Raw genomic sequence first — 57,671 nt, 5'->3', positions numbered from 1 at the left:
AGAATTACAACTAAACAATATTATGATTCGTTAATGAAATTAAATTTCAATTTTGCTAATGTATTTAACTTAGGTTATAAATGTTATTAGGTATTTAAATCATAAAAAGGGTGAATTTGAATAAAAAAGAATTTTATTTGCGATAGATTGGAATAAAATATGTTTAAAAGTTTAAATTTTTCTAAAGTTTAGCTATTTCAAAAAAATAAAGACACTTTATATATAAATATTAGTTTGTTTTTTAGTGTAGATTTTTACTATTTGTTTGTAATGCAAATGATTGTTTTTATATTATAATTAGCTATTTTTTTAAAAATAGCATGCGAATTATAAAAAAATTTGATAAAAATACATAAAAAAAACAATATTTTTATATAAAAGCCAACTTGACACGTGGCCACTATTTCCAATATAATTTTAAGTGGTAAAAGAAAAGTAAGCGTTTTCAAACGCGTCGAGTAGGAGAATGTGGAATGTCAGATAAGAAAATTTCTGCTGGATTAGCAGCATTGAAGGTCATGGAAGGCTGGGGGGTACCTACAGTTTATGGTGTTCCTTCTGGAACGTTGAGTGGCTTTATGAATGCTATGGGTGATCCAGAGAATAACATTAAGTTTTTGCAAGTTAAGCACGAAGAAGTTGGTGCTATGGCTGCAGTTATGCAATGGAAGTTCGGTGGTAAGCTAGGTGTTGCTGTTGGTTCTGGTGGACCTGGTGCAACTCACTTAATTAACGGTTTGTACGATGCAGCAATGGATAACGTTCCTGTATTGGCTATCTTGGGATCAAAGCCTGTTCGTGAGTTGAACATGGATTCATTCCAAGAATTAAACCAAAACCCAATGTACGAGAGCATTGCTGTTTACAACCGTCGTGTTGCGACTGCAGAGCAATTGCCTCACTTGGTTGATGATGCGATCCGTACTGCTATTGCAAAGCGCGGAGTTGCCGTACTTGAGGTTCCTGCAGACTTTGGTTTTGCAGAACTTGATGAAGATTCAATTTACTCAACACCTTTGTACTCATCAGGTTTGAAGTTTAAAAACTACAAGTCAGCACCTGTTGAAGAAGAAGATATTGATGAAGCTGTTGAATTATTGAACGCTGCAAAGCGTCCAGTAATCTATGCTGGTGTTGGTACTATGGGTCACGGATCAGCTGTTCAAGATTTGGCTCGTAAGATCAAAGCACCTATTATCACAACTGGTAAGAACTTTGAAACTTTCGAATGGGACTTTGAAGCCTTCACTGGTTCAACTTTCCGTGTTGGTTGGAAGCCAGCTAACGAAGCTGTTCTTGAAGCAGATACGGTATTGTTTGTGGGAACTAACTTCCCATTCTCAGAGGTTGAGGGAACATTCCGTAACGTTGACAAGTTCATCCAAATTGATAACAACCCTGCAATGCTAGGTAAGCGTCACCAAACTGACGTTGCTATCTTGGGTGATGCTGGTGAAGCAATTGATGCTATCCTTGGTAAGGTTTCAGAAGTTAAGGAATCAACTTGGTGGAATGCTAACGTTAAGAACGTTCAAAACTGGCGTGACTACATGAACAAGTTGGAGCAAAAGACTGAGGGTGACCTACAAGCTTACCAAGTTTACAATGCTATTAACAAGTATGCTGCAGAAGATGCAATCTTCTCAACTGATGTTGGTAACGTAACACAAATGTCAATTCGTCACTTGCACATGACACCAAAGAACCTATGGCGTACTTCACCATTGTTTGCAACAATGGGAATTGGTTTGCCAGGTGGTATCGGTGCCAAGAACATCTTCCCAGAACGTCAAGTATGGAACTTGATGGGTGATGGTGCCTTCTCAATGACTTACCCAGACGTTGTGACAAACGTACGTTATGACATGCCTGTTATTAACGTTGTCTTCACAAACACTGAGTATGGTTTCATTAAGAACAAGTATGAAGATACTAATACTTATAACTTTGGTGTTGACTTTGGTGATGTTGACTACGCTAAGATCGGTGAAGCTCAAGGAGCTGTTGGTCTAACTGTTAGCCGTATCGAAGATATTGACAGTGTTATGAAGGAAGCTGTTGAATACTACAACCAAGGTCGTGTTGTGGTTATCGATGCTAAGATTACTAAGGATCGTCCAATTCCAGTTGAAACTTTGAAGCTTGACACTAACTTGTATAGCGAAGATGTTGTTAACGCATACAAGGAAAAGTATGAAGCACAAGAATTGGTACCATTCCGTGAGTTCCTTGAAGCTGAAGGCCTAACTTCAAAGTACATCAAAGAAGAAAACGGTAACAAGTTCAGCTTCTAATCTAAATTAAACAATTTATAATATCTATTAAATACGATAAGATTATGAATTGTGATAAAAAGCTACCAAATCTATCTGATTTGGTAGCTTTTTTGTTGGTTATTTTTAATAGCGAGTTTATTGTTCACGATTAATTTAAAACTTTGTTGTAAAAGTGCCGTTTCACTATATACTAATTATATAGAAGTGAGTATCTGTATGAATGTTGTTTTATTTAAAGAACTGGTAAATAGTTATTGAACGTCATAACATATAGCTGGTTTATGGTAGTAGTAATTTATTTTTGGGAGATCGTATGAATAATCATTATTTAAAACAAACAACGTTAATGATGATGTTGTTATTGGTTTATAATTATATTGCATCAGTCAGCATTGGGTATATTAATGACTATTTGCCACCAGCTTATCAGCTTGATACGTCAGGAGTATCAGCGTTGTTGAGTGACTTAAAAGCAAATGGTTTACAATATGGTATGTCGATGTTGGGCTATTCTTTAGTTTATTTAGTCTTTGTTATCTTGTTGATTGGGGTTATTTTATATCATTATCACAAATTAAGTATTAAAACGTTGTTGCATAATATGCATCGAATTAAAATATATGTTTTTACATTTATTTTATTATTAATTTTATTACCGCTGAATCAAGTCGGATTGAAAGTGCCCGTTATTAATTACATTCCAATTCCTGAAACTTTTATTGGTATGATTAGTGGATTTTGGTTAAAAGTAATTGCAGCATTTGTTTATATAGGTATAGTGCTAGTTTTACTTAGATTTAAGGATTCGATGTATTATCTAGTCGTTGCGGATGATAAGCTAAAAAACGCATTAACTAAAAGTTGGCATAGAAATAGTCATCAATTAAGCGCAAGTATTATGGCGGTATTACGATTAGTTGGACAATTATTAATATCAGTTGGCGTATTAATGGGATTACAGTATCTAGTTGATCAATTAGGCAATTCAGATTTTAGTACTTTGATGGTGAACGTATTAACGGCCTTTTTGATGGGCATGTTGTATTTTATAACTGCTGAAGTATTATTGTTGTTTACGACTAATTTAAATCCACGTATTGGTAGGGAGCCGGCTAAAATAACGTGGTTGCTAACGATTGCAACGATGGGCGCAACTGGCGGGTTATCGTTAAGCTTAGCAAATCGATTTATTCAACAACCTATGGATTCACAATTAGTGATGGCCCATATGGGTGTAACGTCTAAGAACGATGCGCAAAATGCCATTGAAAATTTGGAAAAAGTGAGCGCAACAAAACCAGACTATGTTGAAATTGATATTCAACATACAAAAGATGGGGTTTATGTACTAAGCCATGATGCTAAGATTACAGCGCTTAATGGGCAAAAATATAAAATTAGTGAGACGAATTGGTCGGAACTAAAAAATATCAGCTATGATTCAAATGGGCATAAAGTTAGCGTATCCAATTTTGGTGACTATCTTAATAAAGCCAATGAGTTAAATCAAAAATTGTTAATTGAGTTAAAAATTAATTCATCAATTAGCAATCAAGGGCTAAAAGATTTTAGTAGCAAATATGGACAAGCAATAAAACAAAATAAGGCACAGATTCAATCGTTAAATCAAAATGCATTGAAGCGTCTATCTGATTATATTAATGCCACGAGCGGGCTACTATCGCCACTCAATAATACGATTAATCGTGACAAGTCGCATCAATTTTATGCACTTGAATATTCAAGCGTTGTGCCAAAAACAAGCGATCAGGCACATCAAGTAGGTAAAAAATTATATGCATGGACAGTAGACGGCCATGTTAATATTATGACGATGTATGCATATGGCGTAGATGGCTTTATTACTGATGAGCCTAAAAAAACACGGGCATACTTAACCAAGATAAAGAAGCAGCCAAATTATGCATTGGTACTTTGGAAGAGCATGATGTTTACGAAAAATAATTTTTAAAGTGAATGGATGAAAAACAACCTAAGCTAGGTTGTTTTTTTGTATGCATGAATCATGACACGCCACAATAGAAAAAATCACTAAATTCGATAGAATTTAGTGATTGAATCAGGCATATTAAGCTTTATTAGCATTGCCAAAGACATCAATGCGTTCAGTGAGAGCAGATTCAATGCCTTTAACACCAGTTGCCAGCAACTTACGTGGATCATAATTTTTTCCTTCTAAATCATGATCAGCTAGAATAAATTCACGTAGCGCTTCATGGAAGGCGAGCTGTGCTTCTGAATTAACGTTAACTTTTGAAACGCCCATTGAAATAGCGGTCTTTATTTGATCGTCGGGGATGCCAGAACCGCCATGTAAGACGATAGGCATTTCGTGACCAATGGCCTCGTTAACCGCTAAGGTGATGTTTTTTAAGTGGTCTAGATGTAGCCCTTTCCAGTTATCAGGATAAGGACCATGAATGTTACCAATACCAGCAGCTAAAAAGTCGATGCCTGTATTAACCATTGCCACAGCATCCGGGATAGGTGCGATTTCGCCGCCACCGATGATGCCGTCTTCCTCACCGCCTATTGAACCGACCTCGGCTTCAACAGAGATGCCTTTAGCATGTGAGAGATTTACGATTTCTTGTGTTTTAGCAAGGTTTTCATCAATGGGTAAGCTTGAACCGTCAAACATAACCGACGTGAAACCAGCTGCTATAGCTGCTTTGGCGGCTTCAAAGTCACCATGGTCAAGATGGATAGCAATTGGTACGGTAATGTTTAAATCATCATGCAAATCATGGATTAAATCGACGACAGTTTTAAAACCACCCATGTATTTAACGGCACCCATTGAAGCGGCGATAATTGTTGGCGCCTGTTGTGCTTGTGCTACCCGTAAAATGGCTTCGGTCCATTCAAGATTATTAGTATTAAATGCGCCAATCGCATAACTGTTTTGACGAGCTTTGTTGATTATGTTTTTTCCTGAAACAATAGTCATTAATTATTCCCAGCTTTCTTTTTTAAATTCAGTTGTTGCATGACGCAACTGGTACTGCTTTTGCTCATTAGCCTGAACGATAGCTGTGCGTAAAGTTTGCTCATCATTTTGTGCAATGCTAATTAAAAAAGGCACGAGGTCGTCAGTCCAAACTAGGCGAGGATCGTATCCGTATTGTAACCAAAAGCTATCAAGCATTTCATCGTCCCAATCGCTTGCACCGTGATAAGGACGATCGTCAAGCAAGATACTATTGGGTAATTTTACAAGATTTTTTTTGTGAGTTAATACAACCTTTTTGTAAAAGGGACTGTTTTCATCATTGCCAAAGTATTCGGTAAGCCAATTAATTTTATCTTGCCAAGAACTTGGGTTTTCCCATGGAGCAGTTGATAAAATGTAAAGATCATAGTAATTTGCTAGTTCGAAGACGCCATCAATGGCACCAGGAATTGGCTGTAAATTACGAAAAATACCAGGAATTTGATCTGGTTTATTGACATGATATTTTTGGATATTTTTACTCTCTGCATTTAACACGGGTAATGTGTCAACCAGCGTATTATCCATATCGATAAATAATTTTTTGATAATGCCCCTCTTTTCTATACATTATGTCATAACATTATTTAGGAAGAGTATACCTCTAAAAAGGGAAGTTATCAAGGTGAAAACAAAAATGGTATAGTTATTAAAATTTATTATATTTATTTAAATAGTATGTAAAATGACTGTATTAGTTTAAAACAATGTGATTAATAGTTGATTTAAGGCTTTTGTGATAACGTTAACGATTGTGAAATGTATGGAGGGGTTTATATTATAGTGATGATGATACGTGATGTGATTTTAATATTGGTATAGGCTTTGTTTTGTAGCGGTAGTTTTTAGCGTATAATAGTAAACTAACATTGTAGGTAAAATTAACACGTAAGTGACTTTATATGTGATAATAGATATAGTAAAAATAGGTTATTAGAGGAGTGGACAATGACCGATGAAGAAAGATTGCGTCAGTATCAAGAATTATTGAATAGTGGCGTTATTACAAAAGATGAATATAATGATATGACAAAACATTTGCAAGCAAGAGTGCAACAACATGCAGAGTTTGATGCGCAAGTTGTACCCGAAGCAAAAGAGGAGGTAAAACAAGACACGTCTCAATCGGCGGTGGATGACGCGCAAATGTCATCAGAATCTAGTATCGATGAACAAGCTGAGGCACCAAAGGAAGTCGAAACGGTTATTGATGAGCGCAAAAAACCAATTATTTTGATGCCAAGTCAGACAACAAAAGAAGCTGTGACAACTACGCTTGATGAACAGCCGTCACGTGTGACGCGTATGGCCAATGAAGCTGACCAAGTTTCTCCAAAAGGACCTAAGAAGAATAGTGATTTGTTAATTGCTATCATCATAGTGTTAGTGGTTTTGATTGGTGGTGGCGTTGTTGTAACGCATCATAATCAAAAGAATGCCCAAATTGGAACTGAAAATGTTAAAAAAGAAACCAGCAAAAAGGCAGCTGCATCTTCTTCAGTAAAGAAAAATGCTAGTGAAAATGCAGAAAAGAAAAAAGCAAGTAGTGAAAAGAAAAAAGCTGAAGAAAAGGTGCCAGCCCAATGGTCTGATGCACAGAATAAAGAATTAGCAGATTACATGGGGATATGGCAAACCGCTGTTGGCCAAGACTTTGTTGGTACCTATAATGGTGGTACGCCAAAGCACTTAGCATATAAATTTCCAGATGCCCTTAAAGATGGTCAATTAAAGGATCATTTGAAACTCGATGATCATAAAGTGGCCTTTACTTGGTCACCAAAAGCTGATAAAAAAGCTGATTATCAAGTCGTTGCAGTTGCAACAGGATCGCGCCAAGGTGTTGATTCACCTACTTCTTATTTCTTTGTTATTCACGAAGGTCAAGGACAAGTGTATGCAACAGAAACGGCTAGTGGTAAAGATTTGACACTTACCGAAACGCAAAATGCGGACTTAAAGAATAATTTTGCTAGCATTGTTGCGGAAACACAAAATGCTGCAAGCGAGGCACAATCAGATGAAACGCCACAAGAAGATGTCACCATTAGTGATGATGCGACGGTTACAGAGTATTAAATAGTGCAATTAACCAGTATGACCTGCGCCAATGCGCTAGTCATACTGGTTTTTTTGTTATTTTGAGATGAGATAAATTCTTTACGAATATCTTTAAAAAGCATATACTTACTTTTAGTAAATTAAAAAATAAAAAAGAAAGTCAATTGGTGAAAATGAAAACAGCACGATATGATATTCAACATTTAACAATACGCGTAGTTGATGAAAAACGGACTCGGGTCTTTTATGAAAAAGTTTTGGGATTAGTGGATGTTGCATCAGACGAAACGCAAATTAATTATGCATTTCATGCAGGTGAAGCACCATTTTTAACGATGTTACTAGGTGGAAAACCACAAACGGTGGCACAAACTGGTTTATATCATATGGCATTGCTTTTTCCAAATGCTGCCGAGTTAGCATCCATTTTGCATCGTCTATTAACCTTACAGATTCCAGTGGGAGCTGGTGATCATGACGTCAGTGAAGCAATCTACATTAATGACTTTGAAGGGAATGGTATCGAATTATATCATGACCGGGATGCACAGAATTGGAAATGGCAAGATGGCTTTGTCACAATGGGCACAAATGAAGTTGATGGCGATAAGCTATTAGCACAAAAGCAACATGATTGGACAGGCTTTCCAACCGGTATAAAAATTGGACATTTGCATTTTATGGGGAGTCATTTAGTTGATGCTGACAAGTTTTTCTTAAAATTTTTACAAATGGACTTAGTGTCAAATGTTTCAACTTCAGCGCATTTTTATTCAAATAATCATTATCATCACCATCATGCGGTTAACTTATGGCAGAGTGAAAACAGTGATTTACGTCATTTGGATGAAGCAGGATTAATTGATTGGCGTGTGGTTGTTGACCAAGCGTATTTTGATTTATTGGCACAACGCGCACAATCAGAAGAGGTGACTGTTAGTGTGAATAATGATAAACAAATTAAGGTTATAGACCCTATGGGGACGACTTTATTGATTATGCATGACTAAGATAGCGTGCTTAGTTATTAACACTTATCACTAATACGATTTGTTAGACAGGTAGCTGATGACTATGTTACGCTTCCAATAAGATAATGATTGTTATAATTAATTTTAATGAACAACGTTCTTTTAGAAAGAAGGATACAAATAATGACAACAATTTATGATTTTACTGAAACAGAAATGAATGGAAAGCCAATTAATTTAAAAGATTATGAAGGCAAGGTCGTTATTATCGTCAATACTGCAAGTAAGTGTGGCCTAGCCCCTCAGCTTGAAGGATTAGAAGCTTTATACAAAGAACACAAAGATGAAGGGCTAGTTGTTTTGGGATTGCCATCTAATCAATTTAAGCAAGAACTTGATAGTGATGGAGAAACTAACGAATTTTGCCAAATGCACTATGGTGTCACTTTTCCAATGACAAAACGTGTTATGGTTAATGGTCAAGATGAAGATGAATTGTTTACATATTTAAAAGAACAATCTGGTAATGGTGCTATTAAGTGGAATTATACAAAGTTTTTGGTTGGGCGTGATGGTAAATTAATTCATCGTTACGCACCAATTACGACACCTGAAAAAATGACGGATGATGTGTTAGCAGCGTTGAAAGACTAAGCAAACATGTTGATTTGTGTAAAATAAAACAATCTACAACGGTGGTTATATAGGTTTTCAAGTCTATATAACCACTTTTTTGTTAAAAAAATCACAAAAATGATTGAATTAATAAAGATTCCCGTATTTGGGAATTTTGTTGTTTCGTATAGGAGTAATGCCTTAGTTGATTATGGATATTGAGAGCGATAAAATGTAATTGTTGATAGATAAGTTTATGAAATATAAATTGATTGTAATTATATATAATTTCTAGTTACTCGTATTATTTGGGGGTATTAACATGAAGGCAGCAGTTTGGCATGGTGTAAAAGATATTCGCGTAGAAGATGTAGATTTAAAGCCAGCGCAAGATAATGAAGTCGTTGTTCGCGTTGCCTATGCGGGAATTTGTGGTAGTGATTTGCATGAGTACTTAGAAGGACCTGTTTTTATTCCAGTTGATAAGGTGGATGAGTTAACGGGTGGACAAGCACCATTAACAATGGGTCACGAGTTCTCAGGAGTTATTGAATCTGTTGGTAAGGATGTTAAGAATTATAAAGTTGGTGATCATGTATCAGTAAATCCAACTGTTACACATGCACAATCACCTGATGATGTTGATGTGTATGATGGTTATAGTTTTATTGGACTAAGTTGTGATGGTGGTTTTGCAGCACATGTTAATGTACCAGAAACTAATTTGTATGCTTTGCCAGCTGATTTCTCATTGAAGTTAGCAGCAACGATTGAACCAACAGCTGTTGCAGTTCAAGCTGTTAAAGAAGGTGGCTTAAAGTTTGGTCAAAAGGTTGCTATTTTTGGTGCTGGTCCAATCGGTGTTTTGGTAGCAGCTGCAGCCAAAGCAGCTGGTGCAACTAAGATTGTTGCAGTTGATTTATCAGCTGTTCGTTTGGAAAAGGCACTCACAATGGGCGCAACTGATGTTGTGAATCCAGCTGATTTTGCGGACCCTGTAGCAAAAGTTCGTGAAATTTTAGGTGGTGGTGCAGATGTATCCTTTGAAGTTGCAGGAGTACAACCAACTTTTGAGCAAGCTATTTCAGTAACTAAGGCTCGCGGAACAGCTGTTATTGTTTCAATCTTTGCCCACCCAATTTCATTTGATCCAATGCAATTGATGAATGCTGGTGTTAAGTTAACATCAACGATTGCATATTCACGTGAAACATTCCAACAAACTGTTGATTTGGTAAGTTCAGGACAAATTAATGTTGAACCTGTTATTACGGATATGATTGACTTGGATGACGTGGTTGAAAAAGGATTTGATCGCCTATCAACTGATAAGTCACAAGCGAAGATTTTGATTGATTTAACTAAAGAAGATTAAACTAAATATAATATCTAAAACACATGTATTTCATATAATATGTGTGTTTTTATTTTGCTTATTTAAAATAAGTGTTTACAACTTTGTAAAAGTAAGTTAAGTTAGTATTAACGACGAAAACGTTGTACATAATGATTAATTTTAAGGAGAAATATCATGGCAAAATATGGTGTAATTGTTGGATCAACTCGTAAGAACTCATACTCATTGGGTGTAGCAGAAGCATTGGTTGCTGGTTTACCAGCAGATGCAGAAGTTACTTATTTGGATATTGCAAAGCTTCCTTTGTATAACCAAGATTATGATGAAGCTTCACCAGTAGAATATACTGAATTCCGTGATGCTGTTAAGGCACAAGATGCATTTATTATTGTAACGCCAGAGCACAATCGTAGTGTGCCAGCTGCTTTGAAGAATGCTTTGGATGTTGCTTCACGTCCTTGGGGACAAAGTGTTTGGGCAGGTAAGCCAGTATTGCCAGCTTCACAATCAATTTCTGGTATTGCTGGTGTTGCAGCACACCATGTTTTGCGTAACTCATTGGACTTCTTAGACATGAAGATTATGCACCAACCAGAATTGTTCATTGGTAACACTGCTGAACTAGCTGATGAAAATGGTAAGATCACTAACGAAGGCACAAAAGAATTTTTGGCTAACGTAGCTGGTCAATTTGCAGAATTTGCAAAGAACTAATAAATTAAATCAATAGTCATTGATTTAATTATCTAAATAGCAAACCACTAACACACTGGTGGTTTGCTATTTTTTGTTTATTAGTTAAGTAATTATTTTTTCATATAACAAATGCATTAAAAACTAATGTAAAATTTATTTTTGACAGCTATAAAATAAGACGGTATAGTTTTTAACGGACTTTTAAAATTTTATTTGATAGAAAACAGAGGTATTATATGAAGAAAAGATGGTTATTTATTTTAAGCATTGTTTTGCTTGGTGTGGTAATGCGGTCAACGTTTACAACAATTCCCGTAGTTATTGATAATGTGGCTAATACATTTGGCTTGCCAGTATCTCAACTAGGTATATTAACGACACTACCTTTGTTAACATTTGCAGTTGTTTCGCCAACAACAACATTTTTTACAAAACGTTTTGGGATTGAAAAAACATTATTAGCTGCTTTGTTGTTTGTCTTGGTTGGATCAATTGCCCGTATTGTGAGCGCACCAATGTTATTTATTGGCACAATTTTAGTTGGAATTGGTATCGCCTTTATTAACGTGTTATTACCAGCAACATTAGTGAAATTTACACCTAACAAAATAGGCGTTTATACATCACTGTACAGTACAACCATGACGTTAATGACAGCAGTATTTCAAATTATCGCAGTGCCAATTACCAAAACATTTAGTTGGCAAATGCTAGTTGTCTTTATCACAGTCATTGTTTTACTAGTAGTGGTGACTTGGATAGCGCATATGTTAGTTAATACTGACCCGGAGTTAGATAAGGCAGTAACACAAACAACACATACGACAACGAGAAAAATTAATCCTTGGCGTAATAAGTATGCCTGGTCATTACTAGTGATGGCAGGGATTCAATCGGCAGTTTTTTACACGTCGATTGCATGGGTACCGACGATTGCACAACGAACAGGTGTAACAGCCATACAATCAGGTTGGGTAATTGGTGTCCTATCATTAATTGGAATTCCAGTATCAATGTGGGTGCCTAGTTTTTTGGAACGCTCGTCATATAAAGGACGACGGACATTGATGACAGGTGCTACGGGTCTATGGTTACTTGCCATCCTAATGATGTTTAATCAACATGCTGGTCTTGTCTGGTGGTTAATTGTCACTGCCTTTATTGGTATTGGTGGAACTGCTGTGTTTGTCTATATGGTAACCTCTTATGCTATTCGGACACGTAACGCAAATGAGAGTTCAGCGTTATCAGGAATGGCACAAACGGGTGGCTATCTCATTGCAGCAGGTGCACCTTGGGCTTATGGTGTTTTATATGCGCAACTTAATAACTGGATTTTGCAAACAGCTGTGATGGCTATTGCAATTGTTGTATTTATTATTTTAATGTGGTTTTCTGAACGTGATAAAACGATTTTTGAATAGTCTAGTTTAGTTAGATTAGTTGATTTAATATACGTCTTGAGAGTAGCAAGCTACCAGGTTAATGGTTAGATTGTTACTCTTTTTTTAAGGGTACGTTTGTACTCAAAATGTGCCATAAAATAAGGGGTACGCTGGTTAAAACAATACTTGCAATAGATAAAATTAGCTATCGCCTTAGTAAAGGCGAAATCAAAATAATTGTAGCAATTCATGGCTGATTGGTATGGGTATCGACTTTGTCGAGCATGATTTGGCTAATATAACAATCGTGTGAGTTAAATAGAAGTCGATTAATTAAGGCATTAAGTAGAATGATTGCCTGATATTGATAAACTAGTATAATGAAAGACAGTAATGCTAAAGATAATGAGAGAGATAATATGAGTCATACAATCATGCCTGTACGATTAGGGCAAATACTAACAGGAAAAGTCGTCGAAGTGCTCTATAATGGATTCGGTGTTGTTATGTTGAATGATTATCCGATTCGCATGGCAAATGCATTTACAGACGAGACTGTTAAGTTTGAAATTACCCAGGTAAATCGTAAATTTGCGCGTGCTGAAGTTGTGGGTATTATTGACCCGTCACCAGATCGTGTTGAAATGGGCAAAGATTACTTGTTGGATGTAGGGATTGCACCCTATGTAAACTTACGTTATGAGGCCCAATTAAAGTTAAAGCAGGCGCAAGTTAAAAAAATTTACGAAACAGCAGGGATAGCAGCAACCATTGCACCAACTATTGGTATGGCACATCCTATTCAATATCGTAATAAAACAGTCGTACCGATTAAATATGATGGTGAAAAATTAGTAACGGGTTTCATTAAGCGACGGACACCTGGAGAAATTTTGCCGTTAACGGACTATTATGTCAACGATCCAGTTATTGATCAGACAATTGCCACAGTACGTAATATCTTAAATCAACACCAAGTAACGGTGTTTGATGATGATACCCAACAAGGGGCAATGCGCTATATTATGGTGCGTCGTGGTTATTATAGTCATGAATTAATGGTTGTTTTGGTTTCTCAAACTGCGACAATTAAGGATGAAGCAATAATCGCACAAGAAATTGTTGCCGTTGTTCCTGGTATTCATAGTGTTGTCTTAAATCATAACCCGCGTTCATTACATTTGTTGATGTCTGGTAATAACCGAACGCTATGGGGAGAAGATGTTATTCATGATACTTTGTTAGGAATTGAATTTGAAATTGGTCCTAATTCATTTTATCAAGTTAATCCACAAACAACAGAAGTGTTATATGCATTAGCTGCTAAAAAAGCTGAATTAAAGTTAACAGACACGGTCATTGATGCCTATTCTGGTATAGGTACAATTGGGTTAACAGTTGCTAATCAAGTTAAACAAGTGTTGGGTGTTGAGGTAATTGAGCGTGCTGTTATTGATGCACAAAAAAATGTTGCGAATAATCATGTAGAAAATGCCAGCTTTATTACAGCAGATGCGCCAGAACAAATGCGTAAATGGCAACAATCAGGAATTAAAGCGGATGTTATTTTCGTTGATCCACCGCGCCGTGGGTTAACAAATGAATTATTGGATGCAGTAACAGAAATTCGACCTAAGCGCTTTGTTTATGTGTCATGTAATCCAGAAACCATGGCGCGTGATGCCAAGTATTTGATTGAAAAGGGATTCCACATCAAAGGGGATGTGCAACCATTAGATCAATTCCCACAAACAGCCCATGTTGAAGTGGTAACGGTTTTTGAACCTAACAATTAAGCGGCGCAAGCCAAAGCACAATAAAAGTCGATTTTGAATATGTTTGAGTACCGTCAAGCGACAGCGCAATGTTGTTAGTCTGACGGTTTTTCTGTTATATAATTAATAAAAATTGTTAAGGCTTATTGATGAAAATGATTATTTGATTTCTAATAGAGCATGCATTTTTGGAGAATCTAGATGGTCAAAATCAAAGCGTATGACTGGTGAGCTTTGATATAATAAGCTTATACAAGATAATTTTTGAAAGGTAAGCACGGTTAGTATAATGAAACCTAAGTTAGAAGATGTCGCAAAATTAGCGGGTGTATCAAAAACAACAGCCTCTCGTGTGCTTAATAATCGTGGCTATTTAAGTGAGAAAACGCTTGAAAAAGTACATGATGCAATGGAAACATTAAATTATCAACCAAATGCAGCCGCACGGCAATTGTTTAAGCAAAAGACGGGATTGATTGGGCTTATTTTCCCAACTGTGTCAAATCCTTTTTTTGGTGAGTTAGTAAATTATTTAGAGTATGAATTATATCAACGAGATTTTAAAGTAATTATTGGTAATTCATTGCAGGATACACATAAAGAAACGGATTATTTAAATCAATTATTAGCAGGACAAGTAGACGGTTTAATTGTGGGAACACATAATCAGGGGATTGCTGAGTATAAATATAGTCATCTACCAGTTGTGGCAATTGATCGTGTTATGAATAGTGATATTCCAATTGTTGAATCTGATAATTATAAAGGTGGTATTTTAGCAACACAACGACTAATTAATGCTGGTGTTACACGTATTATTCATACAAATGGACCAAGTTCGTTAGAAACACCAGCACAGCGACGGCGTACTGCTTATGAAAAGGTCATGACCGATTATGGATTAGAGCCACATACTTTCACAATTGATTTTAGGTTATCGTTTGCTGAGAAAAAGCAACGTTATAATGAACTATTTGAGATATATCCAGATATGGAAGCGATATTTGTTTCAAATGATGTCGATGCAGGCATTGTGATGTCAATTGCAAAGGAACGTGGCCAAAATATTCCTGCTGATTTATTGGTTGTCGGATATGATGGTACTGAACTCATGAGAAATATGGTGCCTGAATTAACGACAATTGTTCAGCCAATTGAAGAAATGGCTAAAGTAGCCGTTGATGTTTTATTAAAACGGATTTCGGGAACGAAGACGGAATTGGAATATATACTACCTGTCGATTTGTGGGAAGGGGAAACAAGTAACAGATAGTTTTGAGAGACCAGGTAACTGGTTTTTTTTTTGTCGCTTTATATCAACCGGTTGACATACTCCAGAAACCCGGTTTATAATATCAATTGTGAAAGCGATTACATTTTTGTTTTAGTTACATGACACGATTTTTTGTTTATTCGAAGGGGGACTATCTTGTGTCAAAATATATGAAAGCTTTTAAAAATGAATCTTATCTTCAAAGTTCGGTAACAATGTTTTTGTACTTTGCATCCTGGGGGATTTGGTGGTCATTTTTTCAATTATGGTTAACATCTAAAAGTGGTTTGAATTTAAACGGTAGTGCTGTGGGGACAATTTATTCTGCTAATTCATTAGTGACATTAATTTTGATGTTCTTTTATGGGGCATTACAAGATAAATTGGGAATTAAAAGACATTTGCTAATATTTAGTGGTATCTGTGCAGCGCTAGTAGGGCCATTTTTTATTTACGCATATGAACCCATGTTGAATAGTAATTTTACAATTGGGTTGGTAGTGGGTTCAATTTTCTTGTCAGCAGGCTTTTTAGCAACTACGGGTATCTATGAAGCTTTAATAGAGCGATTTAGTCGGGTATTTAAGTTTGAATACGGTCAAGCACGTGCTTGGGGATCATTTGGTTACGCAGTGGTAGCACTATTGGCAGGACATTTATTTGTTATTAATCCTGATTTAAATTTTTGGATTGGTTCAATTTTTGGTGTGCTATTACTGTTAAATGTTTGTCTTTGGGTGCCTAAAGCAGAGCGAGAAGAAAAAAAGCGTAGCAACCAAGCAACACAAACGTCAGTACCTAGTGTTAAGGAAATGTTTTCCTTATTGAAGTTACGTGATCTTTGGATTGTTATTATTCTAATCTTTTTTACATGGACATTTTATACAGTGTTTGATCAACAAATGTTCCCAAGCTTTTATGCAGGTTTGTTTGGGTCAGTTGCTCAAGGACAACAAATGTATGGTAATTTAAATTCAATCCAAGTTTTTGTAGAAGCTATTATGATGGGAATTGTCCCCATTATTATGAATAAGATTGGCGTACGTAACACGCTATTACTAGGAATCACAATTATGGCAATTCGTATCGGCCTATGCGGATTTATTGATAATCCAGTTGCGATTTCATTTGTTAAAATGCTACATTCTTTTGAAACACCACTCTTTATTTTATCGATTTTTAGATATTTCACATTACATTTTGAAACCAAGTTATCAGCTACTTTATATATGATTGGTTTTCAGGTTGCGGCTCAATTAGGTCAAGTTGTTCTTTCAACACCATTAGGAATGTTACGAGATAACTCAGGCTACGCAACAACTTTCCATATCATTACGGTTATTGTGGCCATTGCCGGTGTTTATGCATTCTTTATGATTAAAAGAGATGATCAAGATGTAAATGGTGAGCCATTAGTTAAGCCAGCTGCTTAAGAAGAAAGGAATTTGACATAATGACTGAAAAATTAATACAAGTAACTAATCCACGTTATCGTCCTAATTTTCATGTGACAGCACCATCAGGTTGGATTAATGATCCAAACGGTTTTGTTTATTTTAAAGGGTATTATCATATTTTCTATCAATACCATCCGTACAGTGCAGAATGGGGACCAATGCATTGGGGGCATGCCCGTAGTTTAGATCTTGTTCATTGGGAATCATTGCCAATTGCATTATCACCGGAAAAACCAATTTCTAAGAACGGTATTTTTTCAGGAAGTGCGCTTGTTAAAGATGATAAATTGTATTTGATGTACACAGGACATCATTTTGGCGATAGTGGTGATGATGATGACTTCTATGAGGATCAAAATATTGCTGTTAGCGAAGATGGACTTAATTTTGAAAAATATGCAAATAATCCAGTTATTTCAACGCCACCCCGTGATAATACAGCTAATTTCCGTGATCCAAAACTTTGGCAAAGCGACGACACTTATTATGTAATTCTTGGTGGGCAAACGCTAGATTCAAAAGTAGGGCGCGTATTGCTTTATTCATCAAAAGATTTGTTGAGTTGGCATTATGAAGGTACAATCGCGCAATCGCAATCAGTCGCTACAGAAGGTTATATGTGGGAGTGTCCAGATATCTTTTCACTTGCTGACCAAGATGTTTTGTTGATGTCACCACAAGGTATGCAACCTGATCATGAAAAGTATTTAAATCTACATCAAACAGGATATATGATTGGTAAATTGGATGTGGCGACAGCAAACTTTGAAAGAAGTGGGTTTGTTGAAATTGATCATGGTCATGATTTTTATGCTAGCCAGACCATGTTAGCACCAGACGGTCGACGCATTATGTTTGGTTGGATGGCCATGTGGGAAAGTGAAATGCCTGAGAAAAAAGATGGCTGGGCAGGAGCATTAACTTTTCCCCGTGAATTAACGCTCAAGGACAATCATGTTTATATGCAACCGGTTGCCGAACTAGATCAGTTAAGGATTAAGCAGACTAAAAATAAAATATCATTTGTATCAGGTTCAACAACGCAATTATTGCTATCAGATGCTGATAGTCACGAAATTCAAATGCAATTAAAGGCAGATGAAGATTTTACGATAACGTTTATGGCGGCTGATGATGCGGCCTTAGCCTTACAATTTGCGCATCAAGAAAATAAGGTAACGATTTCAAGATCTGATCGCATAGACAAACGAATAGCTTACGTTAACGAATCAGCAATAATAAAGTTACAATTATTGATTGATCGTAGTTCAGCAGAAATTTTTATTAATGATGGTGAAACAGTATTTACAGAACGGTATTATAGTGAGATTCATCCAAATATCATCCTAGATAGAATAAACTTTGATGATGTGCAAGTGACCACGTATGAGTTAGAGAAAGATGCTGTTAAATATTAACATAACTAAAATAGGAGAAATAAAATGTCACTTTTAGGAGCAATTGAAGCAGGCGGAACAAAGTTTGTTGTTGCAGTAGCTGATGTAAGTGATCCAGATACAGTTATTGCACGTGAAAGTTTCCCGACGTTAGATGGATCGGCAACAATTAAGCAAGTTACGACATTCTTTGATCAATTCGATGATATTGCTGCGATTGGTGTTGCTGCGTTTGGTCCAATTGATATTAATCCACACAGTCGGACATATGGGTATGTCTTGGATACACCCAAAAGAGGTTGGTCGGGTTATGATTTTTTGGGAGCTATGAAAGCATGGCGTGACATACCTTACTATTGGACGACAGATGTGAATGGTGCCGGTTGGTCAGAGTATGTTTCCGGCGCCGCAAAAGATGTTGAAAATGTGGTTTATCTAACGGTCGGTACCGGTATTGGGGCAGGAATCATTCAACATGGTCAATTACTAAGTGGGCATTCACATCCTGAGGCTGGTCATATTATGATGCGCAAACATCCTAAAGACCAATATGTCGGTCATTGCCCCTTTCATGGCGATACATGTTTAGAAGGATTAGCTTCAGGACCAGCCATTGAAGAGCGCTGGCAAGAATCAGCTAAGTCTTTACCTGATGATCATGTAGCTTGGGAAATTGAAGCAGATTATTTAGCACAGGCTTTGGTAACTTATACGACTATTTTAAGACCAGATAGGATTGTATTTGGTGGTGGTGTACCACATCGTCGAATCTTGTTGCCAATGGTTCGTCAATCATTTGCACGACAATTAGCGGATTATTTGCCAGTTGATGATTTAGAACGTTATATTGTACCTGTTGAACATGGGGACAATGCGGGAATCTTAGGATGCTTTTACTTAGCTAAATCATTGTTAATCGAATAAATTGATAAAACAAAAAGTCATTGCTTACTAACGATGTTGACCACACTAGTTAGATAAGCAATGACTTTTTTAGTGCCGTTGAATGACGAGGGCACTTTCGGTAGTTAATAGGTCTTCATAGTAAGAGACGCTATAAGAATTGGCGGGTAGTTTTGCAAAGTAGGCTTTGCTGGTGTTTAGCAATTGCGCATCGTCACTTAGCAAACATAATAAACCATCTGTTTTTAAAAACATTAAAATGGCCTTAGCAGCATTTTGCACAGCAGCTAAATCCATTTTGGAATCTACTTGAAACATGGCAGCACCAATGGGCTGTGTTGGTTCTAGGTAGTTAATAATATTTGAAAAATCTTTATTAATTAAATCAACTCGGTCGTTCAGACCACTTAAGAATAGTGAGGCAGCAACATCATCGATTTCATCTTTTTTTTCTGAAAAAGCCAAAAGTTTGCCAGTATCACCAATACGACTAGCTAAAAAACGAGTGATGTCCCCATGATGAATAGTGGCATCAATCGCGAGGTCACCAGGGTTTAGGTATTCATTTAGTGATATTTGAACTAGATTTTGAATTTTGCGCATTTTCGAAAACCTCTCGTGTACGATATTTAAAAATAATTTCCTTAGACATGATTAATAGGAAGACGCCCAAGCCAAAACCGGCCAAAACATCTGACAAGTAGTGTACGCCCAAATAGACACGACTAACAGGAATGGCAATAATTAAAGCCGCAAACAAAGTCATAAAAGCATAGCGAATATTATCTTCAGATTTTAAATAATAATGAACTAAAACAATTAATGAACCATAGAGCAAAATGGCATTTAACGCATGCCCTGAAGGAAATGAATAACCTGATTGCTCAATAACATGATAAATGTCGGGGCGTGGCCGTTTGAAAATATGCTTAAACACACTCATAACGCCACCACCAAAGACACCAACGTTGACAACCATAAATACAGCAACATCCCATTTGCGAATCAATAATGCAATGATGGCGGTGATAGCCATGACGAGAGCAGTCCATTTTGTGTTACCAGCACGTGTAATGTTGCGGAAAAACCAGGATCTTTCAGGGGTTAATGGTTCACGAATATAACGGAAACCAAAGTGATCGATTATGCCAATGTAACCAAGATTGTAGACATAACCCAATGCCATGATAATAAAGATTGCTAAACCACCTAAAGCAACGGCTAATTGGAAATAATCAAATTTACGTAAGTGCACTTGTTGCGACCTCCTTCTTATTTATTTCTCATTTTATTAGTTTAGCACAAAATGTCTTAAAAATATTAATAAGAATTAATTTGACGAATCCTTTATGAATATTGAAAGCTCGGTCTTTTTTTGATAAAGTAAGACTATTAAAGTGAGGTTATCAATCATGGCATATCAACACAAATTAGTAGAGAAAAAATGGCAACATTTTTGGGATGAAAATCAGACATTTAAAACAACAAATGCAACTGATAAAGAAAAGTTTTTTGCAATGGACATGTTTCCATTTCCATCTGGTCAAGGCTTGCATGTTGGTCATCCAGAAGGTTATACGGCGACGGACATTGTATCACGTATGAAGCGGATGCAAGGCTATAATGTTTTACATCCAATGGGATTTGATGCTTTTGGGTTACCAACTGAAGAATACGCCATTAAAACTGGTGAAGATCCAAAAACGGTAACGGCTAAAAACGTTAAGACTTTCCGTCACCAAATGAAATCATTGGGGTTGTCTTATGATTGGTCACGCGAAGTTAACACAACGGATCCAAAGTATTATAAGTGGACACAATGGATTTTTGAACAATTATATAAAAAAGGGTTAGCTTACGAAGATGAAATCATGGTTAACTGGGCCCCTGATTATAACGGTGGAACAGTGGTTGCCAATGAGGAAATCATTGATGGTAAAACTGAACGTGGGGGTTATCCAGTTTATCGTGTGCCAATGCGCCAATGGGCTTTGAAAATCACGGCATATGCAGATCGTTTAATTGATGATTTGGAAGATTTAGATTGGCCAGAAGCCATTAAGGAACAACAACGTCACTGGATTGGTCGTTCAATTGGGGCATCAGTTAATTTTAAAGTACAAAATACTGATGATGAAATTGAAGTCTTTACGACACGTGCTGATACGTTGTTTGGTGCAACATATTTGGTCCTATCACCAGAACACCAACTTGTTGAAACGATTGTTAGTGATGCACAACGTGATGCTGTTGAAGCTTTGAAGGCTGAAATTGCTTCTAAGTCAGATTTAGAGCGTACGGACTTGAATAAAGATAAAACTGGTGTGTTCACAGGGGCTTATGCCATTAACCCAGTTAATGGTGAAGCATTACCAATCTGGATTGGTGATTATGTCTTAGCATCATACGGAACGGGTGCTATTATGGCAGTTTCTGCTCACGACAGTCGTGATTATGATTTTGCTAAGAAATACGACTTGCCAATTCGTCCTGTTATTGCTGGCGGTGATCTTGAAAAAGAGGCTTATACTGGCAATGGTGAACACATCAATTCTGGCTTCTTAAACGGTTTGGATAAAGAAGAAGCCATTACAAAGATGATTGATTGGCTAGAAGAAAATCATGCTGGCCATAAGAAGGTTAACTTCCGTTTGCGTGATTGGATTTTCTCACGTCAACGTTATTGGGGTGAGCCAATTCCTGTTATTCACTGGGAGGATGGCGAACAAACATTAGTACCTGAGTCAGAACTACCATTACGTTTGCCAGAGGTTGACAATATCATGCCTTCTGGTACTGGTGAGTCACCATTGGTTAATGTTGATGATTGGGTTAATGTTGTTGATGAAAATGGCCGTAAAGGTAAGCGTGAAACGAACACGATGCCACAGTGGGCTGGTTCATCATGGTACTACTTACGTTATATGGATCCACACAATGATCAAGAAATTGTGTCACCAGAAGCAGAAGCTTACTGGAAAAATGTTGATTTGTATATCGGTGGTGCTGAACATGCGGTATTGCATTTGCTATATGCACGTTTCTGGCACAAGGTATTGTACGACTTAGGCGTTGTGCATACGAAGGAACCATTCCAAAAGTTAGCTAATCAAGGAATGATTCTTGGTGAAAACCATGAAAAGATGTCAAAGTCAAAAGGAAACGTTGTTAATCCTGATGATGTTGTTGATGAATATGGTGCAGATACATTGCGCTTGTATGAAATGTTCATGGGACCCTTGGAACAATCGATTGCTTGGTCAGAAGAAGGATTGGCTGGTTCACGTCGTTGGCTAGATCGCGTTTGGCGTTTGTTTATTGATGATGAAGATAAGTTGCGCGATCACATTACAACAGTTAATGATCACAAGCTTGATAAAATCTACAATGAAACAGTCAAAAAAGTAACTGATGATTACGAGAACTTACGTTTTAATACGGCAGTTTCACAAATGATGATTTTCATCAATGAAGCTTATAAGCAAGAAAACTTGGCAGTTGAATATGTTGAAGGATTTATTAAAATGTTAAATCCAATTGCGCCACACATGACTGAAGAATTGTGGAGCTACTTACATGCTGACGAGTCAATTGCGTACGCTAAGTGGCCAACATATGATGAAGCTGCTTTGGTAGCTGATGAAATAGAAATAATTTTACAAGTTAATGGTAAGTTACGTGGTCGGGTTACTGTTCCTGCTGATGCTGATCGTGAAGCAATGATTACGATTGCTACTAACGAAGAAGCTATTCAAAAGCAACTTGATGGTGCTGAACCAAAGAAAGTTATTGCCGTACCTGGTAAGCTAGTTAACTTTGTTGTTTAGTTTGACAATTTATTTGTAATAGGTAAATGAAATCACTGTATTCGTCTGAACACAGTGATTTTTTTATGTGTTATTTATGGTCAAATACGTTATCATTATTGAATATGGTGAATTACATCTACAAACAATGAGATTTCTTGTGTATAATAATATATTGGGTTGATACTGGCGCTATAGTTCAACAGGATAGAACAAGGACCTCCTAAGTCTTAGATCACAGTTCGAGTCTGTGTAGCGTCATTAAATATTAGGAAGGGGACCACGCATGAAGGACGATAAAACACCCCAATCAAATTCACCATTTCGACGAGATATTACGTTTGAAGAATTAAATCAAATTATTAATGGTAAAAAAGTTGATGAAATTTTTGATGAGCGGCATGATGAGGCACTTTCTCCGGAAAATACAACGTCAGAGCGTACGAAACCACTGACAGTAAATAGTGCTAACGTTAAAATGCATAAAAATGGGGTTGCAACGTTTAAAGTACATGAAGTACCCGACACGGTCACTAGCAATTCAGCAACGCCCCTGACTAAACAACCAGTAACTGAGAAGGTGTTTAAAAACAGTGTTGCAGCGCCGCCTGTACAACCAGAAGTAACCAATCAAGAAACAATGACACCACCAGTAGAATCAGAGAAGGATGCAAAATCCCGAATGTTACGTGGATCAGCTTGGATGACAATTGGTAGCTTAGCATCACGTCTGTTAGGTGCATTATATGTGATTCCTTGGATTGCAATGATTGGTAATGTGTACTATAACTTAGCTAATTCACTATTTTCACAAGGTTATCAAATTTATAGTGTAGCTTTGCTGATTGCTACAGCTGGGTTGCCTAACGTTTTGGCACGATTAGTTGCTGAATATAGTGCTTCGCGTCAGTATGAAGCAATTCGGCATATTTTCCGGCAAGCTTTAAATTTAGGTGCTATTTTAGGCATTGTTTCTGGTGCAGCATTGTATTTGTTAGCAGGGTTATTATCACAAGGTGATCCTAACGTCGTTCGGGTTATCAGAGCTTTATCGGCTGCTGTTGTGATTATTCCGGTTCTATCAATGTTGCGAGGCTATGTGCAAGGGTTTGAATTCATGGCTTTATCGGCTTGGTCACAGTTTATTGAACAACTAGTGCGAGTCGTGTACATGCTGGCCATGACGTATTGGATTATGGTCGGACATCATGGTAACTGGGTTGATGCCACTGTCCAATCAACGTTTGCTGCCTTTTGGGGTGCTTTGGCAGCGATTATTATTTTACTATTTGGCATTTTACGTAGGCGTCGTTTCTTTAGTGAACAACGCCAGCAGGGTGTTCAAGTTAAGAAATTTGATGCTCGTGCTATTTTAATCAGAATGGCACGACAATCAGTACCGGTTATCTTTGCAGGGTCAGCCATTTCCTTAGTCCAAGTATTTGATCAGTATACATTCTTTAGAATTATACGTGCCTTTACTAGTGTTTCGAATGATGCAATGCAAGCAATGTATGCCCAATTTGCTTTTAATTCAAATAAGTTGGTCATGTTAGTTGTGTCGCTAGCAGTTGGGATGTCTGAAACAGCGTTGCCAATGATTTCAAGAGCACGTGAGCTGGGTGATCGTGAAAATATTGGCCATCAGATTCAATTTGCTTTTAAATTATTAGCGTTTGTTATGGTGCCGGCAGTTTTGGGGATGGTGGCAATTGCACGACCACTTTATATTTTGTTTTATCAAACATCTGATTTGACTAATGGTACTTTAATTTTACAATTTGCTAGTTATTCAGCTATTTTCTTGAGTTTATATATGGTTGTTTTAGCAATTTATCAAGGATTAGGACGATTGGGTTATACAGTTAGACTGTTAGTACTAATTTTCATTTTGAAATTTGTTTTGCAAATACCATTAACCATCTGGCTACAAGGTATGGGACCATTGCTTGCAACAACCATTGCATTTATGGTGGGGATGATTATTGCGATTCATCATCTATCAACGCTATATCATATTGATTGGTCATCCTTTAATGCAACATTCATGGTTATTCTGTTTTGGAGCTTGATTATGTATGCGGTTGTCACGCCAATTACGTACACGTTAGGTTTGTTTGTGCCAGATACTAAATCAGCACAATTATTATTGTTGCTAATTGCTGGTGCGATCGGGACCGTTATTTATGGTATTACTATCTTAAAAACGCATGTTGGTGAAGAAATTTTAGGTGCTCGTGCTGTTAAATTAGCACATAAGTTGCATTTGAAAAAATAAAATGATGAATATTAAGATAAAGTTGGACTCAAATATTGAGTCCAACTTTTTTTATGCTAAACTGTGGAAAAACTTGTGCAAAAGATCGCTTGTTTGTGGAAAACTCGCGTGAAAAGGTGGAAAAGATGGTTAGATTTCCACCGACTATTTTTAATTTAAGTTTGAAGCCATAAAAAAATAGTAAAAAACCAATACAAATTGCTTGTTTGGACACTTTTTATTAAAATTTTTAACACTATTTACTGTGGAAAACGTAGATTTATGAGTTGTTTGCCAAAATTTAAGGCAGATAGCGTATAATTTAAAATAACATATATGAAGATAAGGATGAGAGTTAAACATGACACGTTCATTTGAAGAATTAACAACGGCAGAATTTGAAGCATTTGCCCAAACGCATGCTGATGGTAGTTATTTACAAACAGCCTCACAAGCTCGCCTGTTGGCTCGTCGTGGCTGGCAAACAAGATTAGTTGGTTTAGTTGAAGATCATAAAGTTCAAGCAGCTGCAGTTTTGGGATGGATTCCAGTTAAAATGGGAAATCTTTTTCAAATTGACGGTGGTATGTTGATTGATTTTAGTAATCAAGAATTAGTTACAGAATTTGTTGCAGGTGTTATGGCGTTTGCCAAGGAACATCGAGGTCTATTTTTACGAATTATGCCAAATGCAATTTATCGTAAATTTAATGATGACGGTGACCAAATTGGTACAGATAATCGTACTGTGATTGATGCACTAACAGCAATTGGGTTTACACATACGCCAGCAACCCAAGGCTGGACGACTAATTCATCACCATCTTGGCAATATGTGAAATCACTACAGCCAGTATTAGATGCTGGTGGTGATTCTAAGGCATTACGGGCATCGTTTGCCAAAGATGGTAAATATTATTTGAAGAAAACAGATCAATTTGGTATCAAAGTGCATCGTTTAGTCAAAGATGAATTACCAGCATTTAAGGCTTTAACGCAAGATACGGCTAATCGATTAGACTATCACGATAAAGACTTAGATTTTTATGAAACTGTCTTTGAAGAATATGGTGATGATGCGTACTTTGTGTTTGCTGAAATGGATTTTCCAGCCTATATTAAGGGACAACAACAAGCTCGTGATCATTTAGCTGAAGTTGTGGCTAATTTAGATACACGCATTTCTGAGAAACCAAATTATAAAAAGTTAAAACGACAACGCGCTGAATATGCTGATCAACATAAGCAACATGAGAAACGAATTGCGCAAGCACAGACTGCACGACAAGAAGCTGGTAAGGATGTTGTTGTCATTGCAGGTGCTTTATTCTTGGCGACAGCTAATGAAATGATTTACCTTTATTCAGGAACGTATGATGAATATAAGAATTTTTATGGACCATATGCTGTGCAAGAATACGCGTTTAAACAGGCAGTTGCACGTAAAATTCCAAATTATAATTTTTATGGTATTTCTGGTGTGTTTGATGGTTCTGATGGTGTATTAGGATTTAAACAAGGTTTTGCTGGTCATGCAGAAGAAAAAGTTGGTTCATTTATTAAGCCGATTAACAGTACCAAGTATGCCGTGTATCGCTTCTTAAAGAAAATTTTGGCTCGAGGATAGTGTGAATAAATAAAAAAATGTAACGAAGGCCGTTCTAAACGACGTTTGTTACATTTTTTTGTTTTATTTATTTTTTAAAGAAACCATAACGCCATAGAATTAGTGTGATAATAACCATAAAAATAACGGTAATCAAGATAGTGTATATCCAACCATCGTTAACACGCGTTAATGGTAGAATGACGTTTTGACCAAAGAAGCCAGAGATAATTGTGGGGACGGTTAAAACGATTGATGACACAGTTAATAATTTCATTGTCCAATTTAGATTAGCGTTGGCAACATTATCAAAAGCATTCGCAACACTACTGGTAACTTCTTGAGATAGTTTGCTAGTATCTAAAGCTTGCTTTAGTTCTACCTCAACATCTTCAATTCGTTCGATTTGCCGAGAATTTAGATTGTTATGATCATGATTTTTAAGCGTTGTTAGTAATGTATAGTCAGTTTGTAATGAATTAATTAAATAAATTAAGTCCGTTTGTAGGGACATTAATTGATTAATGGCAGGTTGAGTAGGTTTCGTTGACTTGATTGAACTTTGAATAGAAAGACGTTTCCGATTGATATTTAAAATTACTTTCATAAATTCATCAGACAGTTTTTCAGCAACGTTGAGAATAAGATCAATGGGTTGGATTTGTGAATTTTCATCTGCTTTATTGGTGAATTCTGTGATGTAATTAATAACATAGTCAGTTTCTTTACGTGTAAATATGTACAAATCAGGTTGGTCAATGTTGTATAAAAAGCTAATTGGTTCAGTTGTTGCACGATTTGATGTCGGAGTAACAACGTCAAAAATCATTAGATTATAATGATGGTCATCATCAAATTCCATGCGTGCACTTTCATAGGGATCGATAGCATAGTTTATTATTTCGTTTGGAATATTTTGGGAATTTATTAGCCATGCACGGTCGTTGGAAGTTAATTCATCGATTTGGTACCAAGTAGAGTTGGCAGATAATGGTTGCTTGTTAATCATGGGAGTGGCTCTTTTCTTTAATTAATTCATACATTTTTAGAGTATTTTATCATACTTTAACCAAATAGATGGTATATATAAAGACCGACAAACTAACTCATTGAATATGAGCAGCTTGTCGGTCTTTGGTTTGACTATAAATTTTATTGATTGTTGAACATAGAAGAGTCGGTTAAGCGATTTGTGTACCTGCTTCTAATGTGTTGTCTAATTTAAAAATATGCTCTACATCGATAATAACCAGAGCAGCGCGTGGAAAACGTTCGAAAATACTTTCAGGCAATAGTTCATTAGCTAAATCATCATTTTCATGTATGTGAGCTTGGCCTTCAAAGCGGAATCCTTTTTGCGCCTCTCTGTCAGCAACGGCAACAGCAGCTCGTCCGTTTTGTTGTAAATTATGGTATGCATGATGGAAAGTGTGCTCGAAATATACTAAATGTGAGTCGTCTAACACGTGTAATGATCCTTTTGGTCCAACTTTTGGCATACCGTTTTCATCAGCAGTTGCTAAAAATGGGAATTGTTCTTGTAGCATTTTTTTCATGTCATCAGTTAATTTAGCCATAATAAATGACCTCCCTCATAAAATTCAGACTATATCACTTACTAATTATAAGGAGTCGAAAGCTAGAAAGCAAATGATTATTTCTTATTTAGAAATTATGTAATCTAACGGTAATGAGGAGTTGACTAATTTGGTAAATATCGGTATACTTTAAAAGTTATCGATAACAAAAATGGAGGAATTAAACTATGACAGTAAAGTCACCATATAACTCATGGGCCAGCCGTCGTCCAGTTTCACATGACCAAGCAAAGAAGGCTCGTCATGCTGAAGTTGTTAACATCCAACAATGGGCCAAGGGTAAAGCTGAATTAGAATCAAAGTAATCCGATTCTAATTAGTGATTAAACAAAAACCGTACTGATGTAGATATACATTTGTACGGTTTTTTTGTTATTAAAAAAGCAGTGATTATAAGATATAGGTAAAATAGAAGATGAATGAGTTATAAAATATCAAAAGATTAATAGGAAGGTTAAACTATGGCAAGTAAATATCCGACAGCAGAATTGATCGGCGTTGTAATGCAACAAACCAATAATGGTCAATACGCACTAAAAGAAAAGCAAGTCGACCAGGTAATGTTCCATAGTTGGCGTATCGGCAAACATACTAAAGGTAAATTACTAGAACCAGGTCAATTATTTTTAACAGAAAATAATTTAATTGTGATGTTGATTGCAATTAGACCATTAGCGTTTAAAAATCGGCATGACTTAAATCCAATAGCACGCTTTCTAACAACAATGGGACCAGAATCGTTGAAAAATCAATTATTAACAAACTATACCAGTTAACTTTTATTATCAAATATTGGGCTGCTATTTTATAAGACTCAGGTTAAAATAATGAATATAGACTATTTTTATTTGAACAAATAGGGGGGATTTAAATATGGCAACAGCCGAATTTGGGGTTGTAGGACTAGCTGTTATGGGACGTAATTTAGCCTTGAATGTCGCATCACGTGGCTATAAGGTAGCACTTTATAATCGTACATCTGGGCGTACGGAAGACTTGGTGGCAAAGCATCCTGATTCAGGATTTGTCCCTAGTTATTCGATTGAAGATTTTGTCGCATCAATTCAAAAGCCACGTCGTATTCTGCTAATGGTTAAGGCAGGTGCCGGAACTGATGCCGTCATTGAAGAATTATTACCTTATCTAAATGAGGGTGATATTTTATTGGATGGTGGTAACACTTTCTTTGAAGATACGATTCGTCGTTCTAAAAAGTTAGAAAAATCAGGGATTAACTTTATTGGCATGGGAGTGTCTGGTGGTGAATTGGGAGCTTTACAAGGTCCTTCAATGATGCCAGGTGGTCAGCGGGGTGCTTATGATTTAGTCGAACCAATTTTGCAAGAAATTGCAGCAAAAGCGCCTGAAGATGGCAAGCCAACAGTTACTTATATTGGGCCTGATGGTGCTGGTCATTATGTGAAAATGGTACACAATGGGATTGAATATGGCGATATGCAGCTAATTGCAGAATCATATGATATTTTAAAGCGTGTTCTTAAACTAGATAAGCAACATTTAGCGGATACTTTTGCGCAATGGAATACAGGTGAATTAGATTCATACTTGATTGAAATTACGGCAGATATTCTAACGCGTGATGATGACTTGGGGTCAGGTAACCCAATGGTTGATATGATTTTGGACCGTGCTGGTAATAAGGGAACTGGTAAGTGGTCATCACAATCAGCCTTAGAAGTGGGGGCACCACAATCATTAATTACAGAATCTGTCTATGCACGCTATATTTCAGCATTGAAAACTGATCGTGTTGCAGCTGCTGAAGTATTATCAGGCCCAAATTATGAATTCCAAGGTGATCAAAATGCAACGATTGAAGATATTCGTAAGGCATTGTACTTTGGTAAAGTAATGTCATACGCGCAAGGATTTGATCAATTACGAATGGCTTCAAATTACTACGATTGGTCACTACCATTTGGTGAATTAGCACAATTGTGGCGTGCTGGTGCAATTATCCGCGCGCAATTCTTGCAACGCATTACTGATGCATATGATGAAACGCCTGATTTACACAATTTATTACTATCACCTTACTTTAAACAAATTGCTGAGTCGTACCAAGCTGCAGCCCGTCGTGTGATTGCATTAGCCACCACTGCAGGTGTCCCAGTGCCGTCATTGTCAGCAGCGGTGGCTTACTATGATTCATATCGTTCGGCAGTATTGCCAGCTAATTTAATCCAAGCACAACGTGATTATTTTGGCGCCCATACGTATGAACGTGTCGATAAGCCAGCTGGTGAAATGTATCATTATTCATGGTATGACGAAGCATAAAATAAAAACACATATTTATTTATGTTGTTATGCGATATAAAGTATGGTAATATTTATTTGGTTAAGCAAAACCCGTACATTGATTAAGGAGAGTTAAACAAATGATTGTATTTATGAACAATAATAATAATCGCTTGAACTCAACACAATTAGTGATTGGGCGTTTTGTGTAACGCTTAAACTGTGAGTACTTATCGAGCAGTCACCCAATTACTAAATTGGGTGACTGCTTTTTTTGTTTATTTTTATATTAGGAGAGTGATTATATGGCGCAGGATGTCGAGTTAAAACGATCGATGGGTATTTGGTCAGGATTATCGTTGGTCGTGGGGACGGTAATTGGATCTGGAATCTTTTTCAAACAAGCAGGTGTTTTACAAACAGCTGGTTCATCAACATTAGGGTTATTAGCTTGGCTAGCGGGAGGAATTATTACGCTGGCGGCTGGTTTAACCATTGCAGAAATTGGCGCACGTTTACCTAAGACAGGAGGGTTGTATAGCTATATTGAATCTTTATATGGTCCTGTTGCTGGCTTTTTAACAGGGTGGATGCAAGTCGTTATTTATGCACCAGCAGTTATAGCATCAATTGCAGGTTATGCTGCCTTTTTAACAGCTAACTTTTTAGGTGTGTCAACAAAATATGCGACTTGGATTTCTGTCTTATATGTTGCCTTCATTGCAGCTGTCAACTTATTTGAAAATCGTGTGGCAGCTGGGTTTCAAGTATTAACAACATCAATTAAATTAATTCCCATTGCAATTTTAATTATTTATGGACTATTTTTTGGGAAAGTTGATGCTCTTGGACAAACTGTGACACATACTGTGACACACGGTGGTGGATTTGGAATGGCTATTTTGGCAACATTATTTGCCTATGATGGTTGGATTTTATTGGCTAATATTGCTGGTGAATTAAAGAATCCTCGCCGCGATTTGCCACGATCACTTGTTGGTGGCGTTAGTATCATTGTAGTTGCTTATGTAGGTGTCTCGTTTGGTGTGTATCATGCATTACCATCAGATAAAATCGTTGCATTACAAAACAATGCAACATTTGCTGTTATGCGCTCGGCTTTTGGTGATTTAGGTGGACGTGCTTTGAGTATTGCCATTATTATTTCAATGTTAGGGACCTTGAATGGAAAAATGATGTCATTTCCTCGTATGGCCTATGCAATGTCTTTGGATGGCTTATTTCCAAAATATTTATCAAAGTTAACACGTAAAACGCAAGAGCCAACAAATGCCATTTTGACTGTTGCCGGTATGACAATTGCTTTAGCGATTGTTTATACAAATGGTGTTGATCGTTTGTCAGATATTGCTATTTTTACAATTTGGATTTTTTATACAGCTGCATTTATTGGTGTTTTCATCTTGCGTCGTAAAAAGACGGATGCAACATTAGATGAGAAAACTTTGTTTAAGACACCTTTGTTCCCAGTTACACCATTAGTTGCTATTTTCGGTGCTCTTTTTGTGATTTTTTCAACGATTATTAATGATTTCACTGGTGCAGTTATTTCTTTGCTATTAGTTGCGGTTGGATTACCAGTATTTTATTACTATAACCATAGGCGTCAGCACTAATTGTGATGATTGTCAGCAATGTTAAAACGCGGTACACTAACTCTATTAGAATTTAATTAGAGGTAGGGATAATGACGTGGGCGACACAAGCAAAACAGTATGAACAAGCATTAATTAATGATTTAAATCAAATTATTCGGATTCCTTCTGTGTTGGATGTAAAGACGCAAACGCCACAGACACCATTTGGGATTGATATGATTCGTGCTTTGAGTCAAATGGAGGCGTTTGCCAGTCGCGATGGGTTTAGGTATGGGCGTGTTGATAACATGGTGACATGGATTGAATTTGGACCACAAGATGCTATTGAAACAGTTGGCATTTTAACACATATCGATGTTGTTCCAGCGGGGGATGGTTGGCTACGACCAGCGTTTAATCCAGAAATATTAGATGGTTTATACTTTGGCCGGGGTGCTGCTGATATGAAAGCAGATCTTATGTCAGCTTATTATGCGATTAAGATGCTAGCTGATCAAAATCGATTATTAAAGCGAAAAATTCGACTTATTATTGGAACTGATGAAGAAAATGGTTGGCGTGATATACCACGCTATATTGAACAAGAAGGCGAACCGACATTGGGCTTTTCGCCTGATGGTGCCTTCCCGGTTATTAATGGCGAAAAAGCTTTTCAAACGGTACAATTACGATTTCCTAGTATTTCAAATGGTACTTATATTTTAGAGCGGTTTATATCAGGAAATCGACCAAATGTCGTGCCAGGTGAAGCTAAAGCTCGTATTCAAGTACCACACGGTGTTAACTTGGTGCAAGATTTTGATAACTTCTTACAACAACAGCCTTTTTTAAACGGCGATGCACAACAAATTGGTCAAACAGTTAAACTGTCGTTGTTGGGTGTACAGGCGCATGGGGCTTATCCGGCTGATGGGAAAAATGCTGGCACTTATCTTGCTCATTTTTTGAGTCATTATGACTTTGGTGGGGATGCTCGTGCTTTTCTTGATTTTGTGGGTATCACCATTCACCAAGATGTATATGCGCATGGATTAGGCTTAGCCTATCAAGATGCACAAATGGGTGATTTAACGTTAAATGTTGGGGTGATGCGTTATAGTAATCATGGTCAGGGAACAATCTTATTGAACTTCCGTTATCCGCAGGGTGTTAATTTACAAGCGGTTATTACACAAGTTCAACGCCATTTAAATGGGTTACAAGCAACGGTAAATCAAGTTCAAGCGGGGATGCCGCCACATCTAGTACCAGTTGAAGATGAATTGGTACGAGTTTTATCCGATGTTTATGCCAAACAAACTGGGCAGTATTTACCACCTAGGACATCAAATGGTGGGTCATATGCACGTTTATTGAAACGAGGCGTTGCTTTTGGCGGTCAGTTTCCGGATTTAAAAGTGACCAGCCATCAAGCGAATGAAAATATACCAGTTGTTAATTTGACTAAAACGATGGCTATTTTCGCAGAATCTCTATGGCGATTATGTCAATAAAGAGATTTTTAATGTTTAATCAGCCATAAACAGTCGTTAACGGTTCATGAGGTGTACCCCGAAAGTTAATTTTTAACTTTCGGGGTATTTTTGTGATTAAAATGACTAAACAAATGAAATTACAAGCTAGTTATATCTATTTAAACTGTTCCAATAGTGTTAAGGAAATTTGTTAGTCAAATCAGACGATAACCAAATTTAATCCAATAGATAAAACTGGTAAAATGATAACAAACAAAACAATTAATGGGGGTAAGAAATGGCATTAGAATTATTGTTTGGTCGCGCAAGTGCTGATCATGAGCTAGCTTTGTTAGAGCGGGCACAACATATTTTAGCTAATGATGATCAAGCAGAAATATTTTATTTGGTGCCTAATCACATTAAATTTGAAACGGAAATTAAGGTTTTAAATCGATTGGCCAATTTGTCGGGACATTATGGTGCAGCTGTCTCAGTGCCACGAGTATCCGTGTTTTCCTTGAGCCGTTTAGCATGGTATTACATGCAAAATGATCCGTTATATCAACGAGCAACGATGTCACAAAATGGCTTAACCATGTTGGTACAAACGTTACTTCAAAAAAATAAAAAGTCTTTAGAACTTTATGGTAATTTGCTATCAAAGCAAGGGTTTATCGGTCAATTCACGACCCAATTACTAGAATTAAAGCAATCGGGTGTGCGTTGGTCAGAAGTTAATGAGATGGCTGATCAATTAACGAATCAAGAAACCTTACAGATGAAATTGCACGATTTAGCAACGATTGGGATTGATTTAGATAATGAGTTGATGCAACGTGAACAATATCTAAGTAGCGACTTGTTGTTAGCGTTACGCGTTTATTTAGCAACCGGTAAAACAGATATCTCGCATCATTACTTTTTAATTAACGATTATTCGCAAATGACATCAGTGGAGCAAAGTTTAGTTGAAGCTTTGATTATGTATAGTGCGGGGGTTATTTTAGCATTACCAGCTGATGATGGTGCAGCGAGTTTGACGCAAGCTGCAATCAGTGAAAACGATTTATTTTATCGCCCTAAAAAATTAGGCCGCCAATTACGTGATTTCTCAATTAAGCATGATATTCAGGTCGTAACGAAGACGATTGAACCACAAAGAAAAATTAGTTCAAGTATGCAGGCAATTGAATCATTTTGGATTCAGTATGAGCAAACTGGTGTCACGCAAACGGTTTATCAAGCTGATGATGTGGCCGTGTGGCAGTTGCACACACGTTATCAAGAAGTTGAACAAATGGCGCGACTAATTCGTCAAGAAGTTGCTAGTGGTAAACGGCGTTATCGGGATTATTTGTTGATGACTCGTGATTTAGGGCAATATGAAAATATTATGCCAGCAGTTTTTGAACGCTATAATATTCCCATGTTCATGGATTTAGATCGGCCGATGGCAGCTCACCCATTAGTAGCCTTTTTAGATAAATTATTGCGATTAGCACCAGCATACACAATTACTGATGTTATGAGTTTTTTAAAAACAGAATTATTTATACCAGCAGATGTATCGGTAGCAGATTATCGCGAAGCGCTGACAGAAACTGAAAACTTTGTGCTAGCTAAAAATCTTGGCGGGTGGCAATGGACAAATACAAATGCCTGGCGCTATGATCGGCAAGCACAAGTTAGTGATGATAAAGTAACGCGTGAACGAGTAGCTAGTAAAGATGCGCAATTGTCGCTGATTCACGATCAGATTAGCCAAGTAGTAGCGCCATTTTTAAAAGATTTGCAACATGCAACGAATGCTCGTGATATGGCTGTAAAGTTGTATGAATTTATGACGCAAATTGGTATTCAAAAACGTTTGATAGACTGGCGCGATACAGCAATTGCACGTGGTGATTTATGGGCAGCCCAGCAGCCTGAACAAGTTTGGCGGGTCTTTATTGATGTTTTAGATGATTTTGCCACAATTTTTGATCAAGACACGATGACTGTCGTGCAAATGCAAGAAATTTTTAAAGCAGCTTTTGATAATGCCAAGTATGCAGGTATTCCAGCAACGATGGATCAAGTGCGGATTTCAGAAAGTGGTATTGTACAACGAACGGGATATGAAACAGTCATTGTGTTTGGGGCAACCAATCATAATTTACCAGCTGTTACCCGTACTAAAGCTATTTTGCACGATGGTGATCGCGATATATTACAATCAATTTTACCGGAACATGTCTTTTTAAAGGAAACCTCCGAGCAACAAATGGCACAAGAATCATTATTGATGTATAAAGCGATGATGATCGCTGATCAACGTTTGATTTGGACGTATGCGACTAGTGATGGTGATAGTGGGCAACAACCGTCAACGTATGTCACACGGATTCAAAAACAATTTAATTTAGTAGTAAAGCAATTTGATGCTTTACCAGATCCTGATAGTGATGATTTAACACCATATGTTGGTACGCCAATAAGCACAATTGCACAATTAGTTGTTGTTAATCGACAAGCAAAATTACAACAAAAAGATCAAATAGTGCTGAGCTCAGCTTGGCAGAACCTGACGCAACAACTACAACAAATTGCGCCGAATAAGTTAAGACAGTTATTGGGCGGTCTTTATTATGTTAATGAACCCGAGCTCTTACAACCAGCATTAGTGACATCATTATTTGGTCAAGAATTAAAGGTATCTATTTCACGACTAGAAAGTTATTCACGAAATCCATTTGAATTTTTCTTGCAGTATGGATTAAAACTACAAGAACGCCAAGTTTTACAATTAACACCAGCAGAAAAAGGAACATTAATGCATGCATTGTTAGAACAAGTATTCCAAGCATTAATTGCACAACAAAAAGCCTTAGGTGAACTGACCGAACAGGCGCTACAGCAATTAGAACAAGACATGTTACAAGGCCTTTTAAAGAGTGATGATCCAACCTATGATATTTTTAATAGTTCATATCGTATGGGCTTTTTAACGAAGCGATTGGCTGATCAAGTTCATGAAACGATTATGAGTATGCGTCGGGGGCAACTGGATCAAGGTGGTGTACAAACAATTGGTGTAGAAGCTGGCTTTGGGTTACCACAAAGTCAATTAAAACCTGTAATGTATGAAATGCCATTTGGTAAAGTGACCGTCCGAGGCAAAATTGATCGGTATGATTTGGTTACCACAGCGGCTGGTAATTTTTTGACAATTATTGATTACAAATCAGGAGCTCGTAAATTTGATTACAAAAAAGCATATGTTGGTCTTGAATTGCAGTTAATGACATATTGGACCGCTATTTTGATAAATCAGCAGTTGTTACCAGCAAGTCAGATGGGCGGTGCCTTGTTTTGGTCATTGAAAAATCCCTGGATTGAAATGAAAAATGTTACGGGCGATACGTTCACCCAAATGCAAGATAACGCGGGACAATTAATGGTTGAACAAGGTCGCTATCGCGGTGTTTTGAAAAATGATGAGGATTATATTAGTCGTTTAGAAAGTGCTGATGAAATTGTCGCACCCTATGCGATTGATCGTAAAAAGGATGGCTCATTTAAAGCAGCTAGTGACGTAGTGACTGATGATGATTTGGACACGCTATTGTTATTTAATGAATTTAAAATTAAAGAAATCGCTGAAAATATATTGGCAGGTACTTTTCCATTGTCTCCTTTTAAGGATGGTGCTACGAGTACAGGATTAATGTATTCACCATATACGCCGGTGATGATGTTTGATGCCATGATGGGAAATAAATATAACGATATTAGTGGTGCACTTAAAGACAATGAGGTTTTGACGGCAATGAAGGCATTCATCGCACAGTACAATCAGACATCATCGCAAGGAGAAAAATAATGAATTTTACGGACTCACAAACTGCAGCAATTACCACAAAAGGACAAAATGTTTTGGTTTCTGCCTCTGCTGGTTCTGGTAAAACTCGTGTTTTGGTGGAACGCGTATTGCGACGCTTATTGGCAGGGGAAAACGTCAATCAGTTTTTGATTGTGACGTTTACGGAAGCAGCAGCAGCAGAAATGAAAGAGCGTTTAGAAACAGAAATTCGTAAAGCATTAGCAAATGCTAGTGGGCAAGAACGACAACACTTGTTAAAACAATTACGGTTATTAAATGTTGCTAATATTTCAACCTTGCATGCATTTGCATTACGTTTAATTGAACAATATCATTATACGATTGATTTAGATCCGCAGTTTCGGTTGATGGATGATGCAGAACGTACTTTAGTGATGTTAGAAGTCTATAACACATTATTAGAAACGCAGTATACACAAGGTGTCGAAGATGAGTTTGCGACTTTTGCAACGCAGTTTACAAGTAGTACGACTGATGATCAAAGTCTGCAAGATGCTGTGTTCTCATTATATAATTTTGCAACAGCACGCCCGGATACTAAGGAATGGCTAAGTCATTTAGCAGATTTATATGATATTGGGACTGATGATTTCACCCAAAGTGATTTTTACCGTAATTACTTACGCCCAGTTATCTTAACAGAATTACAAGCGATTTATGATAAAGCACATCAATTAAGCCAACAAGCGCCAGATACCATGGATGCCGCACCGGCAATCAATCGGTTATTAAATTTACAAACTGATGAAACAACGTATCAAAATGTTTTAAAGGTTGTACAAAATGAGACAAGCGATTGGCATACGATTCGCCAAGTCGTTCAGAATGCTGATTTGATGGGATGGGGAAAGGACGATCAAGGTAAAGGCAAAAACTTTACTAAAAAACACGATCCGGCACTAAAGGCAGCTTGGGAACAAGTTAAGGTTGAACGAGTAGCTTTAAAAGATCGATTTGATAAATTACAAGCGCAATATTTTACCTTAGATCAAGATGGTTTACGTTTTGCTATTCAAGGCGCGAAAAAAGTCATGCAACAGCTTGTGGCATTGACCACAGCATTTAGTGATGATTTTCTAACTGAAAAATTACAGCGGAAAGTTTTAGATTTCAATGATTTAGAGCATTTTGCATTGCAGATTGTAAATCAAGAAAAAGTAAAAAAAGAGTTGCAAGCACACTATAGTGAAATTATGGTGGATGAATACCAAGATACAAATCAATTACAAGAAGCCATTTTGCATGAAATGACTGCAGGCGATAATTTATTTCAAGTAGGTGATATTAAACAATCAATTTATAAATTTCGTCAAGCTGATCCAACATTGTTTGCGCATAAACTGACAACATATCCACAAACTACCGATAATACTGTGATTACATTGCAAGAAAATTTTCGCTCGTTACCAAATGTCACCAATTTTATTAATTACATCTTTGCCCAATCGATGAGCCAATCATTAGGTGACATTGATTATGAAGGGGATGCTGAACTAGTAGCTGGTGCTGATTATTATCCAGATGAATTAGTGAAAAAAGCTGATTTATTAGTGTATTTGAATGACGATCAGGATGAATCATTAGATGAAACAGCAGCATCATTGTTGACATCAGAGAGTTATACAAAGGCTACTGGTCAAATTCGCATGACGGCGTTGAAAATTCAAGAATTAATGCAATCCAAATTTGTCATATTTGACCGTAAAGCTGGAATATCACGACCAATTAAGTATAGTGATATCACAATTTTAGTCCCAACGAAGGGACAAAATTTAGAAGTGTTGGACGTTTTTCGTGAAATGAATATTCCCATTGTGATTGATGGTACAGAAAATTATTTTCAAACGACTGAAATTTCTGTCATGATGAGTTTTTTGAAAGTAATTGATAATCCGCATCAAGATATTCCGCTAGCAGCGGTTTTGCGTTCACCTTTGTATAATATTACTGAAAATGGCTTGGCCTTAATTAGATTACAAGCAACGGATGCTGATTTTTATACGGCTGTTCAATCTATGGCCAAGCTCGATATCGCTAACCAGACGGCAACGGATGATACACAATTAGCCAGTCAAACGCAGCAAAAAGTCCAACAATTTTTACATGATTTGGCTATTTTTCGAGACTTAGCAGTCCAAAATCAAATCGTGACATTACTATGGTCAATTTATAATGAAACTGGTTGGCTCGATTATGTAGGTGGTTTACCATCTGGTGCCCAACGGCAAGCTAATCTACATGCACTATATGAACGTGCTGCAGCCTATCAAAAGAGTAGTTTTATTGGTTTATATCAATTTATTAATTACGTCACACAGTTGCAAAGTCAAACGAAGGATCTTGGTGAAGCTGATGCGAATGTTGCCCAAGAGACAGTTTCTTTGATGACAATCCATCATTCCAAAGGTCTAGAGTTCCCAGTTGTCTTTTTGCTAAATGCAACACGCACGATGATTAGTACTCGTGAAACGCAAGGTAGTATTTTATTAGATGCGCATGCTGGTGGTGGGTTAAACTATGTTGATATTGCACATCATTTGAATTTATTGACACCACAACATGAATACATCGCACAGGTGAAGCGGAAGAATGCCTATGCAGAGGCGTTACGCGTGTTATATGTTGCCTTAACACGTGCAGAGCAACAATTGTTTATTGTGGGTGCGTATGACAATGTTCAAAAACTTTGGTCAATGTGGCAACAAAGCGCGGGTGAAACAGAATGGATGTTGCCAGAGACAGTTCGTTTAGCTGGTAAATCATTTATGGATTTAGTGGGGATGGCATTAGTACGCCATCCCCAAGCGCCAGAAAAATTAGCAGCATTGGTAAAATACGATACGGATGATAACATGCAATTTGATGATATTCGGATAAAAACGCCTAAACAACCGTTTGAATTCAATGTGGAAGCTTTGAATGCGCAAGAATTAGCTGATGCGATGACGAATTATCAACCAATTATTAAGGAGACAACAACGCCGATAGCTGTTGCAACGTCTACCAGTGATGTTACCCAAGATTGGCGGCAAGTTTTAGAATTTAAATATCCTTATGACAATGCCACTCGCGCAACCTCATATCAATCCGTTTCAGAAATTAAACGGTTGTTTGAAGATCCGGACTTGCCACAAGGTCGGGTTCCAGTCGACCGACGCTTAGTGACTGATGATTTTGCTGGATTACGTGCGTTAGATGAAACATTGCCCGAACCGGCGTTTATGCAGGTTAGTACACCGCAGGTTTCACCGGCAGCTATTGGAACAGCGACGCATTTAGTGATGCAGCGGATTGATTTAGCTAATGGTCAGATTGATACCGCAACGATTCGGGCGCTTATTCAACAATTAGTTACGGATAAAATGATTGATGAAAAAGTTGCCCCATTAATTAGTGTGACGAAAATTCAGCGTTTCTTTACTGAATCTGTTCTAGGACAGCAGATGGTGCAACATGCGAATACTCTGAAACGTGAAGTGCCTTTTTCGTTGTTATTGGATGCCAATCGTTTGTATCGCAACTTTGATGGTGATGATAAGGTGTTGGTCCATGGAATTATTGATGGTTATTTCCAGGTAGGTGATGAAGTATGGTTATTTGATTATAAAACAGATCATGTTAAGCCGGCACAGGCAGCCACAACTTTAAAACAGCGATACGCTGGTCAAATAAATATCTATTCACAAGCGTTAATTGCGATGGGATTAGCAGTGCCTAGAAAGTTTATTTATGCGTTAAACGCAGAAACCTTAATCGAACTAACGAATTAATATAAAAAGAAATCCTGATAGCTATTGATATATGAAATCAATAGCTATCAGGATTTTTAATGTTATATCAGCCCTAAATTTAGCAGAAGCAGTCTGATAATTTATGCTCTTTTATGTAAGTTACTGAGTAACCAAGTTAATATGATGAAGAACAACATTATAATAAAGACTGACGTAAATAGTAATTTATACGAACCACTGTCAATTAATAAGCCACCGTATAATGGTCCGATTGCGCGTCCTAAGGATACAAACATGGTTAATAATCCTTGGGCATGTCCTTTAGCATTTGGATCACTAACATCATCTACCCAAGCAGGAATTTGAGGACTAGCTAAAATTTCACCAATCGTCAGAATCAAGAAACTAACAATAAACATTGAATAAGTTGTCGCTTGAATCAAAACTAAGAATGAGCCGGCAAATAAGGTTGAACCAACTAATACGGTCCAACGTACAGGTAAACGTTCGATAAAACGATCCAGCAAGCCTTGACCAAATATAATGACGATACCGTTTAGCGTCCATAAGAATGAATAATCTTTGGTCGTCATGCCTAAATCAGTCATGTGAGTCGCAATAACAGTTTCCCAGAGGATGTATGCCATATAAAATGAAAAAGCTAATCCTAAAATGGCATAAATAACAACGGGGGTTTTAAAGTTGCTTTTAGAAGCCCTAGCGGCAGCACGAGCGCTTTGCTTAGCAAGACCTTTGACGTTGAAATAGTAGCAAACCAGGATAAAAAAGATACCATACATGATGGCAGCACTACCAAAGACCAATTGAACACCATGGTCGAATAAAAAGCCAACAATAGCAGTACCAGCAACAACACCAACATTCATAAATAAATATTGTAAATTAAAAACTTTACGTGTATCAATTTTTTGAATTGTTGTGGCGTAAGAATTTAATAATGTATAAATTAAGCCATCTGAAAAACCTAATAGTAATAAAAAAATAGCAAATACTGGCCAATCATTCCAAAAAGTTAAGCATAACAGTGTGGTTAAAGCTAGGCCAACTGAAATGACGAGGGCTTTAAACGGATTCCAATGATCAAAAAGTTTGCCACCAAACCAATTGCCAAGCATCATTGCAGCAGAAAGCCCCATGACAACACTACCTGATATTGTCATATTTTTATGTAAGACATTATGCATATATAAAGTTGTTATTGGCCAAATTAATGATGCGCCAGTTGATTGGAAAAAAGTTGTGATATAAAGAACAATAGCGTTAATTTCGACGTGCTGTGATCTGAGCACATCGCCGTCTTGTGACGACTGACTTATCATAAATCCTCCATGATGATGTAGTTTTATTTAAACTAAAATTTGATGCCAGATATCATTTAAATTATATCTGGCATCGAACACATTTTTAATGTGTTTGTCCGTTTTTATTAACGAGAAAAGTTTAGCATAAATCAAAGGAGTTGGTATACTTAAAAAAGATAAGTTTCAAATTTATATAGAATTATTGGGGAATAGAAGATGGCGATTAAGAAACCAGAATACATTTTAGCGATTGATCAAGGGACGACAGGGACACGGGCCATCGTTTTTAATCACAATGCTCGCCGTGTGACATCAGCATCGATTCCAATGACGTTAATAGCACCACAACCAGGTTGGTTAGAACAACAACCTTTGGATATTTGGCATGCAACGCAAACTGCCATCGCAGATGCATTGATTAATGCAGGTATTCGTGGTGACGAAATCAAAGCGTTAGGCATTGCAAATCAGCGTGAGACGGCCATTGTATGGAATCGTCATACTGGTCAACCGATTTATAATGCTATTAGTTGGTCGTCAACACAATCACAAGCAATTGCACAAAAAATTGCAGATGATGAACAAAAAACAGAATTAATCCGCCAAAAAACAGGATTACCAATTAGTGCCTATTTTTCAGCTACTAAAATTCGTTGGATGCTAGATAATGTACCTGATGCACAAGCTGCAGCGCAACGTGGTGATTTGTTGTTTGGAACGGTAGATACCTGGTTAACATGGCAATTAACAGATGGTGCAGTGCATGCAACGGATGCAACTAATGCAGCTCGAACAATGTTGTACAACATTCATACACAAAAATGGGATGAAGAGTTATTAGCATTATTCAATATTCCAGCAGCAATGTTGCCACAAGTGCATAAAAGTAGTGAAGTCATCGGTCATACCAGCCCAATGACATTTTTTGGTGGCCGTGTACCAATTGCTAGTGTGATTGGTGATCAAAATGCCTCAATGGTGGGTCAGTTAGCCTTGGAAAAAGGGATGGTTAAAAACACTTATGGTGCAGGAGCATTTATGATTATGAATACTGGTGAACAGCCAGTTGTTTCAAATAATCGTTTGGTAACAACGATTGCTTATCAAGTTGAAGATCAACCAGTTTATGCTTTAGAAGGATCTATTTTTTCAGCAGGAACTGCTATTCAGTGGTTGCATGAGCGACTAGATATGATTGATACACAATTAGACGCATGGATGTTAGCCGAAGATTCTAAAAATCATAACGAAGTTTACGTTGTCCCTGCTTTTAATGGTTTGGGTGCACCATATTGGGACCCACATGTACAAGGAACTGTATTTGGTATGACTAGAGGGACTAATAAGGCTGATTTTGTTAAGGCAACGTTGCAATCAATCGCGTATCAAACAGCGGATATCTTAGATATTATGAAAAAGGACTCGGGTTATACGTTAGCAACAATGAAGGCGGATGGTTCTGTATCACGTAATCCATATTTGATGCAATTCCAGGCTGATATTGCTCATGTTGCAATTGAACGTTCATTAGATGAAGACGCAACCCCAATGGGAGCGGCCTTTCTTGCAGGATTAGCAGTTGGTTATTGGCGTGATTTGTCAGACTTAGAGCAATATGTACAAGCAGGTCGGCATTTTGAGCCACAGTTACCAAAAGAACAAAGACAACGTTTGCACAAGGGCTGGCAATCAGCGATTAAAGCGACCCAATATTTTGGAGAAATTTAAATAAGTAAGCGTTTCACATTATGATAGAAAAAAGATGATAAAAAGTTTATAATTAAATGGTGAATATAGTAACGAACTTATTAAACGACCATTTTAATGAACTAACTAGCAAAGGAGCATCCATCGTGCCTAAAGAAATTACAACATTGTTGACGTTTTTTGGTGGAACAGGAGATTTAGCTAAGCGTAAGCTATATCCATCTACTTACAACCTTTTTAAGAAGGGATTTTTGCAAGAGCATTTTGCAATTATTGGAACTGCTCGTCAAGATATGACGAATGATGAATTCCGTGAAGTTGTTCGTACATCTATTGCTGATTTTACGGAAGATAAGGCAAACGCCGAAGCATTTATTGAACACTTTTACTATATTCAACAAGATATCACTGACCAGTCTGGTTATGCTGATATGCTTGCTTTGAATAATAAGTTAGACGCGCAATATGATTTGAAGGGTAACCGTATTTTTTATATGTCAGTTGCGCCTCGCTTCTTTGGTACTGTAGCGCAATATTTGAATTCAGAAGGTTTAATTACTAAAAATGGTGAATTCAACCGTTTGATGATTGAAAAGCCATTCGGTTCATCATATGAAACTGCTGAAAAATTGCAAAATGAATTATCAGAAGCTTTTGATGAAAATCAAATTTATCGTATTGACCACTACTTAGGTAAGGAAATGGTTCAAAATATTGCAGCTGTTCGTTTTGGTAATCCATTATTTGATGCAGCTTGGAATAAAGACTACATCGAAAACATTCAAGTAACGTTGTCAGAAGTCTTGGGTGTAGAAGAACGTGCTGGATATTACGATACAGCTGGTGCTTTACGTGATATGATTCAAAACCACACGATGCAAGTAATCGGTTGGTTAGCAATGGAAAAGCCAGCATCATTTACTGATAAGGAAATTCGTGCTGCCAAGAACGCAGCATTTGATTCTTTGAAGATTTATAATTCAGCTGAAGAAGTTGCACAAAACTTCGTTCGTGGACAATACGGTGAATCTGCTGATGGATCTCAAAAGAAATACTTGGATGAAATGGATGTTCCTGCTGATTCACAAAATAATACGTTTGTGGCAGGAAAATTGCAATTTGATATGCCACGTTGGGAAGGTGTACCTTTCTACATTCGTTCAGGAAAGCGTTTAGCTGCCAAGTCAACGCGTGTTGATGTTGTCTTTAAGAAGGGTTTGAATATCTTTGGTGATGATATTTCATTAGCAAATCCGGTGCTATCAATTTTGATTGATCCTAAGGGTGGTATTGAATTTAAGATTAACGCCAAGGATATTAAGTCAGCCTTTGATACACGTACAATTGATTTGGCATGGCAAGTATCAGACGAAGATAAGGCCGTTACACCAGAGCCTTATGAACGAATGATCCATGATGCTATGAATGGTGATGGTTCAAACTTCGCTGATTGGAATGGTGTTGGTACTGCATGGCGTTTTGTTGACGCTATTCAAGCTGCTTGGGATGCGAAGAAGGAACAATTCCCTAATTATGTTTCAGGTTCAATGGGTCCAGCTGCATCTGATGAGTTATTAGCTAAAGATGATAATGAATGGGTCTTTAAAGGTTAATATTTAAATAATTATAAAATTGATAAACAAAATAAACCTTCGTGATACATGCTAGCTTGCTGGTAAATTGCGAAGGTTTATTTTTGTTAATGAGAAAGGCATTGGTATGGCTAGATATACGGAAATTGAATTAACAAATATGATTATGATTGAAAATCCTGTAACGCAAGAGATTTTAGTTGAAAATCGACAAAATCCCAATTGGGCAGGCGTGACGTTTCCTGGTGGACATATTGAAGTAGGAGAAACGGTGACACAATCAGTTTACCGCGAAGCTTATGAAGAAACGGGTCTGACCATTGTAGAGCCACAATTGAAGGGCATTAAAGAATGGCCATTGGCGAACGGGGCACGTTACATTGTGTTTTTGTATAAAGCGACCTCTTATACTGGCGAAATTCATGCGAGTCGTGAAGGTGACATTTTTTGGACAACACGTGAAAAATTATTACATGGTCAGTATCATTTGCCAAATACATTTGCGGAAATGTTGCCAGTATTTGATGATGCAAATATTAATGAACTGGCACTGCATACGATTGTTAACGGGGTGGAACAACATATTGCCTGGCAATAAAAATCAAAAAACGAACGTCCGATAAAAGCGGGTTTCGAAGTTTAAAATAGTTGCTGAATTCGTGTTTGCTGTCATTTTTAAAACTTAAGATGAACAAATGTGTTATAATGCCAGTATTAAATTAAAAATTACCGAACGTTCGAGGTTATAAAATTATGAAAACACGCCGAAGCGATCGTCTAGTAGATATGACTCGTTATTTATTAGAACGACCACGTACATTAGTATCACTAACACATTTTTCAGAAGAATATGAAAGTGCTAAATCTTCCATTTCAGAAGATTTAACAATTTTAAAGCGTACTTTCCAAGAGCGCGGCATTGGTTTATTGGAGACAATTCCAGGCGCTGCTGGCGGGGCTCGTTTTACACCTTATATGACGCAAGCTGATGCCAAAGATTTTGTGGCTTCATTAGTTAATGCAATCGACGATGAAACTCGGGTATTGCCTGGGGGCTATGTCTATCTATCAGATATTTTAGGTCAACCATGGTTTTTGCAGCGAATCGGGCGCTTGATTGCAACGCAATACTTGCGTGAGCCAATTGATGCAGTTATGACTGCTGCAACAAAGGGTGTACCTGTTGCACAAGCAGTTGCAGCGCAACTAAATGTGCCTTTTGTTATTGTCCGTAATGACACAAAAGTCACTGAAGGACCTACAATGTCGGTTAACTATGTAACTGGTCAATCACAACGTTTAGAAAAGCTGGAATTATCACGACGTTCATTACCTATGGGTTCACGTGTGTTAATTGTGGATGATTTTATGAAGGCCGGCGGTACAATTCGTGGTATGGCTTCGCTAGTTAAAGAATTTGAAGGCCAAGTTGTTGGTGCGGCTGTGGTTGCTGAAGGTCGCGTGGCACACCGTGTGATTGATGATTATACATCATTGATCCATGTTGATACGAATAAGGATGATGGCATTATTAGTGTTACTGCAGGTAATTATGCAGATGAAATTTATGCTAATTTTGAAGAGAATTTAGAAAATAAAGTTAAATAAAAGGGTGGGAATCATGGAGAGATTTGTCATTGTTTTGGCAGCTGGAAAAGGTACGCGAATGAAGTCAACCCGACCAAAAGTTTTACATGAAGTCGGTGGAAAACCGATGGTACAGTTGGTAGTTGACACAGTAAAGCGTGCTAATGTTGGCAAAATTGTTACGGTAGTTGGTAATGGTGCACAACAAGTAGAGGAGGTTCTAAAAGAAACTTCTGAATTTGCTGTACAAGCAGAACAACTCGGAACAGGACATGCGATTAAAATGGCAGCCCCGTTATTAGCTGATAAAAAAGGCATGACCTTGATTGCATCTGGTGATGCACCAATGTTTACAACAACAACGTATGAAGAATTGTATAGTTATCATGAACAATCAAATAATGCTGTCACTGTTTTGACTGCTAAAGCACCTGACCCAACAGGGTATGGTCGAATTATTCGTGATGAACAAGGCAATGTCTTGCGGATTGTTGAACAAAAAGATGCCGATGATGATGAAAAGAAAGTTGATGAAATCAATACTGGTGTTTATGTATTTGATAACCAACTACTCTTTGAAAGCTTGCAGCATGTCAATAATGATAATGCGCAAGGTGAGTATTATCTACCAGATACGTTAGAAATTTTACGTGAATCAGGGCATACTGTTGGGGCTTTCCAAATTAGTGATTTTGGTGAATCGATGGGTGTTAATGACCGAGTTGCATTAGCGAAGGCAAATGAAATTATGCGTCAACGAGTTAATGAAGCGCATATGCGTGCGGGTGTAACACTGATTGATCCAATGAATACATATATTGACGTCGATGTGGAAATTGGACGTGATACATTGATTGAACCAAATGTTTACTTAAAGGGAAAAACAAAAATTGGTCAGGGTGTTGTGTTAACGTCTGGCACCAAGATTATTGATTCGATTGTTGCTGATGGTGCCCAAATTGATAGCAGTCATTTGGAAGAAGCCGAGGTTCGTGAAGATGCAACTGTTGGTCCGTATGCACATTTGCGTCCAGCTGCTTATTTAGCTCGTCAAGCACATGCCGGTAACTTCGTTGAAGTAAAGAAGGCCGTTTTGGGTGAGCGTTCAAAGATGGGGCATTTGTCATACCTTGGGGATGCGACGGTCGGTAAAGATGTTAATATTGGCGCTGGCACGGTTTTTGTTAATTATGATGGTAAAAATAAGTGGCACTCAAATGTTGGTGATCGCGCATTTATTGGTTCTGGTTCAAAAATTATTAGTCCGGTTGAAATTGCGACTGAATCATTTGTGGCAGCCGGCTCAATTATTACAGATGACATTCCAATGCATGCAATGGGCATCGGACGTGCACGCCAAACAATTAAAAAAGATTTTTGGCAACGGACACCTTTGTTTAATAAGTTTAACTAATCGTAAGTGCTTTGGGGTCTTATTAGATAGTTTGGTCGATAATAATGGATTGAAGATTAAGGTAAAAAACTGTACAATAAAATTATTAAAGACTTGAGCACACATTTGAATGTGTCTATGGAGGAAAGCATGTCAACTTATTCGGATCCACATTTGAAAATTTTTTCGTTGAGTAGCAATCGCCCATTAGCGGAAAAGATTGCCGCTTCTATTGGTGTGGAACTATCGGAAATAAATATCTCTCGGTTTAGTGACGGGGAAATTCAAATTAACATTGAGGAGTCTGTCCGTGGCGATAATGTATATGTTATCCAACCGACTTCAGCACCAGTTAATGATAGTTTAATGGAACTACTTATTATGATTGATGCATTGCGTCGTGCAAGTGCGCGTTCAATTAATGTTGTTATGCCTTATTATGGCTATGCACGTCAAGATCGTAAGGCGCGTTCTCGCGAGCCAATTTCAGCAAAATTAGTTGCTAATATGTTACAAATGGTCGGTGCAACACGTGTGTTGGCACTTGATTTACACGCATCACAAATTCAAGGATTCTTTGATATTCCTGTTGATCATATGATGGGTGCCCCTTTGCTAGCTGATTACTTAATTACAACGGGTATTGCAGATGATAATACGGTTGTTGTTTCACCAGATCATGGTGGGGTTACGCGTGCACGTGCTCTAGCAGAACTATTGGGTTCACACGAACCAATTGCGATTATTGATAAGCGTCGTCCTAAGGCTAATGTCGCACGTATTATGAACGTCATTGGTGATGTTAAGGGTAAGCGTGCAATTATGATCGATGACATGATTGATACTGGTGGCACTATTACACAAGGTGCGCAAAAGCTAAAAGATGAGGGCGCTTCAGAAGTTTATGTTGTGGCAACTCATGCAGTATTCTCAGGTAAAGCTGTTGAGAATTTGCAAAATTCTGTTTTTGAGAAAGTTATCGTGACAGACTCAATTAGTTTGCCTGAAGAAAAGCACTTCTCTAAGTTAGTTCAAGTTTCAACAGCTGAACTGATCGGTGAAACAATTAAGCGTATTAATGAAAATAGGCCTGTTTCACCATTGTTTAAGAGTCGCTTCCATCGCACGACTGATTAAGAAAAAGCATATCGTTGTTCTAGCATAGTTTAGAGCAACGATTTTTTATCATAAGGGGAAAATAATGGCAAAAAAGAAAATGATTTTGGACTTAGATACTGGTGTTGATGACGCATTGGCACTTGCATATGCTTTGGCAACACCGGATGCTGATTTGATTGGAGTGGTGACCTCATTTGGTAATACACAAATGCAAACGGCTGCTCAAAACACATTAAAATTATTAGAATTATTGGGTGAGGATAAGGTGCCGGTATTCTTGGGTGCTAGTCATTCGTCGACAACAACTGATTTTGAGACAATGCAGGTATCAAAGGATATTCATGGAGATAATGCCATTGGGGATGTTATTTTGCCTGAACCAAAACAAGATGTGGCAGGACAAACAGCTGTTGATTTTCTAATTGAATCAGCACACAAATATGCGGCTGATTTGGTTGTTGTGCCAACTGGACCATTAACTAATTTAGCAGCAGCATATCAAAAAGATTCGGCGATTGCCGATTTAATTGGTAATGTTACATTAATGGGTGGTGCATTAACAGTGCCTGGTAATGTGACGCCTTATACAGAAGCGAATATTAATCAAGATCCAGCGGCAGCTGACTATGTTTTTAAACATGCAAAGCATCTGGTCATGGTTGGTTTAGATGTGACGTTGCAAACATTGTTGACCAAAAAAGAGACCCAACAATGGCGTGATTTAGGGACTGAAAAAGGACGCGTGTTTGCTGATATTTTTGATTTTTATATTGATGCTTATGATAATTTGAATATCAATAAAGCTGGTGCAGCGTTACATGATCCTTTAGCTGTTGGTGTTGCAGTTGATCCTAAATTAGTCACATTGTTACCACTAAATATGATGGTTGATACTAATGATGGTCGTACAATTGGTGATCCGACTCGTTTGCGCCAGGCACACAAGAATAATTTTGCGGCAGTTGCAGTTGACGAACCGTTTTATTTAGAACGCTTTATGAACTACACGTTAGCTATTTTGAGTTAATACGAAGGTGTTATTGCTTGCAAAAAGGTGTATTGTCGTGTATCATGAATGTTTGTGAGTTATCAAATAAATGATGACTCTCCTTGCCGGCAGGTAGTCGGCCACAGACCAAAAGGAGGAATATATATAATGGCATACGAATTAACTTACATTATTCGCCCTGACATGAATGCTGACGATAAGAAGGCATTGGTTGAGCGTTTTGACAAGATTTTGTCAGATAATGGTGCTACGGTGGCTGAGTCAAAAGACTGGTCATCACGTCGCTTTGCATATGAAATTGCGGGTTACCGTGAGGGTCTATACCACATCGTTAACTTTACTGCAGAAGATGACGCAGCTATTAACGAATTCGATCGTTTAGCAAAGATTTCAGAAGATATCTTGCGTCATATGGTCGTTAAGCGCGAAGTAGCATCAGCTAAGTAATTTTTGAAATTACCTATTAATTTAATAAGTTTGGTGTTTAGGTGTAAAAACCTTGGAAGGAGGCTTTCCATATGATAAATCGTGTTGTTTTGATTGGTCGTTTAACGCGTGATGTTGAATTGCGCTATACGACTAACGGTTCTGCTGTTGCTTCGTTTTCGCTTGCTGTTAATCGGCAATTTACAAATGCCAATGGTGAACGTGATACTGATTTTATTAATGCGGTTATTTGGCGTAAAGCAGCAGAAAATTTTGCTAACTTTACTTCAAAAGGCTCATTAGTTGGTATCGAAGGTCGGATTCAAACACGTAATTATGAAAATCAACAGGGCCAACGTGTTTATGTCACGGAAGTTGTTGTTGAAAACTTTTCATTATTGGAAAGTCGTGCTGAAAGTGAAGCGCGGCGTAGCCAAAATGGTTCAAATAATACGAATAATTTTGGCGGTGGCCAACAAGCTAGTCAAGGGAACTATAATGCTTCGGCATCACAAAACCCATTTGGAGCACCCGCTTCAAATGGTAATGTGTTTAATGGCAACAACTCGGCTAGTTCGCAATCAGCTAATGATCCTTTCGGTGGTGGCCAAGAGATTGAAATATCAGATGACCAACTACCATTCTAATTTATTAAAGACAACATTGTCTTAGACATTCTATCAGGAGGAATTTAATCATGGCACAACAACGTCGTGGTGGCGGACCTCGTCGCCGTCGTAAGGTTGACTTCATCGCAGCCAACCACATTGAATATGTGGACTACAAAGATACTGAATTGTTGGAGCGTTTCATCTCAGAACGTGGTAAGATTTTGCCTCGTCGTGTGACTGGTACTTCATCAAAGAACCAACGCAAAGTTACGACAGCTATCAAGCGTGCTCGTATCATGGGACTTTTGCCATTCGTTGCAGAAGACTAATTTGCTTAAAAAGGCTATCACTTTATAGTGATAGCCTTTTTTGTGTATTTTGTTCATAAAATCAGATAAAATAAACAATAAAGGAGGGTGGTTATGAAAAGGGTTCTATTGTATATTATAATTTTTGTATTGGGCGTACTTGCTGGTGGTGTAGGTGTTCATTATTGGACAGAATACCAAGGGGATAGGACTGAGAGTCAATATGAGTCAAGTTACCGTGGGACGCAAGCTTCTTCTCTTGCTGAGAGTCAGACGAGTAGCGATTCACAGTCAGCATCTTCTGCAGTAGATTTACCATCCCAAGATACTGTGACGAAACGAGTAAATGATGATCTAAACAAATTTATTAAGGAACAAAAGCAGGATTTGATTAAACAAACATCAGTTGATGATGCTGTTGATGCTTTTGAAGATTCTTACCTTGATACGTATGAAAATGAATTACAAGCACAATTTCCGGGTGAGACAAATGAAAATCAAATTGAACATTTAATTGATGTCGCTGTAACAACAATCAATGTCCACCAAAAAGTAACAGATGCGAAATAATTCGTGTGTGTATACGGGGCATTTATGAAAAAAAGCACAAAAAAAGAGAGTGATGATTATCACTCTCTTTTAAGTAGTGGACAAGCAGGGGCTCGAACCCTGGACCCACGGATTAAGAGTCCGTTGCTCTACCAACTGAGCTACTTGTCCAAAAAAGTATATGTTGTCTCATAACAACGTATATAATATTAACACATAATAAATCAACATACAAGATGTTTTTAGATAAAAAGTCAAAACTAATTATCGATGGACAAGCAGGGGCTCGAACCCTGGACCCACGGATTAAGAGTCCGTTGCTCTACCAACTGAGCTACTTGTCCAATAAATTAAGTGTTGTCTCACAACAACGAATACTAATATATCATATAAATCAATACTATGCAAGCTTTTTCGTAATAAAATAGAGGGTTGCTTTTTTTAAAAACCCGTGTAAAATCAATTGATAAATAAATATTTAAATATTTTGTAGATTTAATCGTTAGATGAATGGGCTAACAAGTTTCTACCGCCTACCCAAGTTATAGGCGACAATCCACAAATGTTCTAAAATACGTGAGTTAATGGGCATTTGTAGGATTCTATACTATTCTACTAATGCTTTTTTTATACAAAAAAATGGAGGAATGATGGCTAATTATAGTATTGCTAATAAATTTGTACCAATGGGTTTGACGTTTCAAGATGTGACGTTACCAATCGACAAGACGGAAAATAAACAAGATGAAGTATTGATGCAAACTATATTGACGCCAACGTTAAAGTTAAATAAGCCAATTTTGTCAGCTGCTATGGATACGGTAACAGAATCAACAATGGCGATTGCTTTGGCTAATTTTGGTGGTTTGGGTGTTATTCACAAGAATATGCTGATCAAAGATCAAGCTGCTGAAATTAAAATTGTAAAAGATATTCACGTTGATTTTAAAACAGCGCCAAATGCAGCAGTTGATGCGCATAATCGGTTATTAGTTGCTGGTGCTGTTGGTGTAACTTCAGATACGATTGATCGTGTGACTGCTTTAGTTGAAGCAGGAGCTGATGCAATTGTGCTAGATTCAGCACATGGTCATTCAGAAGGTGTTTTGCGTAAGATTAGTGAGGTACGCAATGCCTTCCCTAAAATTAATATTATTGCTGGTAATGTGGCAACTAAAGCAGGGGCAAAAGCTTTATATGATGCCGGTGCCGATGTTGCTAAAGTTGGTATTGGGCCTGGCTCAATTTGCACAACTCGTGTTGTTGCTGGTGTTGGCGTGCCGCAAATTTCAGCAATTGCAGCGGCTCAAGAAGCGGCGCATGAGTATAACAAAGCGATCATTGCCGATGGTGGTATTAAAACGGCAGATGATATGAGCAAGGCAGTTCTAGCTGGTGGTAATGCTATTATGCTAGGATCAGTATTAGCTGGTACATTTGAAACGCCAGGCGAGGTCATTGTTGACGAAAAGACAGGGCAACGTTACAAAGCTTATCGTGGTATGGGTTCAATTGCGGCTATGGAAAATGGGTCAAAAGATCGTTACTTCCAAGGTGAAGTTAATGAAGCTAATAAGATGGTTCCAGAAGGTATTGAGGGACGAACAGCTTATAAAGGAGAGTTGCTAGACGTTGTTGTGCCGATGATGGCAACAGTAGCAAAAAATATTGGGCAAGCTGGTTTTAAATCAATTACACAAGCAGCTAATGAAGGTCAATTATTGAATACAACAACAATGGTTGATTATGCACAAGTTACACAGAATAAGCGTATTATCACAACAAAGGAGGCATTTGCATAATGATTAGTCAAGGTGGATTAGGGTTAGATGAAGTGTTGTTAGTACCTAGTGCTTCAGATGTATTGCCCAATACAATTGATATTCAAACGCAACTAGCTGATCAAGTGAAATTAGCTATTCCAGTTATTGGATCAGCGAACTTTACAACTGTGAATCGAGCAATTGAATTTGCACAAGAAGGTGCACTTGCTATCTTACCTTCAGCATTGGCTACCATTGAAAATATAGCCACAGTTAAAGCGAAAGATTCCCATTATTTAGTGGGGGCTATTGTGGATAATGCAACAAATGCCAATGCATTAGTTAACGCTGGTGCTGATGTTCTTCAATTAGTTGTAACGAACGATACAGATGCTTTGGTACAAAATATTGAAATGATTAAGGCGACAAATCAAACAGTTCCATTATGGGTTGGGCCAATTAATGATTTGGCTATCGCTAAACGTGCTTTAGCAGCTGGTGCTGATACTATTATTGTAGCTAATGCAGACGGTAAATCATTAGTAAATGTTGTTACAACAGTAATGTCGTTTGCGCAATTAGCTGCTGAATATGATGGCAACGTTATTTTGGGATCAGATGTAAAATATTCAGGCGATGTTGTGAAAGCTTTGGCGGCCGGTGCTGTAGCTGTTATGGTTGATGACGCCATTATGACTGATGTGATTGCAGATAATCTTTTCCAAATTAGTGGTGGTTTACGTTCGGGAATGGGGTATACCGGATCAGGTGATGTGTCCACACTACGTCGCCAAGCACAATTTGTCCAAATTACTGCTGCTGGTTTAACAGAAAGTCATCCACATGACGTTGAATTAACGAGGGATGCACCAAATTATCATCAACGTTAAATTTAAAAGATGCATCAAAAAACGACCATCACATATGTGATGGTCGTTTTTAATGATGGACAAGCAGGGGCTCGAACCCTGGACCCACGGATTAAGAGTCCGTTGCTCTACCAACTGAGCTACTTGTCCAAAAAAGTAATAGTTGTTTTTTAACAACGTTTATAAATATATCATGTATATACATATAATGCAACAAAATAATTGCTTTTTCTAAATATTTAGGTATAAAAGTCGTTTGAATATCTAAATTAGAATTTTTTTGATTTGCGAATATTTTGAAATTATTCAGAGATAATTATTTATAAATAAAGTATAATGTGGACTGCCATATCATTTATGAAGTTTTATTTTGGTAAAATTGGCTCGCATGCTATAATGAAAATCAGAGACCCACATTGGGAGGAATGATAATGAGTAAAATATTAGTTGTAGATGACGAAAAGCCTATTTCAGATATTATAAAATTTAATTTGACTAAAGAGGGTTATGAAGTTGCAGTCGCAATGGATGGTCGTGAAGCTTTAGATTTATTTGAAAGTGAAATGCCTGATTTGGTATTGTTAGACCAAATGTTACCTGAGGTTGAAGGAACAGAAGTGTTACGTCAAATTCGAACAACTTCTCAGACGCCAGTTATTATGGTGACTGCTAAAGATTCAGAAATAGATAAAGTTTTAGGATTGGAAATGGGTGCGGATGATTATGTCACCAAGCCATTTTCAAATCGTGAATTATTAGCGCGAATTAAAGCTAATTTGCGTCGTAAGTCATCCGTAACGGGTCAGGGCCAAGTTGATGATAGCGGTGATATTAAAATTGGTGCTTTGACAATTCATCCGGAAGCTTACATGGTTTCTAAGAATGGTCAAGATATTGAATTGACGCATCGTGAATTCGAATTATTGCATCATTTATCAAAGCATATTGGTCAAGTTATGACGCGTGATGACCTGTTGCAAACAGTTTGGGGTTATGATTATTTTGGTGATGTACGAACAGTTGATGTAACAGTGCGTCGAATTCGTGAAAAGATTGAAGAAACACCTAGTCATCCACAAATTTTGATGACACGTCGTGGTGTAGGTTACTATCTAAAAGCTTCAGAAGAATAAAGTGTTTAGACACAGAGGCTAGTGCCTTGCCGAAATGGCATGGGACTAGCTTTTTTTCAATTAAGAAAGGTAGTATATAAAAGATATGGAAAGTGGGCATAAGCGACGTCGTTTTTTTGCGTCGATTCATTTTAAAATTGCATTGGTCTTTACGTTAACGCTAATTGTGACTTTGGAATTAGTGGGTGCTTTTTTCGTGCGTCAATTAGAACAGCAAAGTTTATCAACATTCCGTGATCAAATTACACTACCTGCCTATGTTGACGATTCGTTAACGCAACAGTTAGCTAGTAATAATCAGCGTAATGTTAATCAAAATATTCATACAATTTTAAATTCTACCAATAATGCAGCTATTTCAGAAATTCAAGTTTTTGACACCGTTGGTATTTTACGAGGAACTAGTGATGTTAATAATCAAGATGAAATTGGTAAAAAAACAACTGATACCAACGTTAAAGCTGCAATTGCGGGAGGAAAGTATAAAAAAAATGTCATTGTGACGCAGAATGGACTGCGTTATCAACTAGTTATCAAAACTTTAACAAATACAGTTGATGGTGAAAGTAATGTGGTTGGTGTGGTTGTTGTACGTGCTAGTGTAGAGACCGTTTATGATAATTTATCTAAAATTTCATTTATTTATTTTGCGTCAATGGTGTTTGCAATTGTGCTAGGAATTATCATGGCGATATTTATTTCACGTAGTATCACACGCCCAATTGCACAAATTAGTGCACGAACTAATAAAATTGCCCAAGGTGATTATTCTGGAGGGATTAATGTCCATACAGATGACGAAATTGGTCAATTAGCACAAAATGTTAATATGCTAGCGGAACGGATAGAAGAAACAACTAATTCAATGGACTTTGAACGGCGACG

The 57,671-nt window shown here is 37.4% G+C and carries 45 protein-coding genes, 4 tRNA genes and 1 riboswitch (1 of these 50 only partly in view); of the genes, 39 read left to right on the top strand and 10 right to left on the bottom strand.

The features are described 5' to 3' along the window. Nucleotides 1–473: 473 nt before the first annotated feature. Together spxB and G7Y65_RS04810 are read left to right on the top strand one after the other, a co-directional pair. Nucleotides 474–2,294, top strand: a complete 1,821-nt coding sequence (gene spxB / locus G7Y65_RS04815; RefSeq protein ID WP_042493036.1) for a pyruvate oxidase — start codon at nucleotides 474–476, stop codon at nucleotides 2,292–2,294. Between the two features lie 295 nt (nucleotides 2,295–2,589). Next, nucleotides 2,590–4,248 carry a glycerophosphodiester phosphodiesterase family protein gene (locus G7Y65_RS04810; protein WP_165314679.1) on the top strand — a complete coding sequence of 553 codons (1,659 nt, stop codon included), beginning with the start codon at nucleotides 2,590–2,592 and terminating at the stop codon, nucleotides 4,246–4,248. A 117-nt stretch (nucleotides 4,249–4,365) separates the two neighbouring features. Here G7Y65_RS04810 and fba read toward each other — a convergent pair whose 3' ends face one another. Further along, the gene (gene fba / locus G7Y65_RS04805) at nucleotides 4,366–5,247 is read right to left on the bottom strand and encodes a class II fructose-1,6-bisphosphate aldolase (protein ID WP_165314678.1); all 882 of its coding nucleotides are present in this window, start codon (nucleotides 5,245–5,247) and stop codon (nucleotides 4,366–4,368) included. Nucleotides 5,248–5,250: 3 nt separating this feature from the next. Beyond that, nucleotides 5,251–5,817 carry a 5' nucleotidase, NT5C type gene (locus tag G7Y65_RS04800; RefSeq protein ID WP_052348409.1) on the bottom strand — a complete coding sequence of 189 codons (567 nt, stop codon included), beginning with the start codon at nucleotides 5,815–5,817 and terminating at the stop codon, nucleotides 5,251–5,253. Between the two features lie 420 nt (nucleotides 5,818–6,237). On the opposite strand from G7Y65_RS04800, the gene G7Y65_RS04795 reads away from it, so the two are divergent. The 11 genes from G7Y65_RS04795 to G7Y65_RS04745 all read left to right on the top strand — a co-directional run bounded on the left by G7Y65_RS04795 (nucleotide 6,238) and on the right by G7Y65_RS04745 (nucleotide 19,200). Beyond that, nucleotides 6,238–7,368 carry a DUF4767 domain-containing protein gene (locus G7Y65_RS04795; RefSeq protein WP_052348408.1) on the top strand — a complete coding sequence of 377 codons (1,131 nt, stop codon included), beginning with the start codon at nucleotides 6,238–6,240 and terminating at the stop codon, nucleotides 7,366–7,368. 155 nt (nucleotides 7,369–7,523) lie between these two features. Continuing rightward, nucleotides 7,524–8,360: a VOC family protein gene (locus tag G7Y65_RS04790; protein ID WP_240006082.1), complete on the top strand. Its 837-nt coding sequence runs from the start codon at nucleotides 7,524–7,526 to the stop codon at nucleotides 8,358–8,360. Nucleotides 8,361–8,504: 144 nt separating this feature from the next. Then, entirely contained in the window at nucleotides 8,505–8,975 is a 471-nt protein-coding gene (locus G7Y65_RS04785) for a glutathione peroxidase (RefSeq protein WP_042493031.1), read from the top strand. Between the two features lie 283 nt (nucleotides 8,976–9,258). Then, nucleotides 9,259–10,311 (top strand): 2,3-butanediol dehydrogenase, encoded by a 1,053-nt coding sequence (locus tag G7Y65_RS04780; protein ID WP_042493029.1) that lies wholly within the window; start codon nucleotides 9,259–9,261, stop codon nucleotides 10,309–10,311. Between the two features lie 156 nt (nucleotides 10,312–10,467). After that, a complete protein-coding gene (locus tag G7Y65_RS04775) occupies nucleotides 10,468–11,007 on the top strand; it encodes an NADPH-dependent FMN reductase (protein ID WP_042493028.1) in 540 nt (179 codons plus the stop codon). A gap of 218 nt (nucleotides 11,008–11,225) precedes the next feature. Next, nucleotides 11,226–12,413: an MFS transporter gene (locus G7Y65_RS04770; RefSeq protein WP_042493027.1), complete on the top strand. Its 1,188-nt coding sequence runs from the start codon at nucleotides 11,226–11,228 to the stop codon at nucleotides 12,411–12,413. Between the two features lie 380 nt (nucleotides 12,414–12,793). Continuing rightward, nucleotides 12,794–14,170: a 23S rRNA (uracil(1939)-C(5))-methyltransferase RlmD gene (gene rlmD, locus G7Y65_RS04765; protein WP_137600494.1), complete on the top strand. Its 1,377-nt coding sequence runs from the start codon at nucleotides 12,794–12,796 to the stop codon at nucleotides 14,168–14,170. A 268-nt stretch (nucleotides 14,171–14,438) separates the two neighbouring features. Then, on the top strand, nucleotides 14,439–15,422 hold the full coding sequence (locus G7Y65_RS04760) for a LacI family DNA-binding transcriptional regulator (protein ID WP_042493025.1): 984 nt from the start codon (nucleotides 14,439–14,441) through the stop codon (nucleotides 15,420–15,422). Between the two features lie 170 nt (nucleotides 15,423–15,592). Further along, a complete protein-coding gene (locus G7Y65_RS04755) occupies nucleotides 15,593–16,855 on the top strand; it encodes an MFS transporter (RefSeq protein WP_170999651.1) in 1,263 nt (420 codons plus the stop codon). A 20-nt stretch (nucleotides 16,856–16,875) separates the two neighbouring features. Beyond that, on the top strand, nucleotides 16,876–18,297 hold the full coding sequence (locus G7Y65_RS04750; protein WP_042493023.1) for a glycoside hydrolase family 32 protein: 1,422 nt from the start codon (nucleotides 16,876–16,878) through the stop codon (nucleotides 18,295–18,297). A gap of 24 nt (nucleotides 18,298–18,321) precedes the next feature. Then, complete coding sequence (locus tag G7Y65_RS04745; protein WP_042493022.1) at nucleotides 18,322–19,200, top strand: ROK family protein; 879 nt, start codon at nucleotides 18,322–18,324, stop codon at nucleotides 19,198–19,200. A 69-nt stretch (nucleotides 19,201–19,269) separates the two neighbouring features. Here the strand turns inward: G7Y65_RS04745 and G7Y65_RS04740 are convergent, their stop codons facing one another. After that, nucleotides 19,270–19,782 (bottom strand): RsmH family class I SAM-dependent methyltransferase, encoded by a 513-nt coding sequence (locus G7Y65_RS04740; RefSeq protein ID WP_042493020.1) that lies wholly within the window; start codon nucleotides 19,780–19,782, stop codon nucleotides 19,270–19,272. After that, nucleotides 19,742–20,434, bottom strand: coding sequence for a phosphatase PAP2 family protein (locus G7Y65_RS04735; RefSeq protein WP_042493019.1), 693 nt, complete (start codon nucleotides 20,432–20,434; stop codon nucleotides 19,742–19,744). The genes G7Y65_RS04740 and G7Y65_RS04735 overlap by 41 nt, the downstream gene beginning before the upstream one ends. Nucleotides 20,435–20,591: 157 nt before the next feature. Between G7Y65_RS04735 and leuS the strand changes: the two genes are divergently transcribed. From leuS to G7Y65_RS04715, 4 genes are all read left to right on the top strand, one after another. Then, nucleotides 20,592–23,006, top strand: a complete 2,415-nt coding sequence (gene leuS / locus G7Y65_RS04730; RefSeq protein WP_042493017.1) for a leucine--tRNA ligase — start codon at nucleotides 20,592–20,594, stop codon at nucleotides 23,004–23,006. Nucleotides 23,007–23,173: 167 nt separating this feature from the next. Beyond that, nucleotides 23,174–23,246: transfer RNA gene (locus tag G7Y65_RS04725), tRNA-Arg, on the top strand. Nucleotides 23,247–23,271: 25 nt separating this feature from the next. Next, nucleotides 23,272–25,263: a putative polysaccharide biosynthesis protein gene (locus G7Y65_RS04720; RefSeq protein WP_052348407.1), complete on the top strand. Its 1,992-nt coding sequence runs from the start codon at nucleotides 23,272–23,274 to the stop codon at nucleotides 25,261–25,263. Nucleotides 25,264–25,603: 340 nt separating this feature from the next. Further along, the gene (locus G7Y65_RS04715) at nucleotides 25,604–26,869 is read left to right on the top strand and encodes an aminoacyltransferase (protein WP_137600488.1); all 1,266 of its coding nucleotides are present in this window, start codon (nucleotides 25,604–25,606) and stop codon (nucleotides 26,867–26,869) included. A 67-nt stretch (nucleotides 26,870–26,936) separates the two neighbouring features. On the opposite strand, the gene G7Y65_RS04710 is transcribed toward G7Y65_RS04715, so the two are convergent. Both G7Y65_RS04710 and G7Y65_RS04705 read right to left on the bottom strand, forming a co-directional pair. Further along, nucleotides 26,937–27,857: a magnesium transporter CorA family protein gene (locus G7Y65_RS04710; protein WP_042493015.1), complete on the bottom strand. Its 921-nt coding sequence runs from the start codon at nucleotides 27,855–27,857 to the stop codon at nucleotides 26,937–26,939. Nucleotides 27,858–28,029: 172 nt separating this feature from the next. Then, entirely contained in the window at nucleotides 28,030–28,425 is a 396-nt protein-coding gene (locus G7Y65_RS04705) for a pyridoxamine 5'-phosphate oxidase family protein (RefSeq protein ID WP_042493013.1), read from the bottom strand. Between the two features lie 188 nt (nucleotides 28,426–28,613). Here G7Y65_RS04705 and G7Y65_RS04700 point away from each other — a divergent pair, with 188 nt between their 5' ends. The 7 genes from G7Y65_RS04700 (at nucleotide 28,614) to addA (ending at nucleotide 41,437) form a co-directional block, all read left to right on the top strand. Then, a complete protein-coding gene (locus G7Y65_RS04700; protein ID WP_165206676.1) occupies nucleotides 28,614–28,751 on the top strand; it encodes a hypothetical protein in 138 nt (45 codons plus the stop codon). Between the two features lie 156 nt (nucleotides 28,752–28,907). Next, nucleotides 28,908–29,222: a DUF7671 family protein gene (locus G7Y65_RS04695; RefSeq protein WP_137600487.1), complete on the top strand. Its 315-nt coding sequence runs from the start codon at nucleotides 28,908–28,910 to the stop codon at nucleotides 29,220–29,222. A gap of 97 nt (nucleotides 29,223–29,319) precedes the next feature. Further along, complete coding sequence (gnd, locus tag G7Y65_RS04690) at nucleotides 29,320–30,747, top strand: NADP-dependent phosphogluconate dehydrogenase (protein WP_137600486.1); 1,428 nt, start codon at nucleotides 29,320–29,322, stop codon at nucleotides 30,745–30,747. 266 nt (nucleotides 30,748–31,013) lie between these two features. Next, complete coding sequence (locus G7Y65_RS04685) at nucleotides 31,014–32,345, top strand: APC family permease (RefSeq protein WP_137600485.1); 1,332 nt, start codon at nucleotides 31,014–31,016, stop codon at nucleotides 32,343–32,345. A gap of 71 nt (nucleotides 32,346–32,416) precedes the next feature. Next, the gene (gene pepV / locus G7Y65_RS04680) at nucleotides 32,417–33,820 is read left to right on the top strand and encodes a dipeptidase PepV (RefSeq protein ID WP_141926493.1); all 1,404 of its coding nucleotides are present in this window, start codon (nucleotides 32,417–32,419) and stop codon (nucleotides 33,818–33,820) included. Nucleotides 33,821–34,079: 259 nt separating this feature from the next. Further along, nucleotides 34,080–37,646: a PD-(D/E)XK nuclease family protein gene (locus G7Y65_RS04675; RefSeq protein WP_137600483.1), complete on the top strand. Its 3,567-nt coding sequence runs from the start codon at nucleotides 34,080–34,082 to the stop codon at nucleotides 37,644–37,646. Beyond that, a complete protein-coding gene (addA, locus tag G7Y65_RS04670; protein WP_165314676.1) occupies nucleotides 37,646–41,437 on the top strand; it encodes a helicase-exonuclease AddAB subunit AddA in 3,792 nt (1,263 codons plus the stop codon). The genes G7Y65_RS04675 and addA overlap by 1 nt, the downstream gene beginning before the upstream one ends. Nucleotides 41,438–41,538: 101 nt before the next feature. On the opposite strand, the gene G7Y65_RS04665 is transcribed toward addA, so the two are convergent. After that, on the bottom strand, nucleotides 41,539–42,738 hold the full coding sequence (locus tag G7Y65_RS04665; RefSeq protein WP_165314675.1) for an MFS transporter: 1,200 nt from the start codon (nucleotides 42,736–42,738) through the stop codon (nucleotides 41,539–41,541). Nucleotides 42,739–42,936: 198 nt separating this feature from the next. Here G7Y65_RS04665 and glpK point away from each other — a divergent pair, with 198 nt between their 5' ends. From glpK to G7Y65_RS04610, 11 genes are all read left to right on the top strand, one after another. Then, nucleotides 42,937–44,448, top strand: a complete 1,512-nt coding sequence (gene glpK, locus G7Y65_RS04660) for a glycerol kinase GlpK (RefSeq protein ID WP_042493003.1) — start codon at nucleotides 42,937–42,939, stop codon at nucleotides 44,446–44,448. Nucleotides 44,449–44,573: 125 nt separating this feature from the next. Next, complete coding sequence (gene zwf / locus G7Y65_RS04655) at nucleotides 44,574–46,040, top strand: glucose-6-phosphate dehydrogenase (protein WP_137600482.1); 1,467 nt, start codon at nucleotides 44,574–44,576, stop codon at nucleotides 46,038–46,040. 106 nt (nucleotides 46,041–46,146) lie between these two features. Continuing rightward, complete coding sequence (locus G7Y65_RS04650) at nucleotides 46,147–46,617, top strand: 8-oxo-dGTP diphosphatase (RefSeq protein WP_137600481.1); 471 nt, start codon at nucleotides 46,147–46,149, stop codon at nucleotides 46,615–46,617. Nucleotides 46,618–46,772: 155 nt separating this feature from the next. After that, complete coding sequence (purR, locus tag G7Y65_RS04645) at nucleotides 46,773–47,627, top strand: pur operon repressor (protein WP_042492999.1); 855 nt, start codon at nucleotides 46,773–46,775, stop codon at nucleotides 47,625–47,627. 13 nt (nucleotides 47,628–47,640) lie between these two features. Next, nucleotides 47,641–49,020: a bifunctional UDP-N-acetylglucosamine diphosphorylase/glucosamine-1-phosphate N-acetyltransferase GlmU gene (glmU, locus tag G7Y65_RS04640; RefSeq protein ID WP_042492998.1), complete on the top strand. Its 1,380-nt coding sequence runs from the start codon at nucleotides 47,641–47,643 to the stop codon at nucleotides 49,018–49,020. A gap of 129 nt (nucleotides 49,021–49,149) precedes the next feature. After that, the gene (locus G7Y65_RS04635; protein ID WP_141926498.1) at nucleotides 49,150–50,136 is read left to right on the top strand and encodes a ribose-phosphate diphosphokinase; all 987 of its coding nucleotides are present in this window, start codon (nucleotides 49,150–49,152) and stop codon (nucleotides 50,134–50,136) included. A 64-nt stretch (nucleotides 50,137–50,200) separates the two neighbouring features. Beyond that, nucleotides 50,201–51,145: a nucleoside hydrolase gene (locus G7Y65_RS04630; protein WP_042492996.1), complete on the top strand. Its 945-nt coding sequence runs from the start codon at nucleotides 50,201–50,203 to the stop codon at nucleotides 51,143–51,145. A gap of 129 nt (nucleotides 51,146–51,274) precedes the next feature. Beyond that, nucleotides 51,275–51,574, top strand: coding sequence for a 30S ribosomal protein S6 (gene rpsF, locus G7Y65_RS04625; protein WP_042492995.1), 300 nt, complete (start codon nucleotides 51,275–51,277; stop codon nucleotides 51,572–51,574). Between the two features lie 71 nt (nucleotides 51,575–51,645). Further along, complete coding sequence (gene ssb, locus G7Y65_RS04620) at nucleotides 51,646–52,200, top strand: single-stranded DNA-binding protein (RefSeq protein ID WP_042492993.1); 555 nt, start codon at nucleotides 51,646–51,648, stop codon at nucleotides 52,198–52,200. A 50-nt stretch (nucleotides 52,201–52,250) separates the two neighbouring features. Next, nucleotides 52,251–52,493 (top strand): 30S ribosomal protein S18, encoded by a 243-nt coding sequence (gene rpsR, locus G7Y65_RS04615; protein ID WP_042492992.1) that lies wholly within the window; start codon nucleotides 52,251–52,253, stop codon nucleotides 52,491–52,493. Nucleotides 52,494–52,586: 93 nt separating this feature from the next. Continuing rightward, nucleotides 52,587–53,042, top strand: coding sequence for a hypothetical protein (locus tag G7Y65_RS04610; RefSeq protein ID WP_042492991.1), 456 nt, complete (start codon nucleotides 52,587–52,589; stop codon nucleotides 53,040–53,042). A 77-nt stretch (nucleotides 53,043–53,119) separates the two neighbouring features. Here the strand turns inward: G7Y65_RS04610 and G7Y65_RS04605 are convergent. Both G7Y65_RS04605 and G7Y65_RS04600 read right to left on the bottom strand, forming a co-directional pair. Continuing rightward, nucleotides 53,120–53,192 (bottom strand) — tRNA-Lys (locus G7Y65_RS04605). Nucleotides 53,193–53,292: 100 nt separating this feature from the next. After that, nucleotides 53,293–53,365, bottom strand: a tRNA-Lys gene (locus tag G7Y65_RS04600). Nucleotides 53,366–53,492: 127 nt separating this feature from the next. Continuing rightward, a riboswitch (purine riboswitch) is annotated at nucleotides 53,493–53,596 on the top strand. A 75-nt stretch (nucleotides 53,597–53,671) separates the two neighbouring features. Between G7Y65_RS04600 and guaB the strand changes: the two genes are divergently transcribed. Together guaB and G7Y65_RS04590 are read left to right on the top strand one after the other, a co-directional pair. After that, nucleotides 53,672–54,823, top strand: coding sequence for an IMP dehydrogenase (gene guaB / locus G7Y65_RS04595; RefSeq protein WP_042492989.1), 1,152 nt, complete (start codon nucleotides 53,672–53,674; stop codon nucleotides 54,821–54,823). After that, the gene (locus tag G7Y65_RS04590; RefSeq protein ID WP_137600479.1) at nucleotides 54,823–55,674 is read left to right on the top strand and encodes an IMP dehydrogenase; all 852 of its coding nucleotides are present in this window, start codon (nucleotides 54,823–54,825) and stop codon (nucleotides 55,672–55,674) included. Before guaB ends, G7Y65_RS04590 begins: the two co-directional genes overlap by 1 nt. A 56-nt stretch (nucleotides 55,675–55,730) precedes the next feature. On the opposite strand, the gene G7Y65_RS04585 is transcribed toward G7Y65_RS04590, so the two are convergent. Then, nucleotides 55,731–55,803, bottom strand: a tRNA-Lys gene (locus tag G7Y65_RS04585). Between the two features lie 281 nt (nucleotides 55,804–56,084). Between G7Y65_RS04585 and yycF the strand changes: the two genes are divergently transcribed. Continuing rightward, nucleotides 56,085–56,786, top strand: a complete 702-nt coding sequence (gene yycF, locus G7Y65_RS04580) for a response regulator YycF (protein WP_165314674.1) — start codon at nucleotides 56,085–56,087, stop codon at nucleotides 56,784–56,786. An 85-nt stretch (nucleotides 56,787–56,871) separates the two neighbouring features. Further along, nucleotides 56,872–57,671 carry the 5' portion of a cell wall metabolism sensor histidine kinase WalK gene (gene walK / locus G7Y65_RS04575; protein WP_042492986.1) on the top strand. Its footprint extends 1,084 nt past the window's final position, so 800 of the gene's 1,884 nt are visible here — the first part of the coding sequence; its start codon is at nucleotides 56,872–56,874; its stop codon lies beyond the right edge, outside the window.

The sequence above is a fragment of the Weissella sagaensis genome, assembly GCF_010306265.1.
GTDB classification, from domain to species: domain Bacteria; phylum Bacillota; class Bacilli; order Lactobacillales; family Lactobacillaceae; genus Weissella; species Weissella sagaensis.
This window is presented reverse-complemented; position numbering and strand designations above follow the sequence as displayed.

Bases quoted from the DNA above. Each gene is read 5' to 3' on its own strand.
- spxB (WP_042493036.1), top strand. From the start codon at position 474: ATGTCAGATAAGAAAATTTCTGCTGGATTAGCAGCATTGAAGGTCATG.
- G7Y65_RS04810 (WP_165314679.1), top strand. From the start codon at position 2,590: ATGAATAATCATTATTTAAAACAAACAACGTTAATGATGATGTTGTTA.
- fba (WP_165314678.1), bottom strand. From the start codon at position 5,247: ATGACTATTGTTTCAGGAAAAAACATAATCAACAAAGCTCGTCAAAAC.
- G7Y65_RS04800 (WP_052348409.1), bottom strand. From the start codon at position 5,817: ATGGATAATACGCTGGTTGACACATTACCCGTGTTAAATGCAGAGAGT.
- G7Y65_RS04795 (WP_052348408.1), top strand. From the start codon at position 6,238: ATGACCGATGAAGAAAGATTGCGTCAGTATCAAGAATTATTGAATAGT.
- G7Y65_RS04790 (WP_240006082.1), top strand. From the start codon at position 7,524: ATGAAAACAGCACGATATGATATTCAACATTTAACAATACGCGTAGTT.
- G7Y65_RS04785 (WP_042493031.1), top strand. From the start codon at position 8,505: ATGACAACAATTTATGATTTTACTGAAACAGAAATGAATGGAAAGCCA.
- G7Y65_RS04780 (WP_042493029.1), top strand. From the start codon at position 9,259: ATGAAGGCAGCAGTTTGGCATGGTGTAAAAGATATTCGCGTAGAAGAT.
- G7Y65_RS04775 (WP_042493028.1), top strand. From the start codon at position 10,468: ATGGCAAAATATGGTGTAATTGTTGGATCAACTCGTAAGAACTCATAC.
- G7Y65_RS04770 (WP_042493027.1), top strand. From the start codon at position 11,226: ATGAAGAAAAGATGGTTATTTATTTTAAGCATTGTTTTGCTTGGTGTG.
- rlmD (WP_137600494.1), top strand. From the start codon at position 12,794: ATGAGTCATACAATCATGCCTGTACGATTAGGGCAAATACTAACAGGA.
- G7Y65_RS04760 (WP_042493025.1), top strand. From the start codon at position 14,439: ATGAAACCTAAGTTAGAAGATGTCGCAAAATTAGCGGGTGTATCAAAA.
- G7Y65_RS04755 (WP_170999651.1), top strand. From the start codon at position 15,593: ATGAAAGCTTTTAAAAATGAATCTTATCTTCAAAGTTCGGTAACAATG.
- G7Y65_RS04750 (WP_042493023.1), top strand. From the start codon at position 16,876: ATGACTGAAAAATTAATACAAGTAACTAATCCACGTTATCGTCCTAAT.
- G7Y65_RS04745 (WP_042493022.1), top strand. From the start codon at position 18,322: ATGTCACTTTTAGGAGCAATTGAAGCAGGCGGAACAAAGTTTGTTGTT.
- G7Y65_RS04740 (WP_042493020.1), bottom strand. From the start codon at position 19,782: ATGCGCAAAATTCAAAATCTAGTTCAAATATCACTAAATGAATACCTA.
- leuS (WP_042493017.1), top strand. From the start codon at position 20,592: ATGGCATATCAACACAAATTAGTAGAGAAAAAATGGCAACATTTTTGG.
- G7Y65_RS04720 (WP_052348407.1), top strand. From the start codon at position 23,272: ATGAAGGACGATAAAACACCCCAATCAAATTCACCATTTCGACGAGAT.
- G7Y65_RS04715 (WP_137600488.1), top strand. From the start codon at position 25,604: ATGACACGTTCATTTGAAGAATTAACAACGGCAGAATTTGAAGCATTT.
- G7Y65_RS04710 (WP_042493015.1), bottom strand. From the start codon at position 27,857: ATGATTAACAAGCAACCATTATCTGCCAACTCTACTTGGTACCAAATC.
- G7Y65_RS04705 (WP_042493013.1), bottom strand. From the start codon at position 28,425: ATGGCTAAATTAACTGATGACATGAAAAAAATGCTACAAGAACAATTC.
- G7Y65_RS04700 (WP_165206676.1), top strand. From the start codon at position 28,614: ATGACAGTAAAGTCACCATATAACTCATGGGCCAGCCGTCGTCCAGTT.
- G7Y65_RS04695 (WP_137600487.1), top strand. From the start codon at position 28,908: ATGGCAAGTAAATATCCGACAGCAGAATTGATCGGCGTTGTAATGCAA.
- gnd (WP_137600486.1), top strand. From the start codon at position 29,320: ATGGCAACAGCCGAATTTGGGGTTGTAGGACTAGCTGTTATGGGACGT.
- G7Y65_RS04685 (WP_137600485.1), top strand. From the start codon at position 31,014: ATGGCGCAGGATGTCGAGTTAAAACGATCGATGGGTATTTGGTCAGGA.
- pepV (WP_141926493.1), top strand. From the start codon at position 32,417: ATGACGTGGGCGACACAAGCAAAACAGTATGAACAAGCATTAATTAAT.
- G7Y65_RS04675 (WP_137600483.1), top strand. From the start codon at position 34,080: ATGGCATTAGAATTATTGTTTGGTCGCGCAAGTGCTGATCATGAGCTA.
- addA (WP_165314676.1), top strand. From the start codon at position 37,646: ATGAATTTTACGGACTCACAAACTGCAGCAATTACCACAAAAGGACAA.
- G7Y65_RS04665 (WP_165314675.1), bottom strand. From the start codon at position 42,738: ATGATAAGTCAGTCGTCACAAGACGGCGATGTGCTCAGATCACAGCAC.
- glpK (WP_042493003.1), top strand. From the start codon at position 42,937: ATGGCGATTAAGAAACCAGAATACATTTTAGCGATTGATCAAGGGACG.
- G7Y65_RS04650 (WP_137600481.1), top strand. From the start codon at position 46,147: ATGGCTAGATATACGGAAATTGAATTAACAAATATGATTATGATTGAA.
- purR (WP_042492999.1), top strand. From the start codon at position 46,773: ATGAAAACACGCCGAAGCGATCGTCTAGTAGATATGACTCGTTATTTA.
- glmU (WP_042492998.1), top strand. From the start codon at position 47,641: ATGGAGAGATTTGTCATTGTTTTGGCAGCTGGAAAAGGTACGCGAATG.
- G7Y65_RS04635 (WP_141926498.1), top strand. From the start codon at position 49,150: ATGTCAACTTATTCGGATCCACATTTGAAAATTTTTTCGTTGAGTAGC.
- G7Y65_RS04630 (WP_042492996.1), top strand. From the start codon at position 50,201: ATGGCAAAAAAGAAAATGATTTTGGACTTAGATACTGGTGTTGATGAC.
- rpsF (WP_042492995.1), top strand. From the start codon at position 51,275: ATGGCATACGAATTAACTTACATTATTCGCCCTGACATGAATGCTGAC.
- ssb (WP_042492993.1), top strand. From the start codon at position 51,646: ATGATAAATCGTGTTGTTTTGATTGGTCGTTTAACGCGTGATGTTGAA.
- rpsR (WP_042492992.1), top strand. From the start codon at position 52,251: ATGGCACAACAACGTCGTGGTGGCGGACCTCGTCGCCGTCGTAAGGTT.
- G7Y65_RS04610 (WP_042492991.1), top strand. From the start codon at position 52,587: ATGAAAAGGGTTCTATTGTATATTATAATTTTTGTATTGGGCGTACTT.
- guaB (WP_042492989.1), top strand. From the start codon at position 53,672: ATGGCTAATTATAGTATTGCTAATAAATTTGTACCAATGGGTTTGACG.
- G7Y65_RS04590 (WP_137600479.1), top strand. From the start codon at position 54,823: ATGATTAGTCAAGGTGGATTAGGGTTAGATGAAGTGTTGTTAGTACCT.
- yycF (WP_165314674.1), top strand. From the start codon at position 56,085: ATGAGTAAAATATTAGTTGTAGATGACGAAAAGCCTATTTCAGATATT.